41 protein-coding genes and 2 pseudogenes are annotated in these 57,671 nt (G+C 63.7%); 24 read left to right on the top strand and 19 right to left on the bottom strand.

The genetic code is table 11. The annotated features are described in order from the left end of the window. A partial coding sequence (locus tag VG320_RS25580) for an LPS-assembly protein LptD (protein ID WP_327202860.1) occupies positions 1-2,121 on the bottom strand: 2,121 nt, incomplete at its 3' end. Between the two features lie 37 nt (positions 2,122-2,158). Next, complete coding sequence (locus VG320_RS25585) at positions 2,159-2,551, bottom strand: hypothetical protein (RefSeq protein WP_327202861.1); 393 nt, start codon at positions 2,549-2,551, stop codon at positions 2,159-2,161. 383 nt (positions 2,552-2,934) lie between these two features. On the opposite strand from VG320_RS25585, the gene VG320_RS25590 reads away from it, so the two are divergent. Beyond that, positions 2,935-3,855, top strand: coding sequence for a glycosyltransferase family 9 protein (locus VG320_RS25590; protein ID WP_327202862.1), 921 nt, complete (start codon positions 2,935-2,937; stop codon positions 3,853-3,855). After that, complete coding sequence (locus tag VG320_RS25595; RefSeq protein ID WP_327202863.1) at positions 3,852-4,754, top strand: glycosyltransferase family 9 protein; 903 nt, start codon at positions 3,852-3,854, stop codon at positions 4,752-4,754. The genes VG320_RS25590 and VG320_RS25595 overlap by 4 nt, the downstream gene beginning before the upstream one ends. 57 nt (positions 4,755-4,811) lie before the next feature. Here the strand turns inward: VG320_RS25595 and VG320_RS25600 are convergent, their stop codons facing one another. Continuing rightward, positions 4,812-5,531, bottom strand: a complete 720-nt coding sequence (locus VG320_RS25600) for a response regulator (RefSeq protein WP_327202864.1) — start codon at positions 5,529-5,531, stop codon at positions 4,812-4,814. Beyond that, positions 5,528-7,069 (bottom strand): ATP-binding protein, encoded by a 1,542-nt coding sequence (locus VG320_RS25605; protein ID WP_327202865.1) that lies wholly within the window; start codon positions 7,067-7,069, stop codon positions 5,528-5,530. Before VG320_RS25605 ends, VG320_RS25600 begins: the two co-directional genes overlap by 4 nt. Before the next feature lie 239 nt (positions 7,070-7,308). Here VG320_RS25605 and VG320_RS25610 point away from each other — a divergent pair, with 239 nt between their 5' ends. The 3 genes from VG320_RS25610 (at position 7,309) to VG320_RS25620 (ending at position 9,406) form a co-directional block, all read left to right on the top strand. Then, complete coding sequence (locus VG320_RS25610) at positions 7,309-8,088, top strand: response regulator transcription factor (protein WP_327202866.1); 780 nt, start codon at positions 7,309-7,311, stop codon at positions 8,086-8,088. A 208-nt stretch (positions 8,089-8,296) separates the two neighbouring features. Then, positions 8,297-8,512, top strand: coding sequence for a hypothetical protein (locus tag VG320_RS25615; RefSeq protein ID WP_327202867.1), 216 nt, complete (start codon positions 8,297-8,299; stop codon positions 8,510-8,512). A 129-nt stretch (positions 8,513-8,641) separates the two neighbouring features. Then, positions 8,642-9,406, top strand: coding sequence for a glycosyltransferase family 2 protein (locus VG320_RS25620; protein ID WP_327202868.1), 765 nt, complete (start codon positions 8,642-8,644; stop codon positions 9,404-9,406). Between the two features lie 18 nt (positions 9,407-9,424). On the opposite strand, the pseudogene mdtD reads toward VG320_RS25620, so the two are convergent. Next, positions 9,425-10,834: pseudogene (mdtD, locus tag VG320_RS25625) on the bottom strand (multidrug transporter subunit MdtD); the annotation flags it as partial. Positions 10,835-11,004: 170 nt separating this feature from the next. On the opposite strand from mdtD, the gene VG320_RS25630 reads away from it, so the two are divergent. The 10 genes from VG320_RS25630 (at position 11,005) to VG320_RS25675 (ending at position 23,163) form a co-directional block, all read left to right on the top strand. Then, a complete protein-coding gene (locus VG320_RS25630; protein WP_327202869.1) occupies positions 11,005-11,865 on the top strand; it encodes a LysR family transcriptional regulator in 861 nt (286 codons plus the stop codon). A 205-nt stretch (positions 11,866-12,070) separates the two neighbouring features. Continuing rightward, the gene (locus tag VG320_RS25635) at positions 12,071-14,656 is read left to right on the top strand and encodes a type VI secretion system Vgr family protein (RefSeq protein ID WP_327202870.1); all 2,586 of its coding nucleotides are present in this window, start codon (positions 12,071-12,073) and stop codon (positions 14,654-14,656) included. A 188-nt stretch (positions 14,657-14,844) separates the two neighbouring features. Next, on the top strand, positions 14,845-16,029 hold the full coding sequence (locus tag VG320_RS25640; RefSeq protein WP_327202871.1) for a hypothetical protein: 1,185 nt from the start codon (positions 14,845-14,847) through the stop codon (positions 16,027-16,029). Position 16,030: 1 nt separating this feature from the next. Then, complete coding sequence (locus VG320_RS25645) at positions 16,031-16,705, top strand: hypothetical protein (protein WP_327202872.1); 675 nt, start codon at positions 16,031-16,033, stop codon at positions 16,703-16,705. A gap of 202 nt (positions 16,706-16,907) precedes the next feature. Continuing rightward, entirely contained in the window at positions 16,908-17,762 is an 855-nt protein-coding gene (locus tag VG320_RS25650; RefSeq protein ID WP_327202873.1) for an ABC transporter ATP-binding protein, read from the top strand. Beyond that, complete coding sequence (locus tag VG320_RS25655) at positions 17,759-18,577, top strand: ABC transporter permease (RefSeq protein ID WP_327202874.1); 819 nt, start codon at positions 17,759-17,761, stop codon at positions 18,575-18,577. Before VG320_RS25650 ends, VG320_RS25655 begins: the two co-directional genes overlap by 4 nt. Then, entirely contained in the window at positions 18,574-19,542 is a 969-nt protein-coding gene (locus tag VG320_RS25660; RefSeq protein ID WP_327202875.1) for an ABC transporter substrate-binding protein, read from the top strand. Before VG320_RS25655 ends, VG320_RS25660 begins: the two co-directional genes overlap by 4 nt. An 80-nt stretch (positions 19,543-19,622) precedes the next feature. Further along, positions 19,623-20,948: an amidase gene (locus VG320_RS25665; RefSeq protein ID WP_327202876.1), complete on the top strand. Its 1,326-nt coding sequence runs from the start codon at positions 19,623-19,625 to the stop codon at positions 20,946-20,948. Between the two features lie 34 nt (positions 20,949-20,982). Then, positions 20,983-21,648 carry a GntR family transcriptional regulator gene (locus VG320_RS25670; RefSeq protein ID WP_327202877.1) on the top strand — a complete coding sequence of 222 codons (666 nt, stop codon included), beginning with the start codon at positions 20,983-20,985 and terminating at the stop codon, positions 21,646-21,648. A gap of 24 nt (positions 21,649-21,672) precedes the next feature. Next, on the top strand, positions 21,673-23,163 hold the full coding sequence (locus VG320_RS25675) for an amidase (RefSeq protein ID WP_327202878.1): 1,491 nt from the start codon (positions 21,673-21,675) through the stop codon (positions 23,161-23,163). Here VG320_RS25675 and VG320_RS25680 read toward each other — a convergent pair. From VG320_RS25680 to VG320_RS25695, 4 genes are all read right to left on the bottom strand, one after another. Then, the gene (locus tag VG320_RS25680) at positions 23,157-23,603 is read right to left on the bottom strand and encodes a copper chaperone PCu(A)C (protein ID WP_327202879.1); all 447 of its coding nucleotides are present in this window, start codon (positions 23,601-23,603) and stop codon (positions 23,157-23,159) included. The genes VG320_RS25675 and VG320_RS25680 overlap by 7 nt on opposite strands. Positions 23,604-23,720: 117 nt before the next feature. Further along, complete coding sequence (locus VG320_RS25685) at positions 23,721-24,155, bottom strand: DUF2946 domain-containing protein (protein ID WP_327202880.1); 435 nt, start codon at positions 24,153-24,155, stop codon at positions 23,721-23,723. A 71-nt stretch (positions 24,156-24,226) separates the two neighbouring features. After that, positions 24,227-25,591, bottom strand: coding sequence for an ATP-binding protein (locus VG320_RS25690; protein ID WP_327202881.1), 1,365 nt, complete (start codon positions 25,589-25,591; stop codon positions 24,227-24,229). Between the two features lie 10 nt (positions 25,592-25,601). Then, positions 25,602-26,348, bottom strand: a complete 747-nt coding sequence (locus VG320_RS25695; RefSeq protein ID WP_327202882.1) for a response regulator transcription factor — start codon at positions 26,346-26,348, stop codon at positions 25,602-25,604. 203 nt (positions 26,349-26,551) lie between these two features. Here VG320_RS25695 and VG320_RS25700 point away from each other — a divergent pair, with 203 nt between their 5' ends. Genes VG320_RS25700 through VG320_RS25720 form a run of 5 tightly spaced genes read left to right on the top strand, consistent with a single transcriptional unit; the run spans position 26,552 to position 36,582 of the window. Then, entirely contained in the window at positions 26,552-27,868 is a 1,317-nt protein-coding gene (locus VG320_RS25700; RefSeq protein WP_327202883.1) for an MdtA/MuxA family multidrug efflux RND transporter periplasmic adaptor subunit, read from the top strand. Next, positions 27,865-30,981 (top strand): multidrug efflux RND transporter permease subunit, encoded by a 3,117-nt coding sequence (locus tag VG320_RS25705; RefSeq protein WP_327202884.1) that lies wholly within the window; start codon positions 27,865-27,867, stop codon positions 30,979-30,981. Before VG320_RS25700 ends, VG320_RS25705 begins: the two co-directional genes overlap by 4 nt. Beyond that, positions 30,978-34,319: an efflux RND transporter permease subunit gene (locus VG320_RS25710; protein WP_327202885.1), complete on the top strand. Its 3,342-nt coding sequence runs from the start codon at positions 30,978-30,980 to the stop codon at positions 34,317-34,319. The genes VG320_RS25705 and VG320_RS25710 overlap by 4 nt, the downstream gene beginning before the upstream one ends. Next, entirely contained in the window at positions 34,316-35,764 is a 1,449-nt protein-coding gene (locus VG320_RS25715) for an efflux transporter outer membrane subunit (RefSeq protein WP_327202886.1), read from the top strand. Before VG320_RS25710 ends, VG320_RS25715 begins: the two co-directional genes overlap by 4 nt. A gap of 44 nt (positions 35,765-35,808) precedes the next feature. Then, entirely contained in the window at positions 35,809-36,582 is a 774-nt protein-coding gene (locus VG320_RS25720; RefSeq protein ID WP_327202887.1) for a response regulator transcription factor, read from the top strand. A 17-nt stretch (positions 36,583-36,599) separates the two neighbouring features. Here the strand turns inward: VG320_RS25720 and VG320_RS25725 are convergent, their stop codons facing one another. The 3 genes from VG320_RS25725 to acnB all read right to left on the bottom strand — a co-directional run bounded on the left by VG320_RS25725 (position 36,600) and on the right by acnB (position 41,666). Continuing rightward, the gene (locus VG320_RS25725) at positions 36,600-38,435 is read right to left on the bottom strand and encodes a putative bifunctional diguanylate cyclase/phosphodiesterase (RefSeq protein WP_327202888.1); all 1,836 of its coding nucleotides are present in this window, start codon (positions 38,433-38,435) and stop codon (positions 36,600-36,602) included. 154 nt (positions 38,436-38,589) lie between these two features. Beyond that, entirely contained in the window at positions 38,590-38,907 is a 318-nt protein-coding gene (locus VG320_RS25730) for a hypothetical protein (protein ID WP_327202889.1), read from the bottom strand. Between the two features lie 173 nt (positions 38,908-39,080). Further along, positions 39,081-41,666 (bottom strand): bifunctional aconitate hydratase 2/2-methylisocitrate dehydratase, encoded by a 2,586-nt coding sequence (acnB, locus tag VG320_RS25735; RefSeq protein WP_327202890.1) that lies wholly within the window; start codon positions 41,664-41,666, stop codon positions 39,081-39,083. A gap of 550 nt (positions 41,667-42,216) precedes the next feature. Between acnB and VG320_RS25740 the strand changes: the two genes are divergently transcribed. After that, positions 42,217-43,290, top strand: a complete 1,074-nt coding sequence (locus VG320_RS25740; protein ID WP_327202891.1) for a porin — start codon at positions 42,217-42,219, stop codon at positions 43,288-43,290. Positions 43,291-43,353: 63 nt separating this feature from the next. Continuing rightward, positions 43,354-44,337 (top strand): AraC family transcriptional regulator, encoded by a 984-nt coding sequence (locus tag VG320_RS25745; protein WP_327202892.1) that lies wholly within the window; start codon positions 43,354-43,356, stop codon positions 44,335-44,337. On the opposite strand, the gene VG320_RS25750 is transcribed toward VG320_RS25745, so the two are convergent. The 5 genes from VG320_RS25750 to VG320_RS25770 all read right to left on the bottom strand — a co-directional run bounded on the left by VG320_RS25750 (position 44,315) and on the right by VG320_RS25770 (position 50,935). After that, positions 44,315-45,415 carry a linear amide C-N hydrolase gene (locus tag VG320_RS25750; RefSeq protein WP_327202893.1) on the bottom strand — a complete coding sequence of 367 codons (1,101 nt, stop codon included), beginning with the start codon at positions 45,413-45,415 and terminating at the stop codon, positions 44,315-44,317. The genes VG320_RS25745 and VG320_RS25750 overlap by 23 nt on opposite strands. 80 nt (positions 45,416-45,495) lie before the next feature. Next, on the bottom strand, positions 45,496-46,185 hold the full coding sequence (locus tag VG320_RS25755; protein ID WP_327202894.1) for a DUF2894 domain-containing protein: 690 nt from the start codon (positions 46,183-46,185) through the stop codon (positions 45,496-45,498). Beyond that, entirely contained in the window at positions 46,178-46,843 is a 666-nt protein-coding gene (locus VG320_RS25760) for an OmpA family protein (protein ID WP_327202895.1), read from the bottom strand. Before VG320_RS25760 ends, VG320_RS25755 begins: the two co-directional genes overlap by 8 nt. Continuing rightward, positions 46,840-50,154 carry a DUF802 domain-containing protein gene (locus tag VG320_RS25765; protein ID WP_327202896.1) on the bottom strand — a complete coding sequence of 1,105 codons (3,315 nt, stop codon included), beginning with the start codon at positions 50,152-50,154 and terminating at the stop codon, positions 46,840-46,842. The genes VG320_RS25760 and VG320_RS25765 overlap by 4 nt, the downstream gene beginning before the upstream one ends. Positions 50,155-50,164: 10 nt before the next feature. Further along, on the bottom strand, positions 50,165-50,935 hold the full coding sequence (locus VG320_RS25770; RefSeq protein WP_327202897.1) for a DUF3348 domain-containing protein: 771 nt from the start codon (positions 50,933-50,935) through the stop codon (positions 50,165-50,167). Positions 50,936-51,195: 260 nt separating this feature from the next. Here VG320_RS25770 and VG320_RS25775 point away from each other — a divergent pair, with 260 nt between their 5' ends. Then, positions 51,196-54,168, top strand: a complete 2,973-nt coding sequence (locus tag VG320_RS25775; RefSeq protein WP_414696120.1) for a filamentous hemagglutinin N-terminal domain-containing protein — start codon at positions 51,196-51,198, stop codon at positions 54,166-54,168. Further along, a pseudogene (locus tag VG320_RS25780) lies at positions 54,104-55,642 on the top strand (ShlB/FhaC/HecB family hemolysin secretion/activation protein); the annotation flags it as partial. The gene VG320_RS25775 and the pseudogene VG320_RS25780, both read left to right, overlap by 65 nt. Before the next feature lie 68 nt (positions 55,643-55,710). On the opposite strand, the gene VG320_RS25785 reads toward VG320_RS25780, so the two are convergent. Together VG320_RS25785 and VG320_RS25790 are read right to left on the bottom strand one after the other, a co-directional pair. Beyond that, positions 55,711-56,562: a carbohydrate ABC transporter permease gene (locus tag VG320_RS25785; RefSeq protein ID WP_327202898.1), complete on the bottom strand. Its 852-nt coding sequence runs from the start codon at positions 56,560-56,562 to the stop codon at positions 55,711-55,713. Between the two features lie 10 nt (positions 56,563-56,572). Further along, a complete protein-coding gene (locus VG320_RS25790; protein WP_327202899.1) occupies positions 56,573-57,550 on the bottom strand; it encodes a sugar ABC transporter permease in 978 nt (325 codons plus the stop codon). Positions 57,551-57,671: the final 121 nt, after the last annotated feature.

Genomic DNA, 57,671 nt, shown 5'->3' on the forward strand with positions numbered 1-57,671 from the left:
CAGGCGGTGGCTCAGCGGCCATTGTCCGGAGACGATGAACTGGCTGACCGGTTCGGTATCGTCGGTCGAGTCGGTGGCGTCGCGCCGCGTATAGCGATAGGCCACGTTCACGACTTCGCCGGTTGCAGGCGCCCAGGAAACGCCCGTGCTCGTATGGGACAGGTAGGAGTTCGATTCGTCGTATTCAAACGCCTGTTCGGCCTTGAAATTGTTGCCGATATTGAGCGAGCCGCCCGCAATGACGCCGGTGCGCGTGAGGTCGTTGGTGCTGCCGTCCGCGAGCAGCGTTACGCGCGGCGTGGTGAAGTTGTATAGCTGCGCGAGCACGAAGCGCGCGGCCTCGGAACCCGTCGCGGAATCGATGAAACGCGTGGTGATGGCCGCGGTCACGCGATTGGCGTCGGCAATACGATCGTCGCCGACGAAACTATTGGGGCTGAAAATCTCCGCCAGACCGAAATCGCTTTGCGCCGTATCGAACAGCGGCGCGTAGTTCTGGTTGCGATACGGCGTGTAGACGTAATAGAGCCGCGGTTCGAGCGTCTGAATGTACGAGTGGCCGAACAGTGTGATGCTGCGCTCGAACGTCATGCCGGAATCCAGGCTGACGGTCGGCACGTTGACCGAGAAATTACGCGGCTGCCCGGCGATCGGATCGCTGCCCAGCGTGGAGAGATCGTACGCGGCGAAGTGCCACTGCACCTTGGGCGTGATGTACCACGACGGCCGCACGATCGGCATCGACACGTAAGGGTCGAAGACGAAGCGGTTACCCTGGGCCACGGTGCTGTCCGACATCGTGAAGCGCGAAGCGTCAGCCTGCGCACCGAAGTCCAGGCCGCCCACGTTATAGCGCGCGTAGCTCACGTTAAGCTGCGGCTCGCGGTTGTAGACCGAATCGCCCGAGTACGATTGCCAATGCTGCTCGCGCAGCAACACCGACCACGGACCGTTTGAGTAGCGCAGGCCCGCTTCCTGATCGTAGAGCGTGGTTGATCCCAGCAGCGTTTGCCCAGCCGAAACCAGATCCGTATTGACGTTGCCGTCCGACACGCGGTTGTAGTTCACATAGGCGGAAAAGCCCGAGCCGATCTGCCAGTCCTGCTTGATCGACAGCGAATAGCGCTGCGTGTTGGTGAGCGCATCGTGTGGCAGGATCAGTCCGGAGATTTCTCCGCTGTAATTGCTGCCCAGATAACGATAGTCTGCGCTCAGCAACTCGCCGCGCCGGCTGATAATGCGCGGCGTCACCGAGAGGTCGTAGTTAGGCGCGAGATTGACGTAGAACGGCGTCGCCAGATCGAAGCCGCCCGTGGAGCTGAACGAGAACGTGGGCGGCAGCAGACCGCTGCGGCGATCGCTCGAAAGCGGGAACGATAGCCACGGGCTCGCGAACAGCGGAAAGCCCTGAAAGAACAGCACCGCATTGTGAGCGACGCCGGTGTCCGTGCCACTATCCATGTCGAAGCGGGAGGCGCGTAGATACCACGCGGGTTCGCCATCGCACTGGCAGGTCGAATACGTGCCCTGGTGGATCACGGTGCGCTCGTTGTCGATCAGATCCGCGCGCGCGGCGGAACCCCAGCCACCGTTGACCACGAAGCGATATTTCGGTGTGCTGATATAACCTTGCGATGCCTCCACACGCATATGCGCGTAGGGTCCGAAGAAGCTTGCGCCGCTGTCGGTCAGGTTGACGTGGCCATAGGCGTCGGCGGTATCGGTGTCTTCGAAGTAGTGAAGATGGTCGCCTTTAATGACCGAATCGTAGCGGCGCAATTCGGCGTTGCCGTGCAGCGAATAGTCGGTGTCGGCGGTGCCCGTCATCGAATTCGCAAGCGCCGCGGTCGCGCTTTTCTGGCCGGCCTGCAGCGGATGCTCCTGCAATTGCGGGTCGACGCGCAAGGCCCACGCGTCGCCCAGGGCGTCAGGCAGGGAGGCCGGCTGCGAGGCCGCGCCCGCAAGCTGTGCGAGCGCCATCGGCGGCGCGAATCCGGGCACGACGAGCAACAGGGAAATCAGCGGCTTCAGACGGAAGCCGCGCACTACGTCACGCAGGATCAAGATGGGCGAGGTCAGCAGGGGATTGCGGAAGAACCGGGGAACGTGCGCTGGGGGCACGCACGCGCGCGCCGTTGCGCCGCTTCATTGCAGCCACTCATTGCAGCCACTTCGCGCGCGCGGACAGCGCGGCTTCGTGATGCGCGGCGGACTCGAGCGCTTCGACGATGCCGGGGATCTGCTCGCACGGCACCGTAAACGACAGGCTGGCGGTGCGCGAGAGCCGGAAGCGGATCACGAGCTGGTGCGTGCCGTCTAGCCTGCCGATCTCGCAGCCGCGTGCTTGCATGAGCGTAAAAGACGGCGCAGGACTGTTGTCGATGCGCTGGATCTGCTCCATTGCATTGGGCAGCGCGACCAGCAGGTCGTTGAAAACCGAGCGGTGCAGCGCTGCCGTGGCGTCGCCGTCGTGGATCAGCAGGAATTCGCCGTCCGCGCTCAGGTCGGCCGAGCTGATCTGACGCACAACGGCCGTCACGCCCTCAGCCATGCGCGGGCGCTCCAACGCGCGCAGCGTGTGCGATGCGAACGCAAGTAAAAGGACGGTGCGTGAGCATGACAGGTCTCTGGCAGATTGCGATGGCGTCACGATAGACGAAACGCGCCTTGCATTGGGTTACTGCACTTGTGGTTCTTATTAACGTATCTTTCAACGCCGTTTTGGCGCCACGGTGTTTTCGCGTCTTTTGCGGCTGTGCGTGCGAAAACTGGCGTTTTTTCAGCGTTATTCGCCGTAACTAAAGGGTAACCGCCTGAAATTTTGCGCGCGCTAAGCTGCCGCCGTTCATGTTCAACGTGTTTGTTCAACTGAGCGGACGTCACACGGTGGTTGCGGGTCAACTGTCGCAGAAGGTCGCTCTGACTGGAATCACCATGCGATCTTTGCAGCCGGCCGCCCGCGTGGCCGTGGTCTTGTCTCCCGCGCTGGGCGACTCCCTGTTGATGATGATTGTCGTGCGTAATCTGCACGAAAGCGGCGTCGCCGTCACGGCCTTCGGCCGAAACGCCGTCACGCTGAACGGCTGGTTTCCGGATCTCGACATCCAGCCCGAACTCACGCGCGATACCGCGCAGGCCATCCTGCCGCGTTACGAACGCGTAATCGCGATGCGCCGCGACGGCCCGATCGCCGATCCCGGCTTGCAGCTTCCCGAAGTCGTGCTGCTCGAAGTGGCGTGCCGCGCGCGTTCGTCGAAATCGATGGCCGAGCGCCTCATGCAGTTCAGCCGCGACGAACTGGGCCTCGCGCAGGCCGGAAAAAGCAACGGCATGAGCGCGCCAGGCGCACTTGAACATCGCCGCCATCGCAACCGCATCGCCATTCATCCGACCGCCAGCACGCGCGACAAATGCTGGCTGCCGTCGCGTTTTGTGCGCTTGGCGCTCAGGCTGCGCAAGCTTGGCTTCGATCCGCAATTCGTGGTGGCGCCGTCGGAACGTGACGCCTGGACCTTCGTGCAAGCACATGGCATTGGCTTGCCGCAGTTGGGTTCGCTGGAAAACGTTGCGGCGTGGCTGTACGAATCGGGCTGGTTCATCGGCAACGATTCCGGCATCGGCCATCTTGCGTCGTGCCTGCAGGTGCCGACGCTTTCGCTCTTCATGCGGCGCGGCCTTGCGCGCACATGGCAGCCGGGCTGGGGCGCGGGGCGCGTGGTGGTGGGCGGCTATCTGCCGACCGCGCGCCTGCGCGAGCGTTACTGGAAATACACGCTTTCAGTGACGCGCGTGGCGCGAGCCTTCGATCAGTTGCGCGAGCAGATCCAGGCTCAAGCGCGCGAGGCGCTCGCATGACGCGTGCCGCCCGTGCCGGGCGCGTGCATCGCGTCGCCCTCATCACGTCGCATGCGCTGGGTGACACGCTGCTGTTGATGGTGATCGCGCGGAATCTGCTCGATCATGGTGTGGAGGTTGCCGTGTTCGGCCGCGTATCTCACGCGCTGCGCGGCTGGTTTCCCGATGTCGATATTCGCCCGGTTCCCGATGAAGGCCATCTGTGCGCTGAACTCGCGCACTTCGATATCGTGTTGCAGATGCACGATCATCAGCCGGTGCGCAACCTGAACGCATTCCACGCGAATGTGCGGATTCTGGAGACGCTCACGACCGATATCTGGAATCGGCCAATGGTGACGCGCTTCACGGACTTTTGCCGCGCCGAGTTTGATCTCGACGAAGTTGGCACGGGCAACGGCATCGTGCCGCGAGCAGGCTTGCAGCATCGCCGCTACACCCGCCGCGTGGTGATCCATCCGGAGGCGAGCAGTTCGGACAAGCGCTGGCTGCCACACCGCTTCCTGCGGCTGGCGCGCCATCTCGAACGCTGGGGTTACGAGGTGGCGTTTGTCATGGCGCCCGACGAGCTTGCGCGCTGGGACGCCTTGTTGCTTAGCCGCTTCGCAGTCCATACATTTTCGAATCTCGACGGGCTGGCGGCGTGGCTCTACGAATCCGCCTGGTTCATCGGCAACGATTCGGGCGTGGGCCATCTGGCCGCGAATCTTGGCATTCCCACCTTGAGCCTGTTCCGGCGTCGTGCGGTGGCGCAGCGCTGGCGTCCGGCCTGGGGCAATGCGCAAGTGGTGCTGCCGTGGCAGTGGTTGCCGGGTGCCTCGCTCAAGGAGCGCTTCTGGCGCGAGACGCTGACCTGTTCGCGTGTGTTGTCCGCCTTCGCGCGCATGACTGAGGCGTAGTGGCAACGGTGCCAGCGTTCATTCCCGACGCTGGCGCGTGTCTTTTATTTTCCCGCTTTACTCCTCGATCGGCTCCATCTCCAGCCGATACCCCACCCCGTAGATCGAGCGGATCATGTCCTGATCCGGCCGGATCGCCTGGATCTTGCGGCGCAGATTCTTGACGTGCGAGTCGATCGTGCGATCCGCTACCACGCGATGATCTTCATAAAGCGCGCGCAGCAGATAGTCGCGTGCGTAAATGCGGCCCGCGCCCGCGTGCAGCAGCGCCAGCAGACGGAATTCGATGGGCGTGAGGTGCAGATCCCGTCCGTCGAGGCGCGCGGCGTGATGCGGGACGTCGATCGAAAACGGCGTGGGCACCGCACCTTCGGCTTCCTGATGGGCGCGCGCGAGCAGTTCGGCGCGACGCAGGATCGCCTTGACGCGCGCCACCACTTCGCGCGGACTGAACGGCTTGCAGACGTAATCGTCCGCGCCGAGTTCCAGTCCGAGCAGGCGGTCGATTTCATCGACGCGCGCGGTGATGATCATCACCGGCACCGCTGAAAACGAGCGCAATTCACGGCATATTTCAAGCCCGCTGCGTCCCGGCAGCATCAGGTCGAGCAACACCATCGACGGCGCGTACTCGCGCACCCAGGGAACGACTTCCCGTCCGTCCGCGAGGATCGTGGTGGTGAAATCTTCCTTGGCCAGATAGTCGGCAAGCAGCGCCGCGAGCTTGGGCTCGTCTTCGACGATCAGGATGGAGGGCCGGGTGGTCGGATCAATCATTGTTGGTGTAGGCGTGGAAGTTGGACAAGCACGCGCAGGCCTCCGAGCGGCGAGCGCGATGCTTCGATGGTGCCGCCATGCGTCTCCACGATGCGCTTGCATAGCGCGAGACCGAGCCCCGCGCCGCCGCTTTGACGGCTGCGCGATGGGTCGACGCGGAAGAAGCGGTCGAACAGATGCGGAAGCAACGGTGCGGGCACGGGCGGGAAGGAATCCTGAACATCCACATAGACAGCGTGGTCGTCTTCCGTAATGGCGACGTGCACCTGGCCGCCGGCATTGGTGTAACGCAGCGCGTTTTCAAGCAGGTTTTTCCAGAGCTGGGTGAGCCGGTACGGATCGCCCGAGAGCGTGGCGTGCCCGACCTTCGATTCGAAACCCAGCGCGATCTGCTTGGCGGCCAGGCGCTCGCGAAAGGCGTCGCATGACGCCTCCACAATTGGCGCGAGATCGAGCGGCACTTTCTCGAACGAGAGCTGCCCGATATCGGCGAGCGAGAGTTCGTACAGATCGTCGATCAACTGGCTGAGCATGGCGACTTCGGCTTGTAGCGAGGCAATGGTCGCAGCGTCCGGGCGGCGCACGCCGTCCTCGATCGCTTCGAGTTCGCCGCGCAGCACGGAAAGCGGCGTGCGCAATTCATGCGATACATCGGCGATGAAATCGCGCCGGTCGCCCTCGGCTTTTTCCAGCGAAGCGGCGAGACGGTTGAAATCGCTCGCCAGCATCTGCAGTTCGTCGCTGCCTTTGGCGGGCACGCGCGTGGCGTAGTCGCCGCCCGCAAGCCGGTGCGTCGCCGTGACGATGCGCTTGATAGGCGTGAGCAGGGTGCGTGCGAGCACCATTGCGATGGCGGCGGAGAGCAGGGCGGTGAAGCCCACGATGATCCAGGTCGCCTGGATCTGGCGATCCTTGAAGCGGATTTCGGCCTGATTGATAAGCGCGGCAGGACCCGTCACGGCAATCCAGCCCACGATCTGCCCCTTGACCTTGAGCGGGTGGCGCACCGCCTCGGGCGGCGGCGCGGGCCCCGCTTTCGTGACGAGATTCATGTTCGCGTCGTAGAGCGAAAAGGGCGGACGATGCGGTCGCGAATGACCGAAAGCGTCGGGCCCGAAGGGGGATGGCTTGCCGCCGTCGGGCAGCAGACCGTCCGGCAGGATGGGGCCGCCGGGGCCGCCAGGGCCAACCGGCCCGCCTGGGCGATTCATATCGTTCGGCCCGAGCCCATTCAACGGGCCAGGCGCGCCCGGAGGGTTCGCGCTGGCGAAACCGAGTGGCTCGTCGGGCGGAGGGCCACCATCGAAGGGCTGCGGCCCCGGCATCGGGTTGCGCATGAAATCCCAGTTGCCGTGCTGTGCATAGGCGGTCTCCAGCTCCCGTTCGAGCGACGCCAGCTCGGTTGCGGCTTGCTCCTGCAGAAAGTCCACGAAGCCGAATTCGAAACTCGCCCGGATCGCCACGCCCATGGCCACGGCCACGACTACGCACGCCGAAAGGATCGCGAGGAAAAGTTTGAATGTGATGCTGGCTCTCATGAAGCTTTCAGCCGGATGCCAAAGAAAGGGTGTAAGGACTGCGGGAAATGAAGCGTTATTTTCGCCTGAAGCAGACCGTAAGGGTCGCATGCAGGGTGCGAATTCACATTTTCTCCAGTTTTCACGACTTTTTCCTGCACCGTTGTTCCGTATGATCCGTCGCACATCGAATCGTCCTGGACGTCTCTTGTGCGCAGGCACGATCGATGGCCTGCAATCACCTGGTGAGGGACAGATCGATGGATATTCACGTGCTGGTTGTCGAGCCTGATCAGGTATCTCGGGACAATCTGCGCAGCTACCTGCAGCGCCAGCAGATCGCCATGTCGGTGCTGTATGGCACCCAGGGCCTGGAGCAGCGCCTCGCGCGCGAGATGCCTTCGCTGATCATTCTTCGCCATGAAGCCTGCGAGATTGACGGTATTGGCGCGTTGCGCAGCCTGCGCGAGGCGGGATACGCGGTGCCCGTGATCATCGTGAGCCGCACCAACGACGTGGCCGACAAAGTGCTGGCGTTCGAACTGGGCGCCAACGATTTTCTGGTCGATCCCTACGATCCGCGTGAATTGCTGGCGCGCATGCGCCATGCGCTGCGCTGCAAGATCGATCTGCCGAATTTGCCGGGCAAGGAAGCGCGCTACGCGTTCGACAGCTTTGAAATCGATGCGGTTGGCAATCAACTATTCAAGAATGGCGCGCGTATTTCGGCGCCGCCGCTGGCGCTCGCCGTGCTCACCGTGTTTGCCGCAAACCGCATGCGGCCGCTTTCGCGCGAACGCATTCTGAGCCTGCTCGACCGCAATTCGAAACTGCATGCACGCAGCCTCGATGTCGTGGTCTTTCGCCTTCGCAAACTGCTGGGTCTGTCGCCGTGCGGGCGTCAGTACATCCAGACGCGCTACCGCGACGGCTATGTCTTTTGCCCGGACGATGCCTTTTTGACCCTTTCCGGTGCCGCGCCCCAACGCGATCAGGTAATGGAATGTGATCTGGAAAGCTCCGCCTTGTTAAGCGCATGAGGCCACGAAGGCCGTAAGCACGGTGCGGATCGGAATATTCCGCACGCAAAAGCGGCAAGGCAGGGAAAGGGAGTGTAACGGTGCGTAAACACGCGCCACAAGGTTTCTGCAAGCATACGAGCCACTACGACGCGAGCCAAACGGCGTGAGGCTGGACCTGCTGCGCCGCGCTCGCACGATTCACCCTGTTTTTATGAAGAGTTCGAACATGAAGAAAAGCATCGCCCTGGCGGGTGTACTTGCGCTGGTGACGGCGCTTGGTGGTTGCTGCCTGTTTCCGTTCTGCGGGCCTGGCCCCGGAGGCGGCGGCGGTGGTGGCTGGGGCGGTCACGGCGGCGGCCCCGGTGGTGGTGGCCCTGGCGGCGGCGGTCCGGGCGGGCCGCAAGGCGCGGTCGTCGTTCCGCATGCTTCCTCGCTGACCTGATCTCCCCGATTCCCTTTTAAGCGCTGCGGCTGGCTTCGGTCGCCGCAGCCGCCGCGGCCGATGCAATTACGTAGCCGGCCGCCTGTAATGCTTAGTAGTACATCGTAAGAATGTGAAAGCGAGAATGATTTGAAAGTATCTCAGCTAGGCGTCGCGATCATCACGATGAACGCCGCGCAGCATCTCGCGGAGTGTCTGCAATCCGTGCGCTTTGCGGGCGAGATCGTCGTGCTCGACAGCGGCAGCACCGACGACACCGTCGAAATCGCGCGCCAGCACGGCGCGCGCGTGATCGAAAGCGCAGACTGGCCCGGCTTTGGCGTGCAGAAAAACCGTGCGATCGCCGAGCTATCCACGCCGTGGGTCCTTTCGCTCGACGCCGACGAAATCGTCACGGCCGAACTGGCCGAATCGATCCGCGCCGCTGTCTCCCAGCCGGAGCTTGCGACGTATGCCGTCGATCGCCTGTCGAGTTTTTGCGGAGAATGGATCTATCACTCGGGCTGGTATCCCGACTGGATTCCGCGCCTCTTTCCGCGCGAGCTTGCTCGATTCTCCAACGACCTCGTGCACGAACGCCTTGTTTATGACGTGCCGTGCAAGCGGCTCGAAGGCAAATTGCTGCACTACTCCTACGACAGCTACGAAACTGTGCTGCGCAAGATGGACGCGTATTCGACGCTGGGCGCCGAACAACGGCGTGCGGGCGGCAAAAAAAGCAGCGTGCGCAAGGCGCTTGGACGCGGCGCATGGGCGTTCATTCGCACCTATCTGCTGCGGCGCGGCTTTCTTGACGGACGCGCGGGGCTGATTATCGCCGTGTATAACGCCGAGACCGTTTACTACCGCTTTCTAAAACTTACGCGCTTCGACACGGTAAGTAAAACGCAGTAAGCAAATCGCACGCGCCGATCAGCGGCGCGCCGATCCCGCTGGCACCGCAGACGCCGGCGCGGCGACGGAAGCCGGCGCATCGATGCGCCGGAAGATCAGCGCGGACACCAGCGTAATCACGCCTACTGCCGCGAAACTTACGCGAAAGCCCAGCGCCACTGTGCCGCCGTGCGCCTCGACGAGGCTCACGAGCGCACCGCCAATCGTCACGCCCAAGCCCATCGCCAGCATCTGCACCATCGAAAACAGGCTGTTGCCGCTGCCCGCGTCCTCGTGCGAGAGGCCCTTGAGCGTGACGCTGTTCATCGCCGCGAACTGCATCGAATTGGCCGCGCCGAAAATCGCCAGCACGACGATTTCGACGGCGACGGGCGTGCCGCGAGAAATGAGTGCGAACGCAACGATCGAGGCACCCACGATCGACGTGTTCACGAGCAGGAAGGCGTCGTAGCCATAGCGGCGGATCAACGGCGCGATCCAGCGCTTGGCCACCGTGCCCGCGAGCGCGGCTGGCAGCATCATGAGACCCGAATGCAGCGGCGAATAACCCAGTTCGAGCTGCATGAGCAGCGGCACCAGAAACGGCACCGCGCTCGAACCGATCCGGCACACCAGATTGCCGATCAGACCGACACTGAAATTGGGCTCACCAAAGAGCGCGAGCCTGAAAAGCGGATCGCGGCGGCGGCGTGCATAAGGCACGTAGACGAGCGCGGCGGCAAGGCCGAGTGCGAACAGTCCCGCCGACCAGGCGGCGCGATGCGTCTGCACCGGCGCATCGAAAGCAAGCGAGAACGCGATCATGCACAGCGACACCAGCGCGCAGCCGGCCAGATCGAAGGGCGGCGCAGCGCTGGCCGACGCACGCGGCAGATAGCGCTGCACCGCGAGCATGCCCGCAAGGCCAATCGGCACATTGATAAGAAAAATCCAGTGCCATGTAATGGCCTGCACGAACCAGCCGCCAAGCGTCGGCCCGACAATGGGGCCCACCTGGCCGGCCACCGAAATCAGCGCCAGCGCCGAAACATATTGCTCGCCGCTCACGGCGCGCAGAACAGCGAGACGGCCGATCGGCATCAGCATCGACCCGCCGATTCCCTGCAGGACGCGCGCGATTACGAGCTGGCCGAGCGTGTGCGCACTCGCGCAGCACAGCGAACCGAGCACGAAAATAAGGATGGCGGTGAAGTAGACGCGGCGCGTGCCGAAGCGGTCGGCCAGCCAGCCCGAGGCGGGCGTGAGCATCGCCATGGTGAGCGTGTAGGCGACGATCACCGGCTGCATCGCCAGCGGCTTGACGCCCAGGCTCTGGGCCATCGTGGGCAACGCGGTGTTGACGATCGTGGTGTCGAGCGCCTGCATGAAAAAGCCTGCGGCGACGATCCACAGCAAGGCCGTCTGGCTTGAATCCTTGTTCATCGGGGACTTCTTGGGCGCGCGCGGGGTTCAGGGTGGCTGGTGAAGCGCGGACCCGCGGCGCAATGATCTGCAATCCCGTCATGATATTGTCATCGCCCGCAATCGGGAACCCCACTGAGGACGCTGACTGTTATCGGCATTGGCGATAACCAGGCCGAAATGCGTCACAATGCGGCATGCTCAATCCCACCTGGCTCAAATCCTTCGCGACCGTCGCCGCCTGCCACAGCTTCACCGAGGCGGCGCGCCAGCTCGACCTCACGCAGTCGAGCGTCAGCGAGCACGTCCGCCGTCTTGAAGAGGAAATCGGGCGGCGCCTGTTCGTGCGCGATACGCATTCGCTCGCCATCACACCCGACGGCGAGGCGATGCTCGCACACGCGGGCGCGATCCTGCAGGCGATCAACCGCGCCGAATCGCAGTTTCGCGCGCCGCGTCTGCGCGGGCGCGTGCGGCTGGGCTGCTCCGACGACATCGCGCTCGGGCCGCTGCCCGCCGTGCTCACGGCTTTTCGCAACGCGCATCCCGACGTGGAGCTGGAAATCAACATCGGCATGACCGGGCAACTTTACGAGCTGCTGGATGCGGGCGCGATCGAGCTGATGGTGGGTAAGCGGCGGCTGGGCGACCGGCGCGGTACGGCGCTGTTTACGGGGCGGCTGGAATGGCTTGCGCGCGCCGGCACGGCGGTGGACCTTACGCAGCCGCTACCGCTGATTCTCGTGGCCGAGCCGAGCGTGACGCGGGCGGTGGTGCTCGACGCCCTCGCACAGACCGATTTTCGCTGGCAGGTGGTGTGCACGAGCAGCAGCCACTCGGGCTGCGTGGCCGCCGCGCGCGGCGGGCTGGGCATTACGGTGCGTCCGCAATATCTGGCCGCGCGTGGGCTGGCGCCGCCCGTCAACGTGGGGAGTCTGCCTGTGCTGCCCGATGTGGAATTCATCGCGCTGGCGGCAAAACGGCTGAGCCGTCCGGCGCAAACGCTATTGCAACTGCTGCACGACAGCGATCTGCGTGGATCGTGGATTGGCGAATGAGCGGTGTCGCTGCCGCCGCCTGGCCGTGAGCGGGCGTCCCGCAAATTCGGACTTTTCGGATACAAATTTATCTCACACAGGCTCATTCTAGCTAATGCGGGCGGCGCCATTGCCGCTGCGCACGACTGGAGTGAACGATGCGAGACGCGAACGCCTTCATTGGCGCTGTCGCCCCGGGCGGCGCAGCCCTGTTCGAAGCCGTGTTATGACCGGGACGCACTGGCAAATGCTGGGCATGCGCGGGCCCGCGCTGCCCGAACGGCAGACGCTCGTCTCGCACGGGCGCGAGCACGCTGAAACCGTGCTCGCGCCGCGCCGCATCGCTGGCCGTGAAGGCATCGGACAACTCTTCGAATATCGTGTCGAGGCCAGCGCGCGCGCACGCATCGCGCCGGGAAACTTCGACGAAGACGAGCGTGAGGCGATCCATCTCGACCGGATCGCCGGCACACCAATATGGCTGACGATCGACCTCGAGCGTCTGGACGATGTGGCCGGCGTACCGAGCGTGCGCGGTCGCAGAGGCGTGACGACAACCCGAAGCGGCGCGGGCACACGGCATATCAATGGGATCGTCGCGTCGGCGCGCGTGGTGAGCGCCGACGCGCACGGCACCGTCTATGAATTCGCGGTGCGGCCATCTTTCTGGCTCGCCTCCTTAAAGCAGGACTCGCGTTTCTTTACCGGCGCGATTGTCGATATCCTGCACGACGTTATCAGCCCTTATGGGCAGCTTGAATGGCGCGTCCAATCGTCAAATAATCCCCAACGCGACTATATCCGCCAGGCGTGGGAAACGGACTGGCATTTCTTTTTGCGGCTTTGCGAAGAATGGGGCTTCGTGGTCTGGTTTGAGCATCGCGACCGCGACCACATCCTTGTTATCGCCGATAACGCGAGTGCCTGGCATAAGCATGAGCGTGCCTATGAGACGCTTCGCTATCACCCAGGCGGCGGTCATATCGATGAAGAGCATATTCGCGAACTGACGCTCTGCAGTTCGGTCACGCCTGGCATCGTCACGGTGCAGGACCATAGTTATATCCAGCCGCATTTGAACCGGCATTCGACGCCGTTCCGCGCGCAATACGAACAGCCGCGCAACACCGCAAACGCCGATCAGGAAGTCTATGCACGGGCCGATTTCGCGTTGCCGAAAACGCGTCGCGACGCGCCCTGCGATGAAAGCGACTGGCGCGATAACGCACGCGAATTCGCACGCGTGAAACTGGTGGCATTGCGCGCGAGCGGACTCCACGCACGGGCGCGCGGCGCACTGCGTGGCATCGAAGCCGGCAAGACGCTGACGCTTACGCACCATCCGCATCAACAGGCGAATGGCGACTACCTGGTGACGGGCTGCGAGATGGACGTACGGGCAACGGGTAGCACGTCCAGTTCGGTGCCCGAATACGACATTGCGGCGACATTCGACCTGCATCCGCTGGGCGAGCCGTTTTGTATGCCCCAGGTCACGCCGCGTCCTGTCATCAGCGGAACCGAATATGCGGTGATTGTCGGTCCGCAAAATGCCGAAATGTTCGTCGACGAATATAACCGTGCGCTGGTGCAATTCGATTGGGATCGCCAGAGCGAATATGACGGTCAGTCGGCCATCTGGGTGAGGCTGGCCACGTCGTGGCAGGGCAATGGCATGGGCACGGTCATGCACGCGCGGTGCGGGCAGCAGGTGCTGGTGAGCTATGTGCACGGCGATCCCGACCGGCCAGTGATTGCCGCGTTTGTGGTGGACGAAAACAACCCTACGCCGTGGAAGATGCCTGCGAATCAGGCGCTAAGCGGCATGGTGAGCAAAAGTCTGGGCCTGGGCACGCAAACCAATCATCTGGCGCTGGACGATACACAGGACCGGATGCAGGTGCAACTGGCCAGCGATCACGGCAAATCGAGCCTGAGCATGGGCCATATCACGCGCATCGACGGGAATGCGGGGCGGCAGGATGCGCGTGGCGAAGGCTTCGAATTGCGTACCGACAAACACGGCGTGATTCGTGCGGCGCTTGGCTTGTTGCTGACGACATGGAGCCGGCACGGTGCGGCGGGCAAGGTCAAGGACATGGGCGACACCGTCAGCCAGATGACGGCCGCGCGCGATCTGCACGAAACCCTGGCGGCGCAGGCGCAACGTCATGGCGCGCAACACGCGTCAGGCGAACAGGACGAAGTGGCGAACGAGATCAAGGACGCCAATGCGCGGTTGAAAGGTCAGCCGGCCCAGGGCAGCGACGACTTTCCCGAATTCGAGCGGCCCGATATGGCGCTATCGAGTGCGGCTAATCTGCATGCATCGGCGGCGGGGAGTGCACACATTGCGAGCGAACGACATATCGCGTTGACTGCAGGGGGGCATGCGTCTATCGCAGCCGGAAAATCGCTGTTCGCGTCGGTGCGCGAAAAGATCGCATTCTTTGCGCAAAAGGCAGTGACGATTGTTACGCCGGGCGCGGTGCATATCGAATCGCAGCGCGACAGCCTCAATTTGATTGCTCAGCGTACCGTCAACATGGTGAGCACAAAAGACGAAGTTCGGTTGACAGCACAACGAATCGTCCTGAGCGGAGGGGGTTCCGAGCTTGTGATTGACGCTTCTGGAATCGTGGGGCGCACCCTTGGAGCGTTTCTTGTCCACGCGAGCAATCACGCGACAGACGCGCCTGCTAGCGTGCCAGTTAAGGCTCCCATGCAGGATATCGTCGATGCATGCCGATCTTTATGTCCTTCCGGAAAGCGGCGCAGGGATGGTGATGGCGCATCAGTCCTATCGTATTAGATTGCATGATGGCCAGGTCATAGAAGGCACTTCAAATGCGCGCGGGGAAACGTCTCTGGTGATGAGCATGCACGTGCAAATCGCGGAGGTTGAGTTTCTGCGTGCGGATGGCTCGCTTATGTCGCTTGTTCGACCGATGCTTGCAAGAACGACTGATTCCAGACTTGTTTCCCGGGGAGCGAGGCCGAATGAGTGACAAGCCTGAACAGGACGAAGAAGAAACGCACAAGTTCGGTCCTTACCTACTGCGGAAAGCGAAACCCGGACTGGCGTCTTCAGGTATCGAGCCTACGTACGCGATTTGCACGCCGGATCGATGGGGGATGCGTTATTCGGATCGTGATCCCATGCGGCCAGGCCAACTCATGTATCCGTTGGCGCGTGACTATGCGAAGGCAATGCAGGACGTGTTGCTCAATCAGGTTCAATGGGGGAATGCGTATTTTGGGCCAAAGGGTGCGTCGCCGGCTCTGCGGTTGACGTGGCCTGTTAGCAGGATGGATCTCAAGGGATTGTTTGATCTCCTGCAACCGGTGATGTCTGTGTCCCTTACGAGTTCACTCGGTGGCTTTGGCCTTCCTGTCGGGGCGATCCCGAAAATTATCGCGTATGCGCCGAAAAATCCTTCCGAGCAAGGCTGTTTTGAGCCAAACGCATGGCAAATGAGTTTGAATTTCGATGCTTTGCGTGAGGTCTTTTCGATTGACGCTGTGGCGAGCGATATGGCGGGTAGAAAGCAGCAGACGCACTGGATCAGGGAGCTGGCTGACACGATATATCACGAATCAAGGCACTGCCAGCAGTTTTTCTGGATATACGCCTTGATTATGCAGCATCCTGACAATTTCGAATCACTTCAATATATTGCAAAGTGGCCCGAGATGAATTGCGTCTCGGAAGGTAATCAAAATAATTTTTCCAGGTCGATAATCGCATTAGCCAGGCAGGCCAGTCTACCTGGCGACATGGCAGCGCTCATCAGTATCAAAAGGATGGCCGTGGGAATGTATTTCTCCACGTTGTGGTTATGGAAAAAGGTGGGCTACAGGCCTGAATACATGCAGGATGACACCACGTTTGATATCGAGTATCGGAACGCTCGTGCCATGGCGCTTGATCTGCTGCAGCACGTTGGACTTGGGGGAACCGCAATTGACGTTGACGCGATGGTTGAAGAACCGTGGAATTGTCGCTGCGATTACACGCAACGTCCGTGGGAAAACGATGCGTTCTCGTGCGGCGACATGGCAACAGCCTATTGGCAGGAGGGTATGGGATTTCTTCTCAAAACGTATCCGGCTGATCAGTGCAGTTACGCTTATGAGTTTGACTATGCTCATGACCGGCGCAAGGGCGCAAGCGGTGGGAACTAACATGCCGGATAGACAAATGACGGCGGAGCAAGATGCCATGCTCTTCAGCTTGACCAGGCTTGGGCTTGAATGGGTGAAAGGCGACATTCCATTTGAAGATGTCAAAAGAAGGATAGGAGATCCCCAGCATCAATTCGATCAATCTGGGACGCTGGAGCTTACATTTTTCGTTGAAGATGTGATGGAGGTGACGTTTGAATTTCGTAGGCCCGACGAAGGGGCGAGCGGTGAGTCAATTCCGTCTGGATTCAGCATCGACGTTTACGGTGATGTGCAAACCAATTTGCCTTACGAGACATTCGACCAACTTGGACTTCATCGCCTGGTCTATGGCGAAAAAATAGATGGTGTTCGAAGCGAGTCGCGTGGTTTCATGTTCCCGGTCGCTATGGGTGACCCGATGCGCCATACGCCGCTCAATACCATTTCCTTTGCCTACCGGCAGCTTCTTCCGGACGACTCGCCTTATGACATCTATGCCGGATTTACCTACCTGGCTGAACTGGTTCGCGAGAAGGGCCCATGGGATCTGAGCATTATCCGCAGGGCGGTGAATCTGCGTCGCCTTGCCATCGGGCGTGTCTATCTGAGTCCAGAGGAATTGGACGCTCGCGATAAAGCCCTCCGTGACCGCGCAGCCGAATCAAAAAACCAAAGCCGGGTGCCAACGCCATAGTTCTCTCGCTGCGCACCAAAACCCACCCCAAAACGCCCCTCTGGTGCGCTCCGCACTCGCTATAAACAAGATCGCACCATCATCGAGCAGGTAATTCCCTTATTGCGCGGGAATTATTTTTTCACTTGCGCCGTGGTTTTTTGACTGTGCATTATGCGTTGTGCACAGCGCAAATGTACGCCACGTACCGATGAGGATGCCCATGAGTGTCTCTGCCATTGCGACCCCTCTCGCGGGGGGAAGCGCATCGACGCATGCGTCGGGAACGGACCGCCTGAAGGTCCAGCAACTCAGTCATGCATTTCGGACTGCAGATGGTATCGAAGTGCCCATCTTCGAGCGTCTCGACTTCAGCGTGCGCAGCGGCGAGATCGTGTCGATCGTTGGCCGCAGCGGCGCGGGCAAGAGCACGCTTTTCAATCTGATCTCCGGGCTCATCAAACCGCAGTCGGGCCACATCAGCGCAGGCGCGCGCGCCGACGGCAGTGCCGGGCGCATTGCCTACATGCTGCAAAAGGACTTGCTGATGCCGTGGCGCACGGTGCTGCAAAACGCCGTGCTGGGCATCGAGTTATATCGCAAGGTCAAACCCGCTGATTACGAACGCGCACGTCAGATGCTCGCGCGCTATGGCCTCGCCGCGGTGGCCGACGCGTACCCGCATTCCCTCTCCGGCGGCATGCGCCAGCGCGTAGCGCTCACGCGCACGCTGCTGGTCGATCCCACGCTGGTGCTGCTGGACGAGCCGTTTTCCGCGCTCGATTACGAAACGCGTCTCGCGCTGGAGGACGATGTCATGGCGCTGCGCGAGCAGAACGGCACGAGCGTCGTGCTCGTCACGCACGATATCGAAGAGGCCATTGCCATGAGCGACCGCGTGATTCTGCTGGGCGGCCGTCCCGCGCGTATCGAGGACGATATCGACGTGCGTCTTACCACTCACGGTCCGCGCACGGCGGTTTCCGCGCGCGAAGCGCCCGAGTTTCGCACTTTCCATTCGCGCGTCTGGAACGGACTGCGCAGCCATACCATCCAGCACGCGGGGGCCCCAGCATGAGCGACGTTGCGATTTCCTCTCCAGCGCCGCAGCGTCGGCGCGCCAGGCCGCGCCGCGCGTCGAATCTGGGCACCACGGGCGCTGTCGCGTTGATCGTCATTGCGTTGATCGCGCTCTGGCAGATGGCGGTGTCGGCGGGCTGGATCAATGGCAAGCTGCTCGGCTCTCCAGCCGGCATCTGGCTGGCGGCGCAGCAGGGGTTTAACGGCGGCACGCTGGTGCCCGATACGCTGGTGACGCTCTATGAAACCGTCGTCGGCCTGGTGGTGGGCAGCGGGCTTGGCATCGGTCTGGGTCTGCTGCTCTGGTTCGTGCCGCGTGTGTCGGGTGTGGCTGAAGGGTTGTCAGTGATCCTGAATAGTATTCCGAAGATCGCGCTTGGGCCGCTTATCGTCATCTGGTTCGGCTCGGACATGACGTCCAAGGTCTGGCTGGCGGGTATCTCCACTTTCGCGGTGGCGATGATTTCCTCGTGTGCTGCGGCACGCGAAGTCGACAAGGATCTGCTCAACCTGTTTCGCTCCTTCAACGCCAGGCCGTGGATGATCTTCACGAAGCTGATCGTGCCAGGCGCGCTGCCGTGGGTGTTCTCGACGCTGCGTGTGAACATTGGTTTTGCGCTGATCGGCGCGGTGGTGGGCGAATACATCGCTTCGCAGGCTGGTCTGGGTCACGAGGTTTTCGTTGCGGGGTCGCTGTTCGATCTGAATACGGTGTGGCTCGGCATTATCGTGCTCACGCTGATGGCGACGCTGTTGGGCTGGATCGTTCAATTCACGGAAGCAAAGGTCATTTCATGGAAGGCAACACGATGAAACGAGTAAGCGCGATTGCACTGGCGGCAGCCGTGACGGGGTTGAGCGTTCAAGTCTGTGCGCAGGCGGCGGAGCCCGTGACGGTGTATCAGGCCTTTCAGTCGATTCAGTATCTGCCGCTCTATGTGGCGATCGACAAGGGCATCTTCGCGAAGAACGGTCTGGACGTGAAGAAGGTGACGGCCGGCAGCGGTGCGGCGGGCGTGGCGGCGGTGATCGGCGGTCATGCGGATTTCTCGCTGCAGGACCCGATGACCGCGGTGCTCGCGAATCTCAAGGGCGCCAACGTGATGGCCGTGGCGAATGTCGTGGCGGGCGTGCCGGTGTGGGTGATCGCGCCGCCCGATGCCGGTGTGCATCAGCCCGGCGATATGTCGAGCAAGAGCGTGGCGACTGCATTGCCGCCTTCGACCAGCACCTATCTGCTGCAGCGTCTCATCAAGGATCAGAAGATCGAGAAGGTATCGCTCAACACCGTACAGCTTGGCACCGAGCTTGCGCCTGTGAGCGCGGGCCGCAGCCAGGCGGCGGCCGTCTACGAGCCGCAGGCGGATACCGGCATCGCGCAGGGTTACAAGGTCGTTTATGGTTTTCCGAAGGCTTATCCAGGCGGCTATGCGTTCTCGACCATCGACACGCTGGCCTCGACCATCAAGGACAAGCCGAAGATGGTGGCGGCTTTCGTGAAATCGATTGGCGAAGCGGAGGCGCTCATCCACCAGTCGCCGGACACGGCCAAGGCGGTCGCGAAGTCCGAGTTTCCTTCGCTCGATCCGAAGATCGTCGATGCCGCCGTGGGGCGTCTGATCGAGCAGAACATCTATGCGCCGACGCCCGAGATTTCGGAGCAGGCGTTTCGCAATGCGCTCGATCTGCAGGAGTCGATCGGTAATATCAAGCCGGGCAGCGTGACGTACACGAGCGCCGTCGACAATTCGTTTGCCACGTCCGCAGCAAAGCAATAAGCATTGCGTAGCAATGATCGCGTGGGCGTGGCATGCGTATTTCGCGCATCTCGCGCTCACGCTTCGAACGGAAGGGAATAATGAACGAAGCCACACCGTCGTTCGTGACGACGTTGATTGCGCAGCGCGGCAACGTGGCCGCATGCCGCGCGCGCATCGACGAAGCCGTAGCGCGTGCCGAAGCACTAGAGCCGACGCTGCACGCTTTCACCTGGCGTCCAGACTCTTATGTCGAGCCTGACGCCTGCGCGCCGCTCGCGGGCCTGCCCGTCGGCGTGAAAGACCTGATCGATACCGCCGATATGCCGACGTCATACGGCTCGCCGATCTGGCGCGGCCATCGTCCGCAGGCCGACGCACCGGTCGTCGCGCAGTTACGCGAACTTGGCGCGCTCGTGTTCGGCAAGACCGTGACGACGGAATTTGCATGGCGTCAGCCAGGGCCGACTGTCAATCCCTGGCGCGAAGGCCATACGCCGGGTGGGTCGTCGAGCGGGTCGGCTGCGGCCGTGGGCGCGGGTATCCTTCCGCTCGCGCTTGGGACGCAAACGGTCGGCTCCGTGATCCGCCCCGCCGCGTATTGCGGCGCGGTGGGTTACAAGCCCAGCTACGACACGATTTCGCGCGAGGGCGTGCATGCGCTCGCGGCGTCGCTCGACCACATTGGCTTCTTTGCGCGCGAGGTGGAGGTTGCGGCGCTAGCGCATGCGCTGTTCGTAGCTAAACGCAGCGACGCAATCGATAGTGTCGAAACCTGGCGCAAGTGGTTCGCGCCGTTGGCCTCGCCGCCGCGCCTGGGCGTCGTGCGTACGCCCTTCGACGAGCGCTTGCAGGACGAACAGAAAGCGAATTTTGAGGCATCGCTGGCGCATCTACGTGCGGCGGGCGCGATCGTGACGGAGATCGCCTTCGACGCGGATCTCGCGCAGATCGTCGATGCTTTGCAGGTGATCTTGCGCGTGGAAGCGGGGCGCGCGGTCGGTCCCGAGGCACGCGATCATCGCGATCTGCTCAGCGCGCACATGCGGGCGTTGATCGACGAAGGCGCGCAGATTCCGCAAGCGCGCTACGAGGCGGCACTGTCGTTGCAGGCGCAACTACGTGAGCGTTCGCATGCCTTGCTGGCAGACTGCGACGCGCTGGTGAGCGTGCCGGCCACGGGCGCTGCGCCCGCAGGTCTTGACGATACCGGGGACCCAACATTCTGCGCGCCGTGGAGCCTGCTGGGCGTACCGGCCGTGACGGTGCCGTCCGGCTGGACCGAAGGCGGCCTGCCGCTGGGCTTCCAGATCGTCGGCGCGTTCGGCGAGGATCTCGGTACGCTGCGTGTGGCTGCGTGGATCGAGCGGGTGATCGGCGCGCGGCGCGAACTTGTGCATGCAGCCAGCACGGAAGTCACCGCATAAAGGCGAACAACACAATATCGATATCGGAGACATTATGGCGAGGCCCTATCGCACCATTCAGGAGTATGTTCTCGGCACGCTGCGCGCGGAGATATTGCAGGGCGTCTATGCAGCGGGCACGCGGCTGCGTCAGGAGGAGGTCGCCAAACGCCTGGGCGTGAGTACGACGCCGGTGCGCGAGGCCTTTCGCGATCTGCGCGCCGAAGGACTCGTCGCGATCGATCCGAACAAGGGCGTCGAAGTGCGCGGCCTGACCGCAGGCGACGTCAGCGAGATCTACGAATTGCGCATGATGCTGGAGCCAATGCTCGCCGAGCGGGCGTGTCTGCATGCCAGCGCCGCGCAGATCGATGCCGCGCAGGCAAGCCATGAGGCCATGAGCGAAGTTGCGCCGGGATCGGGGCAGTGGGCCTTGCTCAATGAAGATTTTCATCAGCATCTGATGCAGTGCGAAGCCGATACGCGTCTGTTTGAAGTGGTGCGCGGGCTGTCGCTGCTCGCGCGCCCCTACGTTTCGCTGTCGCTTTACGTGCAGCCCGATATCATGGCGAGCAACAACGACGAGCATGCACAACTGCTGACGGCCTGGCGCGCGCGCGACACCGCCGCCGTGCACGAACAGACGCGCGTGCATTTACTCAATACGCGCGACGCGATTGTTGCGTGCGTCGATCAATCGGCGCGCGCACTGGCGGCGTGATCGCTGTGATCTCGAAGGGTTTGAATGTCCGCTTCGCTTGCTGATTTATCCGCCGTCGAGGCGCGCCGCCTGATTGGCGAGCGCGAGCTTTCGCCTGTCGAATTGCTGGACGCGTGCCTCGCGCGCATCGCTGAAATCGAGCCGGCAGTTAATGCGCTCGCGGCCACAGCGTTCGAACGCGCGCGTACTGAGGCGCGTCGCGCAGAACAGGTGCTTGTTAATGGTGAAGCGGCTGGTCTGTTGCACGGCCTGCCGATCGGCGTGAAAGATCTCGAAGAGACCGCGGGCCTGCTGACGACGTATGGTTCGCCGCTCTATCGCGACTATGTGCCTGCCAGCGACAACCTCTTCGTCGCCCGTTTGCGCGCGGCGGGTGCCATCGTCGCGGCCAAGACCAACGTGCCGGAAATGGGCGCGGGCGCGAACACGCGCAACGTCGTTTGGGGCGCAACGGGCAATCCATTCGATACTCGCCTGAACGCGGGCGGCTCGTCTGGCGGCTCGGCCGTTGCGCTGGCTACCGGCATGCTGCCGCTGGCCACCGGTTCGGACCTGGGCGGTTCGCTGCGCATTCCGGCTGCATTATGCGGCGTGGTGGGCTTTCGGGCGTCGCCGGGGCTCGTGCCGTCCGGCCAACGCGTGCTGGGCTGGGCGCCCAACTGGGTCAGCGGGCCGATGGGCCGCAGCATCGCCGATGTGCGCCTGCAACTGGCCGCACTCGCGGGCCATGACGCTGCCGATCCGCTGGGCTATCCCGCAGGTATTGACGCTTTCATCCAAGCGCCGCGTATCGATCCGGCCATGCTGCGCATTGGCTATACGGAGGACTTTGGCGCTTGCGCCGTCGACCCCTCGATTCGCGCGGCGTTCAGGGAGAAGATCGCGCACCTGTCGCGTCTCGTGGGGCATTGCGAGCCCGTCGCGCTCGATTTGCGCGGAGCGCATCGCGTCTTCGACGTGGTGCGCGCGCAGGAATTCGTCGCCAGTCTGCGCGAGACTTATGAGCGCGATCCGTCCTTGCTCGGTGCGAATACGCGTGCGAACTACGAGATGGGCAGCGCCTTGACGCTTGCCGACGTCGCGCGCGCCGATACGCAGCGCACGGCTCTTTATCGGCAATTTCAGGCACATTTCGCGCGCTACGACGTGATTGTTGCGCCGGTTTCTCCGGTCTCGCCGTTCCCGTGGACAACGCCTCATTGCGAGGAAGTCGACGGCGAGCGGCTCGAAAACTACTACCGTTGGGTCGCGCTCACCTACATCGTGACCGTGCTGACGAATCCGTCGCTGTCGTTGCCGTGTGGCGTCGATCATGCCGGTATGCCGTTTGGACTGCAGATGATCGGGCCGATGCGAGGCGACGCGCGCCTGCTCGATATCGCGCAGACGCTGGAATCCGCGTTCGCGCGCGATCCAGCGCTGGCGCGGCCCGTGCCGGATCTTCAACGTCTATCTGCGAACGATGCGCTGCGTTCGATCATTACCGATCCACCAGCAGCGCAGCGCGCTTACTGACCCGCGGCGTTTTTCACGGCGCATTGCGCGTCGATCTTTTCACCGTTGCTGAACTTGAACGTGACGGGAATCGTCGAGCCGACGGTCAGTGTCTTCTTCGCTTCCTCGAACATCACGTGGTAGCCGCCCGGCGCGAACGCGAGCGTACCGTTGGCAGGCACCGTTGCCTTATCGACCATGACCATCTTCGACGCGCTGCCGTTGCTTTGCGACTGATGCAGCATGGCCATGCCGAAGGCGTCGCTGCTGACGTCGAGCAGATCGACGGGTTTGGCGCTCGTGTTGGTGAGCTTGAAATAGCCGCCCGACGGCACGCTGCCCGGCATCGAGCGGACCCAGCAGTCGGACACTTGCACGGCGCTCGACGGCGCGGCAAGGACGGGAAGCGCCGCGACGGCGAAGGGCATGGCAAGGGCGAATTGGCGGAAACGGCGATACATGATCGTTCTCCTGATCAAATTGGAATGGGGATGCTAGTCAAGCTGACACGCCGGAAGCGCGCAACGAATCAGCGCAACGAATCAGCGCAATGAAGCGCAGCGTCAGGCGTAGAGGGTTCAGGCGGCGGAAGAAGCAGGCGGCCCGCGTGGCCGGCCCGATGGGAATGAAGCAGCGGGAACGTGCTGCGCAGTGGACAGCGCGTCTGCGCGCGCCACCGCGATCGTGACGAGCGCGGGTGCGGATGCAGGCGGCGCAGGCATCGCGGGCTGATGGGCGAGCAGGGTGCAGTACCCGCAGGCCGCGAGGCGGTCGGTGTGAAGGTGGGATGCGGATGCCGGTTCCTGCGCGCCCGTTACCGAGCAAAGAATGCTGGCGGTGTCCGGTGTGGCCGCCCGCGCGGCGGACACCAACTGGCTGGCGACCGGCACGACCACGACGAGCCACATGGCAAGCAGGGCAAGCCATACGGATAAGCGTCGACGGGCGTGAGCGAACAGAGGCATCCGCGCATCGTAACGCATGAACGGCAAAACGTCAGGAAATGGCGGCATGGAGCACGGCGCACTGGCGAGACGTTTTGCCGCAGCGCCGTGAACACACGATCAAACGCTAATCCACACGCTCACCCGCGCGCCGTCGCGTCTTCGGCAAGCCGGTCATGCGTCGATTCCGGCAGCATGATGCGCGCCGTCAACCCCAGCGGCCGACGGTTAATCAGCGTCAGTTCGCCGCCATGCGCGCGCACGATATCGCGCACGATCGCAAGTCCCAGGCCGACACTGCCGGGCTGCGCGCCGCGCGAGGGATCGAGCCGCACGAACGGTTCGAGCACGTCGCGCAGGCGCGTTTCGGGGATGCCCGGGCCGTCGTCGCTCACGTCGATCAGGATCGTATCCGCGCGCACCGATGCCACCACCACCACCGTCTCGCCAAAACGCAGCGCGTTGTCAATCAGATTCGCAAGCACGCGCTGCATGCCGTCCGGGCGGCAGAAGCAGCGGATCTGGCGCGGCCCTTCGTAGCGGATCGCCGCGCCCGCTTCCTCGTACTCGTCGCAGATCGTGGCGATCAGCGCGCTCAGGTCGAGCCATTCCTTGTTTTCGTCGCCGCTGCCCGTGCTCAAAAACGCCAGCGCCGACGACACCATCGTCTGCATCAGGTCGATGTCCTTGCGCAGCTTGTCGCGCACGGTCTCGCTTTCGTTGGTGTCCAGTTGCAGACGCATGCGCGTGAGCGGCGTGCGCAAATCGTGACTCACGGCAGCAAGCATGCGCGTGCGGTTGTGCAGCGAACGCGTGATGCGCTCCTGCATCAGATTGAACGCGTGTGCGGCGCGGCGGATTTCTAGCGGACCTTCTTCCTCGATGGGCGCAAGCTCGATTTCGCGGCCAAATGCTTCGGCCTTATCGGCAAGTCGGCGCAGCGGGCGGATCACGCGCGACACGGCCCACACCGACATGGCGAGCACGCCCACGCCCATGAACAGGATCGCGCCATAGAAGGGAAAGCGCAGGCGCGGCGGCTCGGGGCCCAGGCGCTGGGTGCGCACTTCCAGCACGGACGGATCGTTCTCGCTCAGGTGCACGAGGATCTGGATCGTGCCGTTTGGATTGCTTGCGTCGCACGAATGGACGCTGACCGTCGCGCCGATGTCGCTCAATTCTTCGCGCAGCGTGCGGTTCAGCTCGTTGTCGTCGAGCGTATTGACGGTGCAGCGCGTGGGCATGCGCGTCATGCCCAGCGCGTAGCCCGGCGATTGCAGGCTGAGCGCTGTGCTCGCGCGCGCATCGGCGGGCGTTTGCGCCAGCACGCGCGCGATGCTCGAGATGCGATAGGTCGGCGTCCAGGGCCACGGTGGTCTGGGCGGCCCGCCCGGATAGAACAGCAGCACGATGAACAGGCCAAACGTGATGCTCGACGCGCACGCGATGATGGCGAGAATCTGCCCGAGCGTAGTGGAGAAGAAGTCGGAGAAGAAGCGTCGCATCGGCGGTGCGTTACTCGAAGAAAACGTCGGGCTGGAAGGCATAGCCGTCCGCGCGCACGGTGCGAATGGTCTCTTCGAGCGGATCTTCGCCGCTGAGCTTGCGGCGCAGGCGGCTCACGAGCAGGTCGATCGAGCGCGTGGCGATGGGGAAGTTCTTGCCGCGTGTGAGCGCAATCAGTTCTTCGCGCGACAGCACCTGGCGGGGCTGGCGGCAAAACACCAGCAACAGGTCGGTTTCCGCGCCCGTGAGCGGTATGCGCAGGCCCGCGGGCGAGCGCACGAAGCGGCGGTACGGATAGAACGTGTGGCCCGCGAAGCCGATTACCAGCTCCGCGCCGGGGTCGCGCGCGGCGTCGGCGGGGGCCGCGGCCTGGCTCGCGGGCGCGCCGCTGGGCGGGCGCCGCAACGCCGAACGGATGCGCGCGAGCAGTTCGCGCAGATCGAAGGGCTTGGACACATAATCGTCGGCGCCCAGTTCAAGGCCGATCACCATGTCGGTTGTTTCGACCAGCGCGGTCAGCATGATGATGCGCGGGCCGCCCGAGGCGCGCAGACGTCGGCATAGTTCGAGCCCGTCCATGCCCGGCAGCATCACGTCGAGCAGCACCAGTTCCACGCTTTCCTGCGCGAGCATGGCGAGCGCCTGCTCGGCGCTGCCGGCCACGCGCGTGCGATACCCCTTGCCGCTGAGAAACTGGGCAAGCGGCGCGCTGATGTCCGGATCGTCTTCGACGATAAGAATGGGGGCGTTGTTCAAGGCAGGTTGATCGTGGCAAATGCGCGTGGCACGCGGCGGCGAAAGCGCCCGTGAAAGTCGCAATCATTGTCCGACAATTCGCTGACGGTCGGGCTGCATATCGTGTGTCAATCTGGATATATTGTGTTGATCCCATTAAGAATCAACAGGATATACGCGTCATACCGTATCGTTCGCGGCTTCATTCACGCATTGCGAACGGCATGGACAAGCGCGTAGAGCCTCCCCAAAATCCTGATGAATCCGCTGTGCGCGAGCCGCACGAGACGCATGGCAAAGGCCCCGCGCGGCGGCGTCGCGTCCTGCCGTGGATACTGCTGGCGGTGGCTGCGGGCGCAATCGCGCTGTTTGCGCTGCGCCCGCATGGCGCGCCCGCAGGCGGTGCGCCGGGCCACGGCGGCCCGGGCGGTCCCGGTGGTCCGGGAGGACCTGGCATGATGGGCGGCCAGGCGCAGGCGCAGGCGGTCGGCGTCGCGACCGCGGCGACTGGCGACGTGCCGGTGCGGCTGACGTCGCTCGGCACGGTCACGTCGCTTGCGACCGTCACCGTGAAGTCGCAGATCAGCGGCTATCTGCAGGCGATCGATTTCCGCGAAGGCCAGCACGTCAAGAAGGGCGATCTGCTCGCGCAGGTCGATCCGCGCCAGTATCAGGTCGCGCTCAAGCAATATCAGGGACAGGTGGTCAAGGACAAGGCGCTGCTCGATAATGCGCGCCTCGACCTGGCGCGCTACCAGCGTCTGGCCAAAACCGATTCGGTCGCGCAACAGACGCTCGATACCGCCGAAGCCACCGTGCGCGAATACGAAGGCACCGTGCTCACGGACCAGGCGCAGGTGGACGCCCAGCAGCTCAACCTCACGTATTGCCGCATCGTCTCGCCGGTGGACGGGCGCGTGGGTCTGCGTCAGGTCGATGTCGGTAATTACGTCACGGCCTCCGACACGGACGGCGTGGTCGTTGTGACGGAAACCGATCCGATCTCGGTGGTGTTCACGCTGCCCGAAGACGATCTGCGCCGCCTGAACCAGCGTCTCGCCAGCGGCGCGCATCTGCAGGTGAGCGCTTACGACCGCGCGGGCGATGAGAAACTCGCGGACGGCGTGCTCGACACCGTCGATAACCAGATCGACACCACGACCGGCACCGTGAAGCTGCGCGCGCTCTTCAAGAACGCCGACGGCGCGTTGTTCCCGAACCAGTTCGTCAATATCTCGCTGCTGCTCGACACGCTGCACGATGCGGTGACGATTCCGTCCGAAGCCGTGCAGACGGGCACGCCCGGCACCTTCGTCTATCGCGTCAACGACAACCAGACGGTGTCGCTGCGCAAGATCCGCACGGGCGCGGCCGCCGACGGTCACACCGCCGTGCTCGCGGGGCTGGCGGTGGGCGATCGCGTGGTGGTCGATGGCGCCGATCATCTGAGCGACGGCGCGAAAATCCGCCTGCCGAAGCAGGGCGGCGATAAGGCTGCAACAAAGACCGCCGCTGACACCACGGGCCGCCCGCAGTCATGAATCCGTCGCGCCTCTTTATCCTGCGGCCCGTCGCCACGACCTTGCTGATGGCGGCGCTGCTCGTCGTCGGCCTGGTGGCATGGCGCTTTCTGCCGCTATCCGCGCTGCCTTCGGTCGAATACACGACGATCCAGGTGCAGACCTTCTACCCGGGCGCGAGCCCGGACGTGATGACCTCCGCCGTGACCGCGCCGCTCGAACAGCAGCTTGGCGAAATGGCGGGCCTCAAGCAGATGGCCTCGCATTCGTCGGCGGGCGCCTCGGTCATCACGCTGCAATTCGACCTGACCGTGTCGATGGACGTGGCCGAACAGGAAGTGCAGGCGGCCATCAACGCCGCCGACAGCCTGCTGCCGAGCGATCTGCCCGCGCCGCCCGTCTACGCCAAGGTCAATCCCGCCGACGCGCCGATCCTCACGCTCGCCATCACGTCGCCGACCATGCCGCTCACCGACGTGCAGGCGCTCACCAACACGCGCATCGCCCAGAAGATTTCGCAGATGGCGGGCGTGGGGCTTGTCACGCTTTCCGGTGGACACAAGCCTGCGGTGCGCGTACGGCCCAATATCCGCGCGCTGGCCGCTTATGGCCTGAACGTGGACGATCTGCGCACCACGCTCACGAACGTCAACACGAATGCGCCGAAGGGCTCGCTTGACGGTCCGCATCGCGCATGGACGATCGACTCCAACGACCAGATCGAAGATCCCCAGCAGTATCTGGATACCGTGATTGCGTATCGCAACGGCCGCCCCGTGCGTCTGCGCGATGTTGCGGACGTGGTAGCGGGCGCGGAAAACACGCAACTGGCCGCGTGGAGCAACGACACGCCCGCGATCCTGCTGAACGTGCAGCGCCAGCCTGGCGCAAACGTCATCAAGGTCGCCGATTCGATCAAGGCGATGCTGCCCGCGCTCACGCGCGATCTGCCTTCGTCCGTGCATGTCGCGCTGCTGACCGACCGCACGACTACGATTCGCGCCTCGGTGAAGGACGTGCAGTTCGAACTGGCGCTTGCGGTTGCGCTGGTCGTGATGGTGATCTTCGTGTTCCTGCGCAATGTGCCGGCGACACTGATCCCGAGTCTTTCCGTGCCGCTCTCGCTGGTGGGCACGTTCGCGGCGATGTATCTGTGGGGCTTCAGCCTCGACAATCTGTCGCTGATGGCGCTCACCATCGCAACGGGCTTCGTGGTGGATGACGCCATCGTCGTGATCGAGAACATCAGCCGCCATGTGGAAGCCGGCATGACGCCGATGGATGCCGCGCTCAAGGGCTCGCGCGAGATCGGCTTTACGATCATCTCACTCACGGTATCGCTGCTGGCGGTGCTGATTCCGCTGCTGTTCATGGGCGATGTGATTGGGCGCCTCTTTTACGAGTTCGCGGTGACGCTGGCCGTGGCCATCGTGATCTCCGCGCTGGTGTCGCTCACGCTGGTGCCGATGCTATGCGCGCGACTGCTGCGCCCGGTGTCGCCGGAAAGCGCAAAGAACCAGCACGAACACAAGGGGCGCGACTGGTTCGGCCCGATCATGAAGCATTACGACCGCGCATTGACGTTCGCGCTCGACCACGAAAAGGCTACGCTGGCCGTGGCGATCGGCACCTTCGCACTCACCGCGGCACTCTACGTGCTGATCCCCAAGGGCTTTTTCCCGACGCAAGACACGGGCGTGATTCAAGGCATCACCGAAGCCTCGCAATCGATTTCGTTCGAGCGCATGAGCGCGCTGCAAACCCAACTGGCTGATGCCGTGCTCAAGGACCCGGACGTGGTGAGCCTGTCGTCGGCGGTGGGCGTGGATGGCAGCAATATGACGCTCAACATGGGCCGCCTGCAGATCAACCTGAAGCCGAAGGACGAACGCAGCGCCTCGGCCAGCGAGATCATTCGCCGCCTGCAGAACGAAACCGCCGACGTGGCGGGCATCGCGCTGCATATGCAGCCCGTGCAGGACCTGAGCGTGGATACGCAGGTGAGCGCGACGCAGTATCAGTTCATGCTCGACAACCCGTCGATGGCGACGCTGAGCGAATGGACACCGAAGCTCGTCGCCGAACTGCGCAAACAGCCCGAACTCGCCGATGTGACGAGCGACCTCCAGGACGCGGGCCTCGCCGCCACGGTGCAGGTGGATCGCGCGACGGCCGCGCGCTTCGGCATTACGCTCGCGACCATCGACAATGCGCTCTACGATAACTTCGGACAACGTATCGTCAGCACCATCTTCACGCAGTCCGACCAGAAGCGCGTGATCATGGAGATCGATCCGAAGCTCGCGCGCGGCCTGAACGCGTTCGACTCGGTCTATCTGCCGTCGTCCACGGCGACCGATGGCCAGGTGCCGCTTTCGGCGGTTGCGCAGATCGTCACCAGCAAGAAGCCGATCCAGATTTCACACCTCGGCCAGTTCCCGGCCACCACGATCTCGTTCAATCTGGCCAAGGGCGCATCACTTGGCGCGGCAGTGAAAGCGGTCAAGCAGGCCGAAGCCGCCGTTGCACTGCCGGACAGCTTCGAAACGCGCTTCCAGGGCGCAACCGATGCATTCCAGTCGTCGCTTTCCAGCGAGCTTTATCTGGTGCTGGCGGCCGTGCTGGTGATGTACGTGGTGCTGGGCGTGCTCTATGAGAGCTTCGTGCATCCGTTCACGATTCTCTCGACGCTGCCTTCGGCAGGCGTGGGCGCGTTGCTGGCGATGGTGCTCACGGGCGCAGATCTCGACATCATCGGCGTGATTGGCATTGTGCTGCTGATTGGCATCGTCAAGAAGAACGCGATCATGATGATCGACTTCGCGCTGGCCGCCGAACGCGACGAAGGGCTCACGCCGCGCGAGGCGATTCATCGCGCCTGCCTGCTGCGCTTGCGTCCGATCCTGATGACGACGATGGCCGCGCTGATCGCCGCCGTGCCGCTCGCGCTGGGCACCGGCAGCGGCTCTGAATTGCGCCATCCGCTGGGTGTCGCGATGATCGGCGGGCTGGTCTTTAGCCAGGCGCTCACGCTCTTCACCACGCCTGCTGTTTATCTGGCGATGGATCGCATGGCGGCGTGGCTGCGCGCGCGCGGTTGGACGCTGAACGACGCGCAGCGGGGCGCATCATGAATTTCAGCGCGATTTTCATTCGCCGGCCGGTCGCGACGATCCTGATGACGATCGCGATTGCTGTGGCGGGTGCGCTGGCGTTCGGCCATCTGCCGGTCGCGCCGCTGCCGGCCGTGGATTTTCCGACCATCCGCGTGCAGGCGCAGATGTCGGGCGCGAGTCCTGAAACCATGGCCGCAACCGTGGCCGCGCCGCTCGAACGGCACCTGGGTCAGATCGCCGACGTCACGGAAATGACTTCGCAGAGCAGCGTCGGTTCCACCGATGTGATCCTGCAGTTCGGCCTTGACCGCGATATCAACGGCGCGGCGCGCGACGTGCAGGCGGCGATCAACGCGGCGCGCGCGGACCTGCCGAGCGCGCTCAAGTCGAACCCGACCTACCGCAAGTTCAATCCCGCCGACGCGCCCATCCTGATCGTCTCGCTCACTTCGAAGACGCTCACGCCGGGGCAACTCTACGACAGCGCGGCGACCGTGCTGCAGCAGCGGCTCATGCAGATCGACGGCATCGGCAATGTCGATCTCAACGGTAGCTCGCTGCCTGCGGTGCGCGTCGAATTGAACGCGAGTGCGCTGTTCAAATACGGCATTGGCCTGGAGGACGTGCGCGCGGCGCTGTCCGCCGCCAACGCAGATAGCGCGAAGGGCATGGTCAGCGACGGCGCGCTGCGCTGGCAGCTTTACGCCAACGACCAGGCCGAACGCGCCGACGAATACCGCAATCTGGTGGTGGCGTGGCGCAATAGCCGGCCCGTGTTCCTGCGCGATGTCGCACAGGTCAACGACTCGGTCGAGAGCCTGCGCAACGTGGGCTATGTCAACGGCAAGCCTGCCGTGATGCTGTGGATCTTCAAGCAGCCCGGCGGCAATATCGTCGATGTAGTCGACCGCGTGAAGGCCGTGCTGCCGCAACTGGAGGCCGCGCTGCCGCCCGGCACGGAAGTCACCGTCTCCGACGACCGCAGCAGCACGATCCGCGCCTCGCTCTCGCATACCGAACGCACGCTCATGATCGCCGTGGTGCTGGTCGTGCTGGTGGTGCTCGCGTTCCTGCGCAATGTGCGTGCGACCCTGATTCCGGCGGTGACCGTGCCGGTGTCGATTCTCGGCACCTTCGGCGCGATGAAGCTGTTTGGCTATAGTCTCGACAATCTCTCGCTGATGGCGCTGACCATCGCGACCGGCTTCGTGGTGGACGACGCCATTGTCGTGCTGGAAAACATCGCGCGCCATCGCGAGCGCGGCGCGTCGCGTTTCGAAGCGGCCTTCGCGGGCGCGAAGGAAGTGAGCTTCACGGTCATTTCGATGAGCGTGTCGCTGATCGCCGTGTTTCTGCCGATTCTGCTGATGGGCGGGCTGGTCGGGCGCATTTTCCGCGAATTCGCCATCGTGCTGTCGATCTCGATTGCGGTGTCGATGGTGCTCGCGCTCACCACCACGCCCACGCTGTGCGCCCTGTTGCTGCACGGCGCGCACGATGATGCGTCGAAGCCGCGCAAGGACAACCGCTTCACGCGTTTTTGTGCGCGTGTCAGCGATGCGCTCGGTCGAGGTTTCGATGCGGCGGAGCAGTTGTACGCGCGCACGTTGGGCGCAGCGCTGCGTCATCCGCTGCTGGTTTTAGGCACCCTGATCGCGACGATCGCGCTTAACGTGGTGCTCTATACGGTGGTGCCCAAGAGTCTCTTTCCGCAGCAGGACAGCGGCCTGATGGGCGGCGGCATGATGGCCGACCAGAGCATCTCGTTTCAGGCGATGAGCGTGAAGGTGAAGCAGGCGCTGGCGATCGTGAAGGCCGATCCCGCCGTGCAGACGGTGGTGGGGTTCACGGGCGGTCACGGCACGAATCAGGCGTTCACCAGCGTCACGCTCAAGCCGCTCGACGAGCGCAAGGATTCGGCGTTTACGGTGATGGCGCGTCTGCGTCAGAAGCTCGCGAAGATTCCAGGCGCGCAACTGATGATGTTCCCGCGTCAGGATCTGATGGTGGGCGGCCGCCAGAGCTTCGCGCAGTTCCAGTACACGCTGCAGGGCGACGATACCGCGCAGGTCCAGCAATGGGCCACGCGTCTGACCGCCGCGCTCAAGCGCCTGCCGGCGCTAGCTGACGTGAGTTCCGACCAGCAGAATGGCGGGCTTTCCGCAAAGGTTGTGGTCGATCGCGCGACCGCGATGCGCTTTGGCCTCACGCCCGATACGATCGACGCAACGCTTTACGACGCCTTTGGCGAGCGTGAAGTATCGACCATCTACAAGGAGCAGAACCAGTACCACGTAGTGATGGAGATCGCGCCGAAGTGGCTGCAGGATCCTTCGTCGCTCAACGATATCTACGTGAGCACGTCGGGCGCATCGGCAAGCGGCACGTCGTCCACCAATGCCGTTTCTGGCACGGTGACTAGCGCATCGACTTCGTCATCCTCATCTTCGTCGGCGACGAGCAGCAGCACGTCGAGCGCCAGCACGAACGCGTCCACCAATTCGATTGCCACCAGCACCGGCGGCAGCGTTTCCACGGGCCAGGCCGTGAGCACGTCGAGCAGCACGATGGTGCCGCTTTCGGCGTTTTCGAAACTCGTTCAGGCGCACACGCCGGTCTCGGTCAATCACCAGGGCCAGGCGGTGGCGGCGACGATCTCGTTCAACCTCGCGCCGGGCTATCAACTCGCCGATGCCACGGCCGCCGTCGATCAGGCCGTCAAGGACCTCAATATGCCGAACTCGGTGCACGGCGCGTTCGCGGGCACGGCGGGCAGTGCGCTCGCGGCCGCGTCCACGATGCCGTTGCTGATTGGCGCTGCGCTGCTGGCGGTCTATGCGGTGTTGGGCATCCTGTACGAAAGCTACGTGCATCCGCTCACGATTCTCTCGACCCTGCCATCGGCCGGCGTGGGTGCGGTGATCGCGCTGCTTGCGACCAACACCGAGTTTTCGGTGATCGCGCTGATCGGCGTGTTTTTGCTGATTGGTATCGTCAAGAAGAACGCGATCATGATGGTCGATTTCGCGCTGGAGGCACAGCGCATGCAAAATCTCTCGCCCGCCGAGGCGATTCGCACGGCCTGCGTAATGCGTTTTCGTCCGATCATGATGACGACCTGCGCCGCGCTGTTCGGCGCGGTGCCGCTCGTGCTCGATCAGGGCATGGGCGCGGAGCTGCGCCGCCCGTTGGGCATCGCCATCATCGGCGGCCTCGTTGTGAGCCAGTTGCTCACGCTTTATACGACGCCCGTTGTCTATCTCTATCTCGATCGCCTGCGCCATCGCGCACGCGCGCTCTGGCGCCGCGTGCTGCCCGGTTCGACCGGTGGCGCAATGACGGACTCCTCATCATGAAGAAGCTTTTTCCTGTTCGCATCCGTACCACGCGCATGGGCACGATTTGCACGACGATCGCGCTCGGCGCGGCTTTGCTCGCCTTGCAGGGTTGCACCGTTGGCCCCGAGTATCGCCGTCCCGATGTCGTCACACCCGTCGCCTTCAAGGAAGCGCCCAAAGGCTGGAAAAGCGCCACGCCAACCGATGGCGCCGCACGCGGCGACTGGTGGAGCGTCTATAACGATCCCGTGCTCGACTCACTGGTCACGCAGGTGGCCATCAACAACCAGAACCTGAAGGCCTACGAGGCGGCGTATCGTCAGGCGCTGGCGGTCGTGCGCGAGGCGCGCGCCAATCTGTCGCCAACGGTCGCGGTCGCGCCCGGCGTCACGCGCTCGCGCAGCAGCGGCGCGACGGCAACCACCGGTTCGCTCGAAGCGAGTGCGTCGTGGGACCTCGACCTGTGGGGCAAGGTACGTCGTCAGATCGAAAGCGATAAGGCGAGCGCGCAGGCGAGCGCTGCGCAGCTAGCCGACCTCACTCTTTCAGCCCAGGAAGAACTCGTTTCGGACTACTTTTCGATGCGCTATCAAGACTCGCTCACGCGCCTCCTGAACGACACCGCGAAGGCCTACGAACGCAGCCTGGACATCACGCGCAACCAGTACGAAGCTGGCGTGGCTTCACGCTCGGATGTGGTGACGGCGCAGACCACGCTGGCAACCACGCGCGCGTCAGCCATCGCCGCCGAGGAATTGCGCGATCAGTATGAACACGCGATCGCGCTGCTGATGGGCCGGCCGCCTTCGGACCTGACGATTGCGCCCGCTGAACTCGCGCAGAACGTGCCCGACGTGCCGCTCGTCGTGCCGTCGGTGCTGCTCGAACGCCGCCCCGATATCGCCGAAGCCGAACGCACCATGGCGCAGGAAAACGCGTTGATCGGCGTGGCCGTGGCCGCGTACTATCCGACGATCTCGCTCTCGGGCGCGGCGGGATTCTCGGGCGCTGCGCCGCTTCTTTCGGCAGCCAATGCGCTATGGTCGATCGCGGCCAGCGGTAGCGAAACGCTGATCGACGGCGGTGCGCGTTCGGCCACCGTCGATGCGGCGCGCGCGACTTACGACCAGAGCGTCGCCAACTATCGCCAGACCGTGCTCACCGCCTTCCACGACGTCGAAAATGAACTGTCGAATCTTCGCGTGCTGGGCGAGCAGGCCGTGGCCGAGGACGAAGCGGTGAAACTCGCGCGCCAGTCGGTGCAGATCTCGCTCGACGAATACGAGGCCGGCACGGTTGCCTATACGACCGTGGTGACCGCGCAGGCGACGGCGCTTTCGAACGAGCAGACCGCGCTGCAAGTGCGCTCCAATCGCCTGATCGCAAGCGCGAGCCTGATCGAGGCGCTGGGCGGCGGCTGGGATGCCTCGCAGTTGCAAGAGACGAAGCAGGCGCAGCGTTGAGAGTCTCTGTGCAACACGCGCCTGTGCGCACCCACGCAGCCGCCATGATGAAATCCCTTTCGCAGCGCATTCTCCTTGTCGATGCCGATCAGGCGCTCTGCGAACTGCTGACGCGCTTTCTGGGCGATGCGGGATATCGCGTGTCGGTGCTGCACAGGGCGGCGCAATTGCCAGTCGATATTCGCTCGGCCGAGCCCGATCTCGTGGTGATGGAGCGCCGCTTTCCCGATCTGGACGGCTTCACCGCGCTCAAGCAATTGCGCGGGCACGGCGACGCCACCCCCGTGATCGTGATGTCGTCGCTCGCGGATGCGATTGACCGCGTGATCGGCCTTGAGCTAGGCGCGGACGATTATCTGGCCAAGCCTTTCGTGCCGTCCGAACTGCTCGCGCGCATTCGAGCCGTGCTGCGACGCACCCAGGCGGGCGTGCAAGCCGACTCGCCGATCACGTCGGGTTACGCCCAACACAAGCAGCCGGACGTGTGCTTCGGCCCGTATCGCGTGGTGTACGCTTCGCGCACGGTGCTGCGCGATGGCGTGCCGCAATGCCTCACGGAAAGCCAGTTCGCGCTGCTTGCGGTGTTTGCGCAGCGGCCGATGATGACGCTTTCGCGCAGCCGTCTGACCGCTCTGCTGCAAGGGGGTATCCGCGAAAGCAGCGTCAACGTGGCGATCGCGCGGTTGCGCGAGATGCTGCCCGGCGATCCCGCGCATCCGCACTGGATTCGCACCGTGCGCGGCGAGGGCTACCGCTTCGTGCCGGACCCGGCTCATGTGAGCGCAGGCGTCGAATCTTCAGTCGATATGGATAGCTGATTAAATTCCGCGTTGCCTCAGGCAATCATGGCGACGCGTTCGCTTGCCAGATACGAGGCAATCGCGCTGGCATCCATCGGCCGGGAACAGTAATAGCCCTGCACGAGCGTGGCGCCAAGCCCGGCAACCGTCTGCAATTCCGTCGCCGTTTCCACCCCCTCGATCACGCATTCGAGCATCATCTGGCGGCTCAGGCTGAGCAAGGTCCGCACGACGGTGAAGGCGGTGGTGCCTTCCTTCAGGCCGCTGACGAAGGTGCGATCGATCTTCAGGCGGCTCAGCGGCAACTTGCAGAGATACGACAAGCTCGAATAGCCGGTGCCGAAATCATCGACGGACAAGCCGCACCCGAGGCTGCGGAATTCCTCGGCGGCGTTGCGCACCTGCTCGAAGTCCTGGGCCATCGCGGTTTCGGTAATTTCGAAGTCCAGCCGTGCGGGATCGATACCGCTTTCGGCAATGCGCCGCGCGAGTCCTTCCACAACGCGCTCATCGGCGAAATCGTGGGCGGACAGATTGAACGACAGGCCGATACGCGACGGCCATTGTGTGGCGCACGCCAGCGCCTTGCTGAAGAGCGCGAGCGTCAGATCGTTGATGATGCCGCTGCGCTCGGCAGCCGGGATGAACTCGCCGGGCGCGACGGTGCCCAGCGTCGCGCTATGCCAGCGCGCAAGGGCCTCGAAGCCGACGGTGCGCGATTCTTCCAGCGAAACGATAGGCTGGAAGGCGATCGATAGTTCGTTGTCCAGATCAGGTGAGCGCAGCGCCTGCGCAATCTGCGATTCGCGAATGATGGCGTTGCGATGCGCCTGCGAAAACACCGTCACCGAGCCGCGCGCGCGGCGTTTGCCTTCGTAGAGCGCGTAATCGGCCGCTTCGAAAAGATCGGCCTTATTGCGCGAACTCTGCGGATAGGTCGAAAAGCCGATAGTCGCACCGAGCCGCACCGCACTGTCGCCGACGATCACGGGATCGCGAAAAACATTGGCGATATCGCGCCCAAAAAGCGAGAGACGGCTATCCGAGCAATCGCCCGTCACCACCAGGCCGAATTCGTCGCCGCCCAGCCGCGCCAGAACGGTTGCGCCGACGCAGGCGGCGGCCAGGCGCAGCGCTGCTTCCGCAAGCACGTGATCGCCCGCGGAATGGCCGTGAATATCATTGACCGATTTGAAACCGTCCAGATCGACCAGCCCGACGGCCAGACGGTGACCGCGCGCCGCCGCGTTGTCGAAATGCAGATCGAGCGCATCGAAAAAGGCGCGGCGATTGGGCAGATTGGTGAGACTGTCGATGTTGGCCAGACGCTGGTTTTCGCTTTGCGTGGCCACGAGCGTGGCGAAGTTGCGAAAGTGCGTGAAGGAAACGATCAGCATCGCCAGTGAGACGAGCGAGGTGTCGATCGCCACCGCCTGAAAGACGTCGTTTCCCGATACGAGAAAGGTCGTGACGAGCGCCCCATTGACGATGGCCGTCACGGTGAACGCCGCTGAAAGGACGTGCATCAGGCAAAAGATCACGCCGATGACCGTGATGGCCATATAGAAGGCGACGTGCAGTTTGAACGCCTCGTCGCCATGCGGCATCAGCGACAACGACCAGGTCGTGAATACGACTGCGAAAACCCACGCGAGCCTGCGCGTGCTGCGCAAGGCCGAGGCCGCCTGTCTTGCCGTCACCTGGGTTCTCGCCAGCCTCAGCCACGAAAGAATGCGAACCAGGCAGAACGCTGTGAGAAGCATTGGGCAGGTGATGCCCTGCCAGTGAGGAAAATTGCGCTCATGCGGCAGCACCATGCCCCATGTATTGACGATTAGCAGTCCGTACATCATGGGGAGCTGATAAACCATGATGCGCAACTGCGCCAGCTTTAAGGCAGCGCTGTCGTCCGATGTGGAGCGATCTTGTATCGTGCCCCAATATTGAATCAGAAAGTCGAGCATGGTCTTGCGCAAAACCGCGCACTGCTGCGCGAACGAGGGGTCATGCCTCGTTTACGACCCGCTACGCATTTTCTGGAGTCGGCGCGAGACGTTTATCGATCGGGCTTTTTCTGGCCCTCTTTTTTTGCACCGGCGGGCTGTTGTGGCCGCGTGCGCCCATCGGCAGACCGGCGCCGTGGGTGCCCAGTGGCACGTCGGCGGTTTGGTCCGGGCGCGGGCCGCCTTCGCGCGGCATGGTTTCGGGGTGGGATTCGGGTTGATCGAAGCTGCCGGGGAAGCCGCGAGCGGGTTTTTCGTCCGGCGCGCTTGTCGCGTCCGTCGCAGCGGTCGTGGGCTTGTCGGCTGGCTTGTCTGGGGAAGGTGGGCGTGTCTCGTTCATGGATTGGCTCCTCGCGTTGTTGGGAGTCGCGCAGGTGCCGTTCCTGAGTGAGTCAATTCGGGCCGCCGCCCCAAAAAAAATAGCGCCGCAGAGGCATCACCCCTGCGGCGCTATTTACGTGTGCCACGGGCTACGGCGCGAACCTCACACCGTCGCCCAGCAACACGCTCAACTTACATCTGGACCGTATCAGCCACTTCCTTGAAGTCTTCGATCTGGTCGAAGTTCATGTACTGATAGATCTTGTCGCCGTTGGCGTTGAGCACGCCCATGTCGGCCATGTACTCTTCCTTGGTCGGGATCTTGCCCAGACGCGAGCAGATCGCCGCCAGTTCCGCCGAGCCCAGATACACGTTCGTGTTCTTGCCCAGACGGTTCGGGAAGTTACGCGTCGAGGTGGACATGACCGTCGCGCCTTCGCGCACCTGTGCCTGGTTGCCCATGCACAGCGAGCAGCCCGGCATTTCGGTACGCGCGCCAGCCGTGCCGAACACGCCGTAGTGGCCTTCTTCGGTCAGTTGCTTCTGGTCCATCTTGGTCGGCGGAGCGACCCACAGCTTGACCGGAATGTCGCGCTTGCCTTCGAGCAGCTTCGACGCAGCACGGAAGTGACCGATGTTGGTCATGCACGAGCCGATGAACACTTCGTCGATCTTGGCGCCAGCGACGTCCGACAGCGTCTTGACGTCGTCCGGATCGTTCGGGCAGGCCACGATCGGCTCGTGGATGTCGGCCAGATCGATTTCGATGACGGCGGCGTATTCTGCGTCCGCATCCGGAGCGAGCAGTTGCGGGTCGGCCAGCCATGCTTCCATCGCCTTGATACGGCGTTGCAGGCTGCGCGGGTCTTGATAACCCTGGGCGATCATCCACTTCAGCAGCGTGATGTTGCTGTTGAGGTACTCGATGATCGGTTCCTTGTTCAGGTGCACCGTGCAACCGGCGGCCGAACGCTCTGCCGATGCATCCGACAGTTCGAACGCCTGCTCGACCTTCAGATCGGGCAGACCTTCGATTTCCAGAATGCGGCCCGAGAAGATGTTCTTCTTGCCCTGCTTGGCGACCGTCAGCGTGCCTTCCTTGATGGCCCACAGCGGGATGGCGTTGACGAGGTCACGCAGCGTGACGCCCGGCTGCATCTTGCCCTTGAAGCGCACCAGCACCGATTCCGGCATGTCCAGCGGCATCGTGCCGGTGGCGGCCGCGAAGGCGACCAGACCCGAACCTGCCGGGAAGCTGATGCCGATCGGGAAGCGCGTGTGCGAGTCGCCGCCGGTGCCGACGGTGTCGGGCAGCAGCATGCGGTTGAGCCACGAGTGGATCACGCCGTCGCCCGGACGCAGCGCGATACCGCCGCGCGTGCTGATGAAGTTCGGCAGCGTCTGGTGCGTCTTCACGTCCACCGGCTTCGGATAAGCGGCGGTGTGGCAGAACGACTGCATGACGAGATCCGACGAGAAGCCCAGGCAAGCCAGGTCCTTCAGTTCGTCGCGGGTCATCGGGCCCGTGGTGTCCTGCGAGCCGACCGAGGTCATCTTCGGTTCGCAGTACGTGCCCGGGCGCACGCCCTGGCCTTCCGGCAGACCGCAGGCGCGGCCAACCATCTTCTGTGCGAGCGAGAAACCCTTGCCGCTGTCGACCGGCTGCTGCGGCAGGCGGAACAGCGTGGACGGCGCCAGACCCAGCGCTTCACGCGCCTTCGAGGTCAGGCCACGGCCGATGATCAGCGGAATGCGGCCGCCAGCGCGCACTTCGTCGAAGAGAACGTCCGACTTGACCGTGAATTCGGCGATCACGGCGCCGTTCTTCAAAGCCTTGCCTTCGTACGGGCGCAGTTCGACCACGTCGCCCATTTCCATTTGCGACACGTCGAGTTCGATCGGCAGGGCGCCGGCGTCTTCCATCGTGTTGTAGAAGATCGGAGCGATCTTGCTGCCCAGGCACACGCCGCCAAAGCGCTTGTTCGGGATGAAGGGGATGTCTTCGCCCGTGAACCACAGCACCGAGTTGGTAGCCGATTTACGCGAGGAGCCAGTGCCGACCACGTCGCCCACGTAGGCGACCAGGTGACCCTTTTCCTTCAGCGATTCGATGAAGTTGACCGGGCCGCGCTTGCCGTCTTCTTCCGGCGTGATGCCCGGGCGTGCGTTCTTGAGCATCGCGAGGGCGTGCAGCGGGATGTCCGGGCGGGTGGTCGCGTCCGGAGCCGGCGACAGGTCGTCGGTGTTGGTTTCGCCCGTGACCTTGAAGACCGTGATGGTCAGGCTTTGCGGGACTTCCGGACGGCTCGTGAACCATTCGGCGTCGGCCCAGCTTTGCAGCACGGCGCGGGCATTGGCGTTGCCCTGGTCGGCCAGTTCCTTGACGTCATGGAACTGATCGAACATCAGCAGGGTTTTCTTGAGCGAGTCTGCGGCGACGGTGCCGACTTCGGCGTCAGCCAGCAGTTCGATCAGCGGGGCGATGTTGTAGCCGCCCAGCATGGTGCCGAGCAGTTCAGTGGCGCGCGCGCGGGAGATCAGTGCGCAGGCGGTTTCGCCCTTGGCCACAGCGGCCAGGAAGCCAGCCTTCACGCGAGCGGCTTCGTCCACGCCAGCCGGCACGCGGTTGGTGATCAGGTCGACGAGGGTCTGCTCTTCGCCAGCGGGCGGGTTCGTCAGCAGTTCAACCAGCTCGGCGGTCTGTTGGGCCGTCAGCGGCAGGGGGGGGATGCCGAGCGCGGCGCGCTGGGCTACATGAGCACGGTAATTTTCAAGCATGGGGGGACCTGCTGGTATTGCGTTTCAGGGGAAGGCTTTCCATGGACTACTGCAGCCACGATTCTAATTGCAAAGCCATTGTAGCGTCAAATGTCTTATGTCTTATATAAGAGTTGAGTCGTGATGAGCCTTTGTTCGGACAGATGAACCATCGGTCATCCTCGAAATATTCCATCTGTGGAACAGAAAATCGTATCTGAACGATTATGGCCGTCTCTGTGTCTGGAGATTATTGGAAAATAATCAATAAATACAATGATTTGATTGGTAAAAAGGCCGATTTTCCGATCCGGAAAAGCGAAAATCAAAAGAGACGATCGGCAACCTTTTTGGGTCTTCGCGCCATTGCCGGGCTTTTTGTCCAGGCCAAGAATGCCAACCATGCCCAACGGATTTGCGACTGCACGAGCCGAACCCCGCGATGACGGAACGCCGGCCAACAGCAAGACCAATCCAGGCGCCACACCCGCAGTACCGTGCAGGACTTCTCACCCGGTTCGGCACGAATTCCAATAAATCAGCATCACTAAATAATGGTTCGGAGAAGGCAATGAAGAAAACTCTCGTGGCGGCCTCATTCGCAATGGTGTCCGCGCTGGCCTGGGGGCAGAGCAGCGTATCGCTCTACGGCATCGTCGATACGGGCATCGAGTACTACAACAACGCCGCCAAGGGCGGCTCGTTCGCGGGCATGCCCACGCTCACGGGCGAGGTGCCTTCGCGTTTCGGTCTGCGCGGTGAAGAAGATCTGGGTGGCGGCTACAAGTCGTTCTTCGTGCTGGAAAGCGGCTTCGCGCCGGGCAGCGGCTCGCTCAACTATGGCGGCCGCCTGTTCGGGCGTCAGGCCAACGTGGGCGTGAGCAGCGCATTCGGTACGCTCACGCTGGGCCGGCAGATGAATATGTCGATGTACGCGCTCTTCAACGCGGACGTGATCGGCCCGTCGATCCATTCGATGGCGAGTTTCGACAGCTATCTGCCCAACGCCCGCAGCGACAATGCCTTGGGCTACATGGGAAAATTCCACGGTGTCACGCTCGGTGGCACATACAGCTTCGGGCGCGACGCGGCGGGCCCGGCCGGCCCTTCGGCGACCAATTGCGCGGGCCAGGTGCCGGGCGACGCCATTGCCTGCCGCCAGTACACCATGCTGCTTGCCTACGACAGCGCATGGGGCGGGGCGGCGGCCTCGTATGACGTGATGTACGGCGGCACGGGCGCAACCGCGCCCCTCACCAGCAGCGCTGACGTGGACAAGCGCACCATCGTCGACGCCTATGTGAAATACGGTCCGGCGAAGCTCGGCGGCGGCTGGATCCGGCGCAACACGTCGGCGCAGGAGCATGCCCAGTCCGATATCTTCTTCCTCGGCGCGACCTGGTACGTGGTGCCCACTTTCTCACTCGACGCGCAGGGCGTGCGCTACATCCTGCGTGAGCATTCAGATTCGACCCTCGTCATTGCGCGCGCGAATTATTTCGTTTCGAAGCGCACGACGCTTTATGCTTCGCTGGGTTACATGATGAACAGTGCGCTGGCCGCGAATGCCGTGGCGGCGGCGGGCACGGTCGCCACCGGCGCGAACCAGTTCGGCGCGATGATGGGCATCCAGCAGCGTTTCTGAGGTTGCTTTGATGCTGCATTGAGGCTCACGCGGCGCGCAAAAAAACACGACGGAGACGATGAAATGGCGATGGACCTCTTGAGCGCCGCGCTGGCCGACCTGCGCGCAGACGCGGTGGTGACGGGGCACTTCTCGCTCAATGCGCCGTGGGCGATCGCCAAGCCGGCGGTGGAGGGCGCGGCGTTCAGAACGGCATTCGGCGGCCCGTTTTATATCGCGGTGGACGGTGTCGAACCGCTCCTCGTCGAGGTGGGCGACTTCGTGCTGCTGCCGCACGGACATGCCCATGTGCTGAGTTCCGCGCCTGGCGTTGCGCCCGTGCCGTTCGACGATCTGGTCGCCGGCGCCGGGATCAACCCGCGCTTCGATACGCCGTTGCGCCTGAGCGTGGGCGGCGACGGCGCGGCGAGCGAGTTGTACACGGGGATTATTTTTTACCGCGAGACCGTGCGCAATCCGCTCTTTTCCGTGCTGCCGCCGCTTATTCACGTACGCGCCAACGATCCGGCGGTCGGCCCCTGGCTGGCGGATACGCTGATGGCCTTCATCCGCGAATCGATGGCGTGCCAGCCCGGCTGGGCCGTGGCTGCCGCGCGCCTGGCGGACGTGCTGTTCGTGCAATTGTTGCGCGCGCATCTATCGTCGGCGATCAGTCACACGGGCTGGTTGCGCGGTTTGATGGACCCGCAGATCGGCCGCGCGATCGCGCAATTGCATCGCTATCCGGAGCGCGAATGGACCGTCGAATCACTGGCGGCGACGGCGGGCATGTCGCGCTCGCGCTTTAGCGCGCGCTTTGTCGAACTGGTCGAGGAAACGCCTATCGGCCATCTCACCGCGTATCGCATGTATGTGGCGAGCGGAGCGCTGCGCGATCCGCGCCGGCGTCTGATCGAAATCGCGACGAGCGTGGGCTATGCGTCGGAGAAGGCATTTATCCGCGCGTTCCGGCGCTGGTCGGGCATGGCGCCCAAGCAGTACGCGCGCAGCGTGAAAGATCCTTATTACACGCCGCACGGCGACATCAAGGTGCGGGCGCAGGCATGAACCTGAACGAAGGCGTAGGCACGAATTTGTCGGCGGTCTCGCCCGAGAACATCTGGCCGTCTTCGATCGCAAGCTTGAGGACAGGCGCGCCCGGCTTCAGATCGAGCTTGCGCAGCGACACCCAGAACGTATCGGGCCGCGTGGCCGAATCGAAGTAATAGACCAGATCGGTCTGGTCGGCCACGGTGCGCCAGATCGTCGAAGAGAGGTTGGGCGTCTCGGGCGTGCGGATGCCCAGCGGCACGCTCACCGAACGCATCAGGCTCATCACGCTCGCGACCTGCTGATACGCGCCGTTCTGCTGCGGCACGCCTGCCATGTAGTCGGGGTCGGGGCTCTTCGGAATGGCATCCAGAAGGAAGGAGGCGCGCACGAAGCGGTCGGCGGCGCGGTTCGTGCCCGGCAGGAAGCTCAGGCCGCCGATGCCTTTCCAGTAGGTATCGAGCGCGAGCTGTTCGCTGTAGATCGGCGAATTCGTCATGATGCGATACGCCTTGCCATGATGGATCACGAGCTTGCCGTCGAGATATTCGAGGATTGCCGAGTCGCCTCCCGCATCCGAAAGCGAGAGATGGATGGTGATGGGTTTGCCGTTGGGCAGCGGCGGCGCGATGATCTGGAACGGCTCCCTGGCGAGCGCCTGCACGGCCTCGCTCACGCTCGCGTAGTTGTCCAGCACGTATTGCGCCCACAGGCTGATCGACATGGGCGCGCGGCCCGAGTCGGGCTTGCCGTAATCGGTTTCCGCGAGATAGAGCGCATTGGCGACGAGGCCGCGCTCGTTCATGCCGTCCACGCTGCCGATGTCGTAGCCCGAGACCACCACGCTGCCGTATTTCGCGCGCCAGCGCGGCGACTTCGGTCCGGCGTTGCCGTTGCGCTCGATGCCGGCGGGGAAGACCCACAGATTCGAGCGCATGTCCTCTGACCAGTCCATGTTGCGGCCCGTGATGACCAGTCCGCTGTCGCCCACATAGAGGGCGCGCGTGCAGGAGAGCGCCACGGAGGCTGTGAGCAGCGCGGCGCAGGCGAGCATGCCCGCGCAGATGGCGGCGAAACGGGACGGGGATCGTGACATGTTGCGCGCTCCGTTAAACGTACGGTCGTCGCAAATCATGCCATGGAAGGCGCGTGGAACGCCTCAGGAATGGCCGGGTGTTACTGGCGCGCGCGTGTGCTGCGGCGGGGCTTTTTCGCCGTGGCCGCTTTAGTGGCTTTAGTGGTTTTAGCGGCTTGAGCAGCCTGGGCGGCGGGCGGGGCCAGTCCCGCGTGCAGGTCTTCGAGCCACGCGAGGCCATCGGCATAGGCCAGAAACTGGCGCAGATAGCCCGGCGAAAGGTCGCGCATGAGAAAGAGTGCACGGTGCACGAGGCTCTTCGAATTGAGCGGGCCGGCGTTTTTCGGCACCTGATCGAACGACTGTTGCACCTGCTGGTCGGCGCTGACTTTCGACCAGACATCGCGGAAATAATCGAGCAGCGCGCTGGGCGCGCCGTCGCGCGATTCGCGCGACATTGCTTCGCTCAACACGCTCAACGCGGTGAAGGCGTTGTTTGCCGACGCGTCGTTCGCGGGCGCGGGTTCAGCGTCCTTCGTTTCGATTTGCTGCGACCAGGCCGCGAGCCGGGATTCGATGCGCGCATTCAGCACGTCGCGCGCCGCGCCAGTGAGCGTCTGGGCGCGCTTTTCCAGCGCGTCGAGCATCGCGAAGCCGACGGGATCGATGCGATCGGCACCTTGCGCGCGCCAGGCGTCGAGCGTCGCACGGACGTCACCGGCGCCGCCGCGCTGCGGCGCATTGGTTGCTAGCGCAACGGCTTGGGCGTCGCTTTCCACGCCGTCATTCATGATTGTTGTGCAGCTTCGCGGCTGCGTTGCTCATGCTCGAAGAACGCGGCACCGGCGCGATTTCCACGCGGCGATTTTTCGCGCGACCGGCTTCGTCGGCGTTGGAGCTGACCGGCTGCTCCGAACCGAAGGCCGCAGCAAACACGGAAGCAGCCGGCACGCCCGCATCGATGAACGCGCGCGTGACGGTCAGTGCGCGCTCGGCGGACAGCTCCCAGTTGTCGGCGAAGCGGCGATTGCCCGCGTGGACCTGCTGGTCGTCGGCGAAACCGCTCACCATGAGGATTTCGTCGCGATCGCGCAGATACGCCGTGAGCGGACCCGCGAGGCTTTTGAGCAGGTCGCGCCCCTGCGGCTGCAACTGGTCGGAGTTGAGCGCGAACAGCACGCTGCCGCTGATGCCGATGCGCCCGTTCACGAGCGTCACGCGCCCCGCTGCGAGCGGGCCAGCCAGCGCCTGTTCGAGCGTCTGACGCCGCTTGGCTTCGAGCTGGCGCGCCTTGACCTCGTGCGCGAGGCGCGAGGACGCCTCCATCTGCATGCCGATCACCCCGACGAGGATCAGCACGAACGCGCCCAGCAGCGCCGCCATCAGGTCGCCGAACGCGGCCCAGACCGGCGCGGTGGGCTCTACGCCGCCGTCGATCTCGTCGTTCATGCGGCTTCGCTTCCGGCCAGGCGTTGCAGGCTATCGACGATCTGCTTCTGCGACAGCAGGCTCAGATCGACCACTTCGCGCGCCTGTGCGACGTAGTAGGCGAGTTGATCGTCACTGCGGGCGAGCGACTTGTCGAGCGCGGCTTCGATGCGTTCGAGCTGCGTCATGAGCTTGTCGTTGGAGGCGCCGAAGTGCTGCACGGCCACGCCGAAGGCGTCGCCCAGGCTCGCCACTTCGACGGCGCTGCCCGTGACCTGGGCCGCGACGCCTTCGAGCGTCTGCGCGCCGGCTTCGACCTGCTGGTCGAAGCGCGCGCCCACGCGTTCGAGCAGACCCGCCGAGGTGTCGACGAGCGCGCCGATGGCCGCGCGCTGCTCGGTGCTCGCGTGATTCACGGCGTCGAGCAGCGTGGTGACGGTGGCGAGCAGGCGGCCGCGTTCCTCCAGCATCGCGGTGTCCTGCACCATGCTTTCGTGGAGCTTCTGACGCAGTTCGGCGACGACTTCGGCGGCCACGCGCGGCGCTTCCGAGGCGGCTTCGACGAGGCGCGCGATTTCGGCGATGGTGCCGCTGGCGTGCGCCTCGGTTTGTGCGGCGATGGTGTTGGCGGTTTGCGCGAGGGCGTCGCAGATCGCTTGCTGGCGCTCGGCGGCGTGGGTGCTGGCGGCTTGCCAGGCGCTTGCGTTGGCATCGGCGGCGCGGGCGATTTCGGCGATGGTGCCCTTGGCGTGGGCTTCCGTTTGCGTGGAAATCGCGTTGGCGGTTTGCGCGAGCGCGTCGCTGATCGCTTGTTGGCGTTCTGCGGCCTGCGTGCTGGCGGTTTGCCAGGCGCTTGCGTTGGCTTCGGCAGCGCGGGCGATTTCGGCGATCGTGCCCTTGGCGTGGGCTTCCGTTTGCGTCGAGATTGCGCTGGCGGTTTGCTCCAACGCATCGCAGATCGCCTGCTGGCGTTCTGCGGCTTGCGTGCTTGCCGCTTGCCATGCGCTCGCGTTGGCTTCGGCGGCGCGGGCGATTTCGGCGATGGTGCCGCTGGCGTGGGCTTCGGTTTGCGTCGAAATTGCGTTGGCGGTTTGCGCGAGCGCGTCGCAGATCGCCTGCTGGCGCTCTGCGGCTTGCGTACTGGCGGCTTGCCAGGCGGTTGCGTTGGCTTCAGCGGCGCGCGCGATTTCAGCGATGGTGCCGCTGGCGTGGGCTTCGGTTTGCGTCGAAATTGCGTTGGCGGTTTGCGCGAGTGCATCGCAGATCGCCTGCTGGCGTTCCGCAGCTTGCGTGCTCGCTGCCTGCCATGCGGTTGCGTTGGCTTCAGCTGCGCGCGCGATTTCGGCGATGGTGCCGCTCGCCTGCGCTTCGGTTTGGGTCGAGATCGCGTTGGCGGTCAGCGCGAGCGCATCGCAAATCGCGCGCTGACGATCCGCCGCGTGCGCGCTTGCGGCTTGCCAGGCGCTGGCGTTCGCTTCAGCCGCACGGGCGATTTCCGCAATCGTGCCGCTGGCGTGCGTTTCGGTGCTCGATGCGATCGCCGCCGCCGTTTGGGCGAGCGTGTCGCAGATCGCCTGCTGGCGCTGTTCGGCATGCGTGCTCGCCGCTTGCCACACCGACGACGAAGCCTCGGCAACGCGCGTGATTTCGGCGATGGTGCTGTTCGTATGCGCTTCGGCCTGCGCGGCGATCGCGCCGGCGGTGCTCGCCAGCGTCTCGCAGACGTCCTGCTGACGCTGCGCCGCCTGCGTGCTGGCCGTTTGCCATGCTGCCGCGGCAGTTTCCGTGGCGCGCGTGATTTCGGCGATGGTGCTGTTCGCGTGCGCTTCGGTGCGCGCGACGATCTCGTCGGCGGTTTGCGCCAGCGTCGTGCAGATGGCTTGTTGCTGACCGGCCGCCTGCGTGCCCGCCGCGCGCCATTCGTCGCGCAGCGACGTGCTCATCGCGTCGAGCGTGTCGCGCCAGGTCGCCAGGCGCGTTTCATCGCGCGCGGCAAGCTGCGCCTGCAGATCGGCTTGCGCTTCGCCCACCGAGCGCACGAGCGCCGCCGCATGCTGCTCGAACGTCGCCGCAGCAGCAGCCAGCGCCTGCTGATTGTCGCCCGCGAGCTTTGCGCCGGCTTGTTCCTGACGCGCCAGCGCGTCCTGCCACGACTGCGAAACCCCCGCCGCCGAAGCCGCCAGACGCGCATCCAAGTCGCGCACCAGATGCGCCGAGCGCGTTTCGAACGTGGCGCTGAAGCGCTCCAGTGCGCCTTGCAGATCGTCCGCGAGCGCCTCGCCCGCGCGGCGCTGCTCGTCGAGCGCGGCGTTCCAGATGCCGGCAACGCGCGTGGCATTGGCCTCGAAGCCCGAGGTGAGGCCGTCGAGCTGGCGCTCCACGGCCTGGGTCAGCGTGCCGTGCAGGGCGGCGCTTTCGCGCGCCAGACCCGCCATCGTCGCTTCGACGACCGGCGCGAAGGCTGCGCCGGCGGCGCGTGCACTTTCGGCGGCGCTGGCCTTGAGCGATTCGCCCACCGTCGACGCGAGGCGCGCATAGGTCGCCTCCGCATTGCCAAGGAAGGCTTCCTGGCTGGCGATCTGACGCTCGCCGAGTGTCGTGCTCTGGCGCTCGATCACCGTCATCATCGACTGCAGACGTTCGGCCAGCAGCGGCAGCGCCTCGGCCTGACGCTGCATCAGCGCAAAGCTCGCCTCGCGCTGATGTGCGTGCGAGAACGGGCGCAGTGTGCCGGTGATCTGTGCGTCGAGGTGCTGGGCGGCTTCGATGCGCTCGCGGCGGCACAGCGCCGACAGCAGACCCAGCATTGCCGAACTCGCAACGCCCGCAATCGAGGTGCCAAACGCAAAGCCGAGCCCGCGAATCGGACCGGCCAGCGCGGTGCGGATGCCGTCGAGATCGGTCGCGCCGTCGAGCGCGATGCCGGTGCCGCGCAGCGTCGTCACCATGCCCAGCAGCGTGCCGAGCATGCCGAGCAGCACCAGCATGCCGACCAGATAGGGCGTGAGCGCCGGGCCCGGCAGGGCCGCGCGCTCGCCTTCGACGCGCGCGCGCACGGCGCTGCGCAGGCTCGGGTGCAGGCGCTCGAGCCAGGCGGCAAGCGAGGCGGGCGCGGCCGCAGCAGGCGCGCTGAGCGCGTCCACGGCGTGAGCGAGGCTGGCGGTGGCCTGCCGGTAGCGCCGTAATTCGAGCGCGCCGCCCACGTAGCAGGCGCCGATCAGGACCGTGACGGCGAGCGCGAGCGGATTGGAGCCGACATAGGCGGCGCCGATCCAGCAAACCGCGAGCAGGCCGGCAATGAAAACAATGAGATCGATGCGAAGTCTGGACATAGTGTCTGCGTTAGCGGGCGCGAAGGGCAGCGAGCAGCCCTTCGACCGGTTGGAACCGAACATCCAGTTCGGCGAGCAACAGGCTCTGCATATCTTTACGGAACGTGGTCAGCCACGCGCCGCTATTACTGTTCGTGGGCGCCTCTGTTTCGGCTTCGGCCTGGGCTTCAGAGGCCTGAGCGGCTTTGCGCAGACGCTCGAAATACTTGCCCAGCAGGCCGGGCACGGCGCCCAGCAGGGTTCGCTCGCGTACGGCAAGCGAGCGCTCCATCAGTGCATCGAGCGCAGCCAGCTTCGCCATGGCCGACGACTGGGCCGCGAGCCGGTTGCGCAGCCGCGTACGCAAGTCGCCGATATCGGCCTCCATCTTCTGCTGGAGTGCCAGATAGCACTGGCGGAACACCGCGTAGTCAGCGGGCATTTCCGGTACTTCCTGCGCCTGCTGCCCGCGCGCGTGGCGTGCGTCACGTGTGCTCGGGCGCGGCGGCGCGAGCACGCCGTCGGTGACGATAGCCTTCGCGAGCGCCGAGCGCAGGCTCAGGCAGCGCTGCGCCTCATCCTCGCCGTCGCTGCGCGCAGGGGTGCCTGCCGGGCCGCCCACGGCGGGCGCAGGCGCGCTGAGCACCGTCGAAAGCGCGATCGCATCTGTCCAGCCAAGCCAATGGCTCAGCCGGTCGGCGAGCGGCTGCGGCGAGGCCTGCACGTCGGTTTCGCCGATACGCGCAAGCAGTCGAACGAGGGCCGGACCCGTCAGGGCCGTCCGCGGCGGGGGTTGGACCATACCACAAGCGATAAAAAAGGCAGCAGTTTACACGGCGCAGCGCGTTGGATCGCGGTTTTGCGTGCGGAGGTGGGGGATTTTAAGTGGGGTGGGGGCGTTCGATATATCGCCCGTTCGAGCTACGCCAGCTTCCACCGGGCTAGCGATAGGACGAATCTGATTTGACTTCGACTGTTGTATCTGACGCGGCGCGCAATTTTGTCATAGGAAACCAACGCTACTTTACGGGCCATTACGATTTGGCGCGGTGAAGGAGCGGAATGAACAAGACATGTTACCGGCTGGTTTTCAGCCGGATCAGGGGAATGCTCGTCGCGGTCGAAGAGACCGCCGCGGCGACAGGCAACAGCGCGGGACAGACCCGACGCGGACCGAGCCACAGCGCCACGCGCGGACCGCTCTTTACGCTGCGGCAGATTGCTTTCGCCGCGCTCGCGCTGTCTGGCGTGCTGCCTGCGTTTTCCGGGGCGCAGATCGTGTCGGGCGGCGCGCACGCACCGAACGTCATCCAGACGCCCAACGGGCTTGATCAGGTCAACATCAACCGGCCTTCCGGCGCGGGCGTCTCGGTCAACACCTACAACCGCTTCGACGTGCAGTCGAAAGGCGCGATTCTTAACAACTCGCCGACCATCGTCCAGACGCAGCAGGCCGGCGCAATTAACGGCAACCCGAACTTCGCGGCGGGTCAGTCGGCGAAGGTCATCGTCAACCAGGTCAACAGCGCGAGCGCTTCGCAGTTGAACGGGTATCTCGAAACAGCGGGCAATCGCGCCGAAGTCATCATTGCCAATCCGAACGGCATTGCTGTCAACGGCGGCGGGTTCATCAATACCAGTCGCGCCATCCTGACCACGGGCACGCCGAACTATGCGGCCGATGGTTCGGTCTCGGGCTTCAACGTCACGGGCGGCAACATCACGATCAACGGCGCGGGCTTGAACGCGTCGAACGTGGACCAGGTGGATTTACTGGCCCGTGCGGTACAGGCCAATGCGGCCGTCTACGCGAAAAACCTGAACGTCATTGCGGGCGCGAACAGCATCAACCATGACACGCTCGCGGCCACGCCGATTGTAGGCGACGGCCCCGCGCCTGGCGTCTCTATCGACGTGAGCAATCTCGGCGGCATGTACGCGAATCGCATCGCGCTCGTCGGCACGGAGGCGGGTGTGGGTGTGTCTCTCAAGGGCGTTGTCGCGGCCAATGCCGGCGACCTGGTTCTTCAGTCCAATGGTCAACTCGTGCTCGCCGGCACGCAGAACGCGACCGGCAATATCAGCGCGAGCGCGCGTGACGGTATCGACAACAGCGGCACGACCTACGCGCAGCAGAACGTCAACTTCAACACGGCTGGCGCGCTGACCAACAGTGGCATGGTTGCCGCGCAGCAGAACACGACCGTCAGCGCGGGCGCGGTGAATTCGAGCGGCACGCTCGCGTCGGGCGTGAACGGTGACGGCTCACTGGCGCATTCCGGCGACCTGAATGTGAACGCTTCGGGCGCGGTCACGGCGACCGGCCGCAATGTGGCGGGCGGCAATGCAGCCATCGGCGGCGCGGCGGTCAATCTCGCGGGCAGTACTACGTCGGCAAACGGCGCTATCGCGCTCGCGGCCAACGGCGGCGACCTGAACCTGACCGGCGCGAGCACGACGGCGGGCAGCACGCTCGACGCCCGCGCGAGTGGCACGCTCGACAATGACAGTGGTGCGATGTCGTCGGGCGGCGCGCAGACCGTCACGGCGGGCGCATTGTCCAATCGTGGCGGCCAGATGGTCTCGGGCGGCGCGCTTGGCGAGAACATCGCGGGTGCCGTCAACAACGCGGGCGGCACGATGCAGGCGAATGGGGCGCTCTCGGCGGCGTTCGGCTCGTTCGACAATACGGGTGGCCATGTCGTATCGCTGAGCGCTGACGGCGTGACCTTGGCGGCGAGCGGCCTGCTCAACAACGGCGCGGGCGGCAGCATCGGCGGCAACGGCAACGTCACCTTGCAGGCCGGACAGATCGCGAACGCCGGTTCGATCACGGCAGTCCAGAGCCTGATCGCGACGGCGGTACAGACCCTGTTCAACAGCGGCACGTTTGCGGCCAACGCGAACATGACGCTCGCAGCGGGTTCGACGCTCACGAATGCGAGCCAGTTCAGCGCAGCCGGCGCGCTCGCTCTCTCGGCGGCAACGTTCAACAACAGCGGCGGCGCGACCAGCGCAGACCAGTTCACGCTCCACGCGACCAGCCTCGTCAACCACGCCGGGAGCATCACGCAGACCGGAACCGGCGCGACAACGCTGGACGTGACCGGCACGCTCGACAATTCCGCGGGCGGTACGCTGCAAACCAACAGCACCGACCTGACGATTTCGCCGGGTGCGCTGGACAACGACGGCGGCACGATCACGCACGCGGGTACGGGCGCGCTGACAATCAATACGGGCAGCGGCGCGCTCTCGAACGTCGGCGGCACGATTGCGACCAATGGCAAGGCGTCGATCCAGGCGGGAGCGTTTAACAACACATCGGGCTCGGTCGTCGGTCAGAACGGCATCGCGGCGTCAGTCAGCGGCGCACTGAACAACACGAACGGCAAGCTGCTTTCGAATAGGGACCTTGGCATCACGAGCGGCACGTTGAACAACAACGGCGGCCAGATTGGTGCGGCCTCGAATGCAACCGTGCAGGCGTCATACCTGACGAACAACGGCGGTTCGATTGTCGCGCCGAACCTCACGGTGACCGGCACGACGCTGGACAACAGCGGCGGCGATATCGAAGCGAACCAGATTGCACTGGCTGCGCAAAATGTGCTGAACCACGGCGGCACGATCACGCAGTACGGCACGGCGACGATGGGCTTCAACGTCAGCGGGACGTTCGACAATTCCGCAGGCGGCACGTTGCAAACCAACAGCGCAGATTTCACCCTCGCGCCGGGTGCGCTCGACAACGACGACGGCAAGATTCTCCATGCCGGGACCGGCACGCTGACCCTCGCACCGGGCAATGGCGCGGGCGCAATCTCTAACGTTGGCGGTCAGGTCATCACGGCGGGCAAACTGGTCGCACAGGCAGCGAGCCTGAACAATGCGAACGGCGTCCTTGCCGCACAGGGCGATATCACGGCGACCATCGCCGGCGATACCAACAACACCCAGGGCGCAAACGTATCCCGCACTTCCACACGAATCGCCGTGCTTTCGCATCGACACATTCTCGCTGAAAGTACTTGAATCTCTGCCTGCCGCGACGCACAAGAAAGGCGCGTCGGCCTTGCCGCAAGACCCGTTTGCGTTCGCGCGCGAATGGCTCGACCACTACAAGGTGCAATGCGTCGGCAAGGTAGGGATCGACGTGCTCACCAAGGGATTGCAGCAGGCGATTCTGAGCCGTGGCTATGTCACCACGCGCGTGCTCGTACAGCCGCAAGACCTGTCGGGCGGAGCGCTTACGCTTGCGCTCGTACCCGGTATCGTGCGCAATATTGCCTTCGCGGACCCGTCAATGTGGGGCACATGGAAGACCGCCTACCCGACGAGTAGCGGCGACGTGCTGAACCTTCGAGACCTTGAACAAGGGCTTGAACAGATGAAGCGCGTTAGCAGTCAGGACGTGAACATGGAAATCCGGCCGACTGACGTACCGGGCGAAAGCGATGTCGTCCTCACGGTCAAGCGCTCGAAGCCCTGGACGTTCGTCGCATCGGTCGATAACTCGGGAACTGAATCGACGGGCAAATGGCAAGGCAACGTCAACCTCGGCGTCGACAATCCGCTTGGCCTGAACGACATCCTGTCTCTTGGAGCAAATCAGGACTTGTCGTTTGGCAACAAGGCGCTTGGTTCGCACGGCTTCAACGGCTCGTATTCGATTCCCTGGGGCTACTGGACAGCGACGCTCTCGGGCAACACGAATACGTACTACCAGAACATTGCGGGCGTGAACCAGACGTTTGTCTCAAGCGGCAATTCGCAGACGGCAGCGCTGAAACTGGCGCGCGTTATCTCGCGCAGCCAGAACGACGTGCTTGGCGGATACGTGCAGCTATCGAAGCGCTTCGGCGACAGCTTCATCGGCGACACCGTGATTCCGACTCAGGCGCGCAACAACACCTTTCTGGAAATCGGCGCGACCGACCGCCATTACCTCGGCGCGGCGCAGTTCGACGGCACGCTCGCCTACCGTCAGGGGATTGGTGGATTGGGCGCGACAGCGGACCCGTATGTCTATGGCCCAACGTACCGTTTCCATATGGCTGTATTGGACGCGAACCTCTCGGTCCCGTTCGCAATCGGCGGTCAGGGATTCCGGTATGTCGGTACGGTTCACGGCCAGTTCACGAACGACCCGCTGTTCTATATCGACGATCTGACCATCGGCAGCCGCTACACGGTGCGCGGCTTCGACGGCGAAACGATGCTCGCGGCTGAACGCGGATTCTACTGGCGCAACGAACTGCAATGGCCGGTGTTCCAGACGGGACAGACGCTGTATGCAGGGATCGACTACGGGCGGGTGTTCGGACCGAACACGGCGGCACTGGCGGGAACACAACTGGCGGGCGCGGTCATCGGCATTCGCGGCGGGGTGCCGGCGAAGTTTGTCGGCGTCTCTTACGACCTGTTCGCCGGAACGCCGATCTACAAGCCTTCAGGATTCCAGACTGCTCGAGTGACAGTCGGGTTCCAGTTGACAGCGGCGTTCTAGTTTTCCCTCGCAGTGCGCAGTCAACGCATATTCATATGATGGATCGCACTACGCCGCGATCCTCCCATTCACCCCTTCGTCGCCCCAAACGTCAACCCGGCGACAAAATGCTTCTGCATCGCGAAGAACATCGCGACCGACGGCAACGCCGCAAGAATCGATCCAGCCGACACCAGATTCCACGCCGTCGTCCATTGTCCCTTGAGCGCAGCCACACCCACGGTGATCGGCGCGGCATCATCGCCTTGCGTCAGACACAGCGCCCAAAAATAATCGTTCCAGACAAACGTAAAAACCAAAATCGCCAATGCTGCAAGCGCCGGCCGGATCAACGGCAGAATGATGCGGAAAAATACCGTCCACTCATTAGCGCCCTCGATCCGTGCAGCCTCCACCAGTTCAAACGGCAACTGTTTAATAAAGTTGCGTAGAAACAGCGCGCAAAATCCGGTCTGAAACGACAGATGAAACAGAATCAGCCCGCCCACCGAGTTATACAGACCAAGCTTGAGCGTAAGATCGCGCACAGGAATCATCAGCACCTGAATCGGCACGAAGTTACCCGCAACGAAAGCCGCAAACAGCGCTGAATTTCCCGGAAACCGATAAATCGCCAGCGCGAATCCTGCCATCGCCGCAAGCGCAATCGCGCAGGCCACAGAGGGCACGGTAATCAGCACGCTATTCCAGAAGTAATGCAGCATCGGCGACGTCGTCAGCGCCTCGCGATAATTCTCGATCAGCGCGAAATGCTTGGGCCAGCCCCAGTAATTGCCTTCGCTCAGTTCATCAGTAGAGCGTATCGATGTCACCATAACCGCGATCATAGGCAGCAGCCAGATCAGCAGCGCGATAGGCAGCGATAGCTTGTAAAGACGCCGCGGCGCGGGCTTCCATTTGTCGATGGGAATCGGAAACATGTCGATGACCTCAATGCTCGTTCTTAAGCAGGCGTCGCAGGTGATAGACGATATAGAGCAGCATGATCGCAAACAGCACGACCGCAATCGCTGCCGAATAACCGAGCCGGTAATACTTGATCGCCTGGTCGTACATGTAGTAGGCGAGCACGGTGGAGCTTTCGAACGGTCCGCCGCCCGTCATTACCGATATCAGATCGAAGCTGCGCAGCGCGCCAATCACCGTCACCACCACGGCCATGAAAGTTACGGGCCGCAGTTGCGGCAGGATCACATGCCAGAGCAGTGTCCAGCCCTTCGCGCCTTCCATGCGCGCGGCTTCGATCTGTTCGCTGTTGAGCGTCGTCAGGCCGGTGAGATACAGAATCATGCAGTACGCGGTTTGCGGCCACAACGCAGCGAATATGATGCCGGGCGTGGCGTAATGCGGGTCGCCCAATACCGGAATGCCGTGACCGAGAATCACCGCTAGCAGACCAAACGTCGGATCATAAAACCACGAATAGATTAGCCCGACCACCACGCCGGAAAGCACGAAAGGCGCGAAGAACAGCGATTTAACGATCCGGATGCCCGCCACCGCCTGGTTCAGATACAGCGCGATGGCCAGTCCCATCGGCGGTGCGAGCAGGAACAGCAGCAGCCAGATGACGTTATTCTTCAGCGCGGTATAGAAGGTAGCCGCATGAAACAGTTCGACGTAATTGGCGAGGCCGATAAAGCTCGGATCGCTCATGCCGTCCCAGTTATAGAACGAGATGCGGATCGTCGAAAGAATCGGCCAGACCACATAAATCGCCACCATGATGCAGGCGGGCGCAAGAAAAAGCGCGGCTGCGCGACGCTGGCGGCGCGCGGTGGGCGAGACGCGGCGGCGCGGTTTGCCGTGCGGTTGCGTGGCGCGCGGCGTCTGCGCGCGGCCGTCGCCAGCGGGGCCGGGGGGATGGCCCGGCACGCCGTCCGCGCGATGTGCGGTTGTATGTGCCACGGTCTGCGCCGCAAGCGCTGCGTCGCGACCGGTCGATGGATGAGTTGTTGAGGGCGTCACTGCCTACCTCCAGAGCAATCCGCGTGGCGGCGCGGCGTCGTGTGCGCTGCGCCGCCATGCC

It is taken from the genome of Paraburkholderia sp. (assembly GCF_035948235.1).
Taxonomy (GTDB): domain Bacteria; phylum Pseudomonadota; class Gammaproteobacteria; order Burkholderiales; family Burkholderiaceae; genus Paraburkholderia.

Bases quoted from the DNA above. Each gene is read 5' to 3' on its own strand.
- VG320_RS25730 (WP_327202889.1), bottom strand. From the start codon at position 38,907: ATGAACGAGACACGCCCACCTTCCCCAGACAAGCCAGCCGACAAGCCC.
- VG320_RS25650 (WP_327202873.1), top strand. From the start codon at position 16,908: ATGAGTGTCTCTGCCATTGCGACCCCTCTCGCGGGGGGAAGCGCATCG.
- VG320_RS25605 (WP_327202865.1), bottom strand. From the start codon at position 7,069: ATGAGAGCCAGCATCACATTCAAACTTTTCCTCGCGATCCTTTCGGCG.
- VG320_RS25750 (WP_327202893.1), bottom strand. From the start codon at position 45,415: ATGTCACGATCCCCGTCCCGTTTCGCCGCCATCTGCGCGGGCATGCTC.
- VG320_RS25715 (WP_327202886.1), top strand. From the start codon at position 34,316: ATGAAGAAGCTTTTTCCTGTTCGCATCCGTACCACGCGCATGGGCACG.
- VG320_RS25770 (WP_327202897.1), bottom strand. From the start codon at position 50,935: ATGGTCCAACCCCCGCCGCGGACGGCCCTGACGGGTCCGGCCCTCGTT.
- VG320_RS25600 (WP_327202864.1), bottom strand. From the start codon at position 5,531: ATGATTGATCCGACCACCCGGCCCTCCATCCTGATCGTCGAAGACGAG.
- VG320_RS25635 (WP_327202870.1), top strand. From the start codon at position 12,071: ATGACCGGGACGCACTGGCAAATGCTGGGCATGCGCGGGCCCGCGCTG.
- VG320_RS25615 (WP_327202867.1), top strand. From the start codon at position 8,297: ATGAAGAAAAGCATCGCCCTGGCGGGTGTACTTGCGCTGGTGACGGCG.
- VG320_RS25755 (WP_327202894.1), bottom strand. From the start codon at position 46,185: ATGAATGACGGCGTGGAAAGCGACGCCCAAGCCGTTGCGCTAGCAACC.
- VG320_RS25680 (WP_327202879.1), bottom strand. From the start codon at position 23,603: ATGTATCGCCGTTTCCGCCAATTCGCCCTTGCCATGCCCTTCGCCGTC.
- VG320_RS25685 (WP_327202880.1), bottom strand. From the start codon at position 24,155: ATGCCGCCATTTCCTGACGTTTTGCCGTTCATGCGTTACGATGCGCGG.
- VG320_RS25660 (WP_327202875.1), top strand. From the start codon at position 18,574: ATGAAACGAGTAAGCGCGATTGCACTGGCGGCAGCCGTGACGGGGTTG.
- VG320_RS25655 (WP_327202874.1), top strand. From the start codon at position 17,759: ATGAGCGACGTTGCGATTTCCTCTCCAGCGCCGCAGCGTCGGCGCGCC.
- VG320_RS25785 (WP_327202898.1), bottom strand. From the start codon at position 56,562: ATGTTTCCGATTCCCATCGACAAATGGAAGCCCGCGCCGCGGCGTCTT.
- VG320_RS25775 (WP_414696120.1), top strand. From the start codon at position 51,196: ATGAACAAGACATGTTACCGGCTGGTTTTCAGCCGGATCAGGGGAATG.
- VG320_RS25740 (WP_327202891.1), top strand. From the start codon at position 42,217: ATGAAGAAAACTCTCGTGGCGGCCTCATTCGCAATGGTGTCCGCGCTG.
- VG320_RS25645 (WP_327202872.1), top strand. From the start codon at position 16,031: ATGCCGGATAGACAAATGACGGCGGAGCAAGATGCCATGCTCTTCAGC.
- VG320_RS25585 (WP_327202861.1), bottom strand. From the start codon at position 2,551: ATGGCTGAGGGCGTGACGGCCGTTGTGCGTCAGATCAGCTCGGCCGAC.
- VG320_RS25670 (WP_327202877.1), top strand. From the start codon at position 20,983: ATGGCGAGGCCCTATCGCACCATTCAGGAGTATGTTCTCGGCACGCTG.
- VG320_RS25630 (WP_327202869.1), top strand. From the start codon at position 11,005: ATGCTCAATCCCACCTGGCTCAAATCCTTCGCGACCGTCGCCGCCTGC.
- acnB (WP_327202890.1), bottom strand. From the start codon at position 41,666: ATGCTTGAAAATTACCGTGCTCATGTAGCCCAGCGCGCCGCGCTCGGC.
- VG320_RS25610 (WP_327202866.1), top strand. From the start codon at position 7,309: ATGGATATTCACGTGCTGGTTGTCGAGCCTGATCAGGTATCTCGGGAC.
- VG320_RS25590 (WP_327202862.1), top strand. From the start codon at position 2,935: ATGCGATCTTTGCAGCCGGCCGCCCGCGTGGCCGTGGTCTTGTCTCCC.
- VG320_RS25745 (WP_327202892.1), top strand. From the start codon at position 43,354: ATGGCGATGGACCTCTTGAGCGCCGCGCTGGCCGACCTGCGCGCAGAC.
- VG320_RS25705 (WP_327202884.1), top strand. From the start codon at position 27,865: ATGAATCCGTCGCGCCTCTTTATCCTGCGGCCCGTCGCCACGACCTTG.
- VG320_RS25760 (WP_327202895.1), bottom strand. From the start codon at position 46,843: ATGAACGACGAGATCGACGGCGGCGTAGAGCCCACCGCGCCGGTCTGG.
- VG320_RS25765 (WP_327202896.1), bottom strand. From the start codon at position 50,154: ATGTCCAGACTTCGCATCGATCTCATTGTTTTCATTGCCGGCCTGCTC.
- VG320_RS25595 (WP_327202863.1), top strand. From the start codon at position 3,852: ATGACGCGTGCCGCCCGTGCCGGGCGCGTGCATCGCGTCGCCCTCATC.
- VG320_RS25700 (WP_327202883.1), top strand. From the start codon at position 26,552: ATGGACAAGCGCGTAGAGCCTCCCCAAAATCCTGATGAATCCGCTGTG.
- VG320_RS25640 (WP_327202871.1), top strand. From the start codon at position 14,845: ATGAGTGACAAGCCTGAACAGGACGAAGAAGAAACGCACAAGTTCGGT.
- VG320_RS25690 (WP_327202881.1), bottom strand. From the start codon at position 25,591: ATGCGACGCTTCTTCTCCGACTTCTTCTCCACTACGCTCGGGCAGATT.
- VG320_RS25665 (WP_327202876.1), top strand. From the start codon at position 19,623: ATGAACGAAGCCACACCGTCGTTCGTGACGACGTTGATTGCGCAGCGC.
- VG320_RS25710 (WP_327202885.1), top strand. From the start codon at position 30,978: ATGAATTTCAGCGCGATTTTCATTCGCCGGCCGGTCGCGACGATCCTG.
- VG320_RS25675 (WP_327202878.1), top strand. From the start codon at position 21,673: ATGTCCGCTTCGCTTGCTGATTTATCCGCCGTCGAGGCGCGCCGCCTG.
- VG320_RS25720 (WP_327202887.1), top strand. From the start codon at position 35,809: ATGATGAAATCCCTTTCGCAGCGCATTCTCCTTGTCGATGCCGATCAG.
- VG320_RS25725 (WP_327202888.1), bottom strand. From the start codon at position 38,435: ATGGTTTATCAGCTCCCCATGATGTACGGACTGCTAATCGTCAATACA.